The organism is Anabaenopsis sp. NIES-4685 (assembly GCF_059725405.1).
The window spans coordinates 3,287,080-3,344,750 of the sequence record NZ_AP043602.1 but is presented as its reverse complement, the minus strand read 5'-3'; the positions used below and the strand labels follow the sequence as shown (position 1 = coordinate 3,344,750).

General features: G+C 41.8%; 30 protein-coding genes, 1 tRNA gene and 4 pseudogenes (2 of these 35 only partly in view). 16 read left to right on the top strand and 19 right to left on the bottom strand.

Annotation, left to right across the window (positions count from 1 at the left end; all coding sequences use genetic code 11):
• From AC6IZ0_RS14310 to AC6IZ0_RS14290, 5 genes and pseudogenes are all read left to right on the top strand, one after another.
• Window positions 1–1,096: pseudogene (locus AC6IZ0_RS14310) on the top strand (glycosyltransferase family 4 protein) (it extends 154 nt beyond the left edge of the window).
• A gap of 2 nt (window positions 1,097–1,098) precedes the next feature.
• Window positions 1,099–2,268 (top strand): glycosyltransferase family 4 protein, encoded by a 1,170-nt coding sequence (locus AC6IZ0_RS14305; protein ID WP_497723525.1) that lies wholly within the window; start codon window positions 1,099–1,101, stop codon window positions 2,266–2,268.
• Between the two features lie 71 nt (window positions 2,269–2,339).
• A pseudogene (locus AC6IZ0_RS14300) lies at window positions 2,340–4,149 on the top strand (ABC transporter ATP-binding protein).
• Window positions 4,150–4,182: 33 nt separating this feature from the next.
• Window positions 4,183–5,199, top strand: a complete 1,017-nt coding sequence (locus AC6IZ0_RS14295) for a phosphotransferase (protein WP_497723523.1) — start codon at window positions 4,183–4,185, stop codon at window positions 5,197–5,199.
• A 105-nt stretch (window positions 5,200–5,304) separates the two neighbouring features.
• Window positions 5,305–6,657 carry an iron uptake porin gene (locus AC6IZ0_RS14290; RefSeq protein WP_497723522.1) on the top strand — a complete coding sequence of 451 codons (1,353 nt, stop codon included), beginning with the start codon at window positions 5,305–5,307 and terminating at the stop codon, window positions 6,655–6,657.
• 65 nt (window positions 6,658–6,722) lie between these two features.
• Here the strand turns inward: AC6IZ0_RS14290 and AC6IZ0_RS14285 are convergent, their stop codons facing one another.
• Entirely contained in the window at window positions 6,723–9,002 is a 2,280-nt protein-coding gene (locus AC6IZ0_RS14285) for a transglycosylase domain-containing protein (protein WP_497723521.1), read from the bottom strand.
• Window positions 9,003–9,210: 208 nt separating this feature from the next.
• Between AC6IZ0_RS14285 and folK the strand changes: the two genes are divergently transcribed.
• A complete protein-coding gene (folK, locus tag AC6IZ0_RS14280) occupies window positions 9,211–9,732 on the top strand; it encodes a 2-amino-4-hydroxy-6-hydroxymethyldihydropteridine diphosphokinase (protein WP_497723520.1) in 522 nt (173 codons plus the stop codon).
• Window positions 9,733–9,800: 68 nt separating this feature from the next.
• On the top strand, window positions 9,801–10,349 hold the full coding sequence (locus AC6IZ0_RS14275; protein WP_497723519.1) for an NUDIX hydrolase: 549 nt from the start codon (window positions 9,801–9,803) through the stop codon (window positions 10,347–10,349).
• A 5-nt stretch (window positions 10,350–10,354) separates the two neighbouring features.
• Here the strand turns inward: AC6IZ0_RS14275 and AC6IZ0_RS14270 are convergent, their stop codons facing one another.
• The 3 genes from AC6IZ0_RS14270 to AC6IZ0_RS14260 all read right to left on the bottom strand — a co-directional run bounded on the left by AC6IZ0_RS14270 (window position 10,355) and on the right by AC6IZ0_RS14260 (window position 12,901).
• Window positions 10,355–11,065, bottom strand: coding sequence for an HAD-IA family hydrolase (locus tag AC6IZ0_RS14270; RefSeq protein WP_497723517.1), 711 nt, complete (start codon window positions 11,063–11,065; stop codon window positions 10,355–10,357).
• A 62-nt stretch (window positions 11,066–11,127) separates the two neighbouring features.
• Window positions 11,128–12,318: an NAD(P)/FAD-dependent oxidoreductase gene (locus AC6IZ0_RS14265; RefSeq protein WP_497723516.1), complete on the bottom strand. Its 1,191-nt coding sequence runs from the start codon at window positions 12,316–12,318 to the stop codon at window positions 11,128–11,130.
• A 145-nt stretch (window positions 12,319–12,463) separates the two neighbouring features.
• Complete coding sequence (locus tag AC6IZ0_RS14260) at window positions 12,464–12,901, bottom strand: Hsp20/alpha crystallin family protein (RefSeq protein ID WP_497723515.1); 438 nt, start codon at window positions 12,899–12,901, stop codon at window positions 12,464–12,466.
• A gap of 806 nt (window positions 12,902–13,707) precedes the next feature.
• Here AC6IZ0_RS14260 and AC6IZ0_RS14255 point away from each other — a divergent pair.
• Window positions 13,708–13,914: a hypothetical protein gene (locus AC6IZ0_RS14255; protein WP_497723514.1), complete on the top strand. Its 207-nt coding sequence runs from the start codon at window positions 13,708–13,710 to the stop codon at window positions 13,912–13,914.
• Window positions 13,915–14,105: 191 nt separating this feature from the next.
• Here the strand turns inward: AC6IZ0_RS14255 and AC6IZ0_RS14250 are convergent, their stop codons facing one another.
• From AC6IZ0_RS14250 to AC6IZ0_RS14240, 3 genes are all read right to left on the bottom strand, one after another.
• Window positions 14,106–18,485, bottom strand: a complete 4,380-nt coding sequence (locus tag AC6IZ0_RS14250; RefSeq protein WP_497723513.1) for a glycosyl hydrolase family 18 protein — start codon at window positions 18,483–18,485, stop codon at window positions 14,106–14,108.
• A 168-nt stretch (window positions 18,486–18,653) separates the two neighbouring features.
• The gene (locus AC6IZ0_RS14245) at window positions 18,654–19,361 is read right to left on the bottom strand and encodes a CHASE2 domain-containing protein (RefSeq protein WP_497726065.1); all 708 of its coding nucleotides are present in this window, start codon (window positions 19,359–19,361) and stop codon (window positions 18,654–18,656) included.
• 242 nt (window positions 19,362–19,603) lie between these two features.
• Window positions 19,604–24,022, bottom strand: coding sequence for a beta strand repeat-containing protein (locus AC6IZ0_RS14240; RefSeq protein WP_497723512.1), 4,419 nt, complete (start codon window positions 24,020–24,022; stop codon window positions 19,604–19,606).
• Window positions 24,023–24,196: 174 nt separating this feature from the next.
• Between AC6IZ0_RS14240 and AC6IZ0_RS14235 the strand changes: the two genes are divergently transcribed.
• Window positions 24,197–24,427, top strand: coding sequence for a hypothetical protein (locus AC6IZ0_RS14235; protein WP_497723511.1), 231 nt, complete (start codon window positions 24,197–24,199; stop codon window positions 24,425–24,427).
• Here the strand turns inward: AC6IZ0_RS14235 and AC6IZ0_RS14230 are convergent.
• From AC6IZ0_RS14230 to AC6IZ0_RS14210, 5 genes are all read right to left on the bottom strand, one after another.
• Entirely contained in the window at window positions 24,411–26,438 is a 2,028-nt protein-coding gene (locus AC6IZ0_RS14230; RefSeq protein WP_497723510.1) for a glycosyl hydrolase family 18 protein, read from the bottom strand. The genes AC6IZ0_RS14235 and AC6IZ0_RS14230 overlap by 17 nt on opposite strands.
• Window positions 26,402–29,179 (bottom strand): C-type lectin domain-containing protein, encoded by a 2,778-nt coding sequence (locus AC6IZ0_RS14225; protein WP_497723509.1) that lies wholly within the window; start codon window positions 29,177–29,179, stop codon window positions 26,402–26,404. Before AC6IZ0_RS14225 ends, AC6IZ0_RS14230 begins: the two co-directional genes overlap by 37 nt.
• 170 nt (window positions 29,180–29,349) lie before the next feature.
• Entirely contained in the window at window positions 29,350–31,701 is a 2,352-nt protein-coding gene (locus AC6IZ0_RS14220; protein WP_497723508.1) for a CHASE2 domain-containing protein, read from the bottom strand.
• Between the two features lie 18 nt (window positions 31,702–31,719).
• A complete protein-coding gene (locus tag AC6IZ0_RS14215) occupies window positions 31,720–32,910 on the bottom strand; it encodes a DUF1822 family protein (protein ID WP_497723506.1) in 1,191 nt (396 codons plus the stop codon).
• 34 nt (window positions 32,911–32,944) lie between these two features.
• Entirely contained in the window at window positions 32,945–34,132 is a 1,188-nt protein-coding gene (locus AC6IZ0_RS14210; RefSeq protein WP_497723504.1) for a sigma-70 family RNA polymerase sigma factor, read from the bottom strand.
• A 380-nt stretch (window positions 34,133–34,512) separates the two neighbouring features.
• On the opposite strand from AC6IZ0_RS14210, the gene AC6IZ0_RS14205 reads away from it, so the two are divergent.
• The 3 genes from AC6IZ0_RS14205 to AC6IZ0_RS14195 all read left to right on the top strand — a co-directional run bounded on the left by AC6IZ0_RS14205 (window position 34,513) and on the right by AC6IZ0_RS14195 (window position 41,844).
• A complete protein-coding gene (locus tag AC6IZ0_RS14205) occupies window positions 34,513–36,294 on the top strand; it encodes a ShlB/FhaC/HecB family hemolysin secretion/activation protein (protein ID WP_497723503.1) in 1,782 nt (593 codons plus the stop codon).
• 178 nt (window positions 36,295–36,472) lie between these two features.
• Entirely contained in the window at window positions 36,473–39,133 is a 2,661-nt protein-coding gene (locus AC6IZ0_RS14200; RefSeq protein ID WP_497723501.1) for a two-partner secretion domain-containing protein, read from the top strand.
• 143 nt (window positions 39,134–39,276) lie between these two features.
• Window positions 39,277–41,844 carry a CHAT domain-containing protein gene (locus AC6IZ0_RS14195; RefSeq protein ID WP_497723500.1) on the top strand — a complete coding sequence of 856 codons (2,568 nt, stop codon included), beginning with the start codon at window positions 39,277–39,279 and terminating at the stop codon, window positions 41,842–41,844.
• Between the two features lie 182 nt (window positions 41,845–42,026).
• Here the strand turns inward: AC6IZ0_RS14195 and AC6IZ0_RS14190 are convergent, their stop codons facing one another.
• A complete protein-coding gene (locus AC6IZ0_RS14190; protein ID WP_497723499.1) occupies window positions 42,027–42,863 on the bottom strand; it encodes a DUF928 domain-containing protein in 837 nt (278 codons plus the stop codon).
• Between the two features lie 178 nt (window positions 42,864–43,041).
• Between AC6IZ0_RS14190 and AC6IZ0_RS14185 the strand changes: the two are divergent.
• Window positions 43,042–43,305, top strand: a pseudogene (locus AC6IZ0_RS14185) (ATP-binding protein); the annotation flags it as partial.
• A gap of 336 nt (window positions 43,306–43,641) precedes the next feature.
• On the opposite strand, the gene AC6IZ0_RS14180 reads toward AC6IZ0_RS14185, so the two are convergent.
• Window positions 43,642–43,713: transfer RNA gene (locus tag AC6IZ0_RS14180), tRNA-Gly, on the bottom strand.
• 80 nt (window positions 43,714–43,793) lie between these two features.
• Between AC6IZ0_RS14180 and AC6IZ0_RS14175 the strand changes: the two genes are divergently transcribed.
• Window positions 43,794–44,936, top strand: coding sequence for an ABC transporter permease (locus tag AC6IZ0_RS14175; protein ID WP_497726064.1), 1,143 nt, complete (start codon window positions 43,794–43,796; stop codon window positions 44,934–44,936).
• A 58-nt stretch (window positions 44,937–44,994) separates the two neighbouring features.
• Here AC6IZ0_RS14175 and chlP read toward each other — a convergent pair whose 3' ends face one another.
• The gene (chlP, locus tag AC6IZ0_RS14170) at window positions 44,995–46,215 is read right to left on the bottom strand and encodes a geranylgeranyl reductase (RefSeq protein ID WP_271733668.1); all 1,221 of its coding nucleotides are present in this window, start codon (window positions 46,213–46,215) and stop codon (window positions 44,995–44,997) included.
• A gap of 245 nt (window positions 46,216–46,460) precedes the next feature.
• Here chlP and AC6IZ0_RS14165 point away from each other — a divergent pair, with 245 nt between their 5' ends.
• Together AC6IZ0_RS14165 and hetI are read left to right on the top strand one after the other, a co-directional pair.
• Window positions 46,461–47,477, top strand: coding sequence for a sulfate/molybdate ABC transporter ATP-binding protein (locus tag AC6IZ0_RS14165; RefSeq protein WP_271733667.1), 1,017 nt, complete (start codon window positions 46,461–46,463; stop codon window positions 47,475–47,477).
• 187 nt (window positions 47,478–47,664) lie between these two features.
• The gene (gene hetI / locus AC6IZ0_RS14160) at window positions 47,665–48,381 is read left to right on the top strand and encodes a 4'-phosphopantetheinyl transferase HetI (protein WP_497723498.1); all 717 of its coding nucleotides are present in this window, start codon (window positions 47,665–47,667) and stop codon (window positions 48,379–48,381) included.
• 42 nt (window positions 48,382–48,423) lie between these two features.
• Here the strand turns inward: hetI and AC6IZ0_RS14155 are convergent, their stop codons facing one another.
• The 4 genes and pseudogenes from AC6IZ0_RS14155 to AC6IZ0_RS14140 form a co-directional block, all read right to left on the bottom strand.
• A complete protein-coding gene (locus AC6IZ0_RS14155) occupies window positions 48,424–49,932 on the bottom strand; it encodes a thioester reductase domain-containing protein (protein ID WP_497723497.1) in 1,509 nt (502 codons plus the stop codon).
• Between the two features lie 4 nt (window positions 49,933–49,936).
• A pseudogene (locus AC6IZ0_RS14150) lies at window positions 49,937–51,635 on the bottom strand (PfaD family polyunsaturated fatty acid/polyketide biosynthesis protein).
• 104 nt (window positions 51,636–51,739) lie between these two features.
• Window positions 51,740–56,407 (bottom strand): PfaB family protein, encoded by a 4,668-nt coding sequence (locus AC6IZ0_RS14145; protein ID WP_497723495.1) that lies wholly within the window; start codon window positions 56,405–56,407, stop codon window positions 51,740–51,742.
• Window positions 56,408–56,474: 67 nt separating this feature from the next.
• A protein-coding gene (locus AC6IZ0_RS14140) for an SDR family NAD(P)-dependent oxidoreductase (protein WP_497723494.1) crosses the window boundary here: on the bottom strand, window positions 56,475–57,671 show its 3' portion. Its footprint extends 510 nt past the window's final position; the window shows 1,197 of its 1,707 coding nt (coding positions 511–1,707); its start codon lies off the right edge, out of view; the stop codon is at window positions 56,475–56,477.

The following is a 57,671-nucleotide window of genomic DNA, read 5'->3' as shown; positions in this document are numbered from 1 at the left end:
AAGTTAGAGCACCTGTAACTTACATTAAAAAACCAATTCCAGGCCGTGTGAGTCCATCTCTCAATAGTCTTGCTCCCACAGGGCCAGCTATTTTTGGGCAGAATTACAAGAGGCCAGTCAAGTCATTCCCGATTTTTGGTCAAAATTAGCTATTGCTGAAGGTGAACAAGCAAGCACCGTTTATCAAGCTGCATGGTTAGCACGGGAAGCAAAAATCAAAGCCATCACTCATTTACACGCCCACTTTGGCACTGTAGCCACGAGTGTAGCTAGATTAGCATCTCATTTCACTGGCATTCCTTATACCTTTACTGCTCATGCTAAAGACATCTTTCATGAGAGCGTTAATTTTGCAGATATGGAACGCAAACTCCAGGATGCTTCGACAGTGGTAACTGTCAGTGACTACAACCTTAAATACTTACAAACAACCTATCCTACAGTCACCCAGAAAGTTAGGCGCATTTACAATGGTTTAAATTTACAACAACTAAAATATTCTGCTCCTGCTGACCGCCCTCCTGTAATTATTTCCGTTGGTCGGTTAGTCGAGAAAAAAGGGCTATCTATTTTGATAGATGCTTGTGCCATTTTGCAGCAGAGAAATTGTGAGTTTCAGTGTCAAATTGTCGGTACAGGATCATTAGAACCTGTATTAAAACAACAAATTGAAGATTTAGAATTGCAATCCTCTGTAGAAATTGTTGGTCGACGCCCCCAAAATGATGTGTTTAAATTGGTACAACAAGCAGCTGTATTTGCAGCGCCTTATGTAATTGGTAAAGATGGTAACCGGGATGGACTGCCTACTGTTTTACTAGAAGCAATGGCATTAGGAACACCCTGTGTAAGTACCGATGTAACTGGTATTCCTGAAGTAGTGCGACATGGTGAGACTGGGTTGATTGTGCCACAAAATAATCCTGAAAAATTGGCTATTTCACTTCAAGAACTTCTCACTGACTCAGCTTTGCGGGTGAGGTTGTCTAGTCAGGCGAGAAATTTAATTGCATCTGAGTTTGATATTGAGCGTAATACTCAAGTTTTACGGAAATTATTTGCCACGCACAGAGGTAGAAATCCACAGGAGGTATGAAGATGAGAGTTGCTTATGTTTGTGCTGATTTGGGGATTCCTGTTTTTGGCAAAAAAGGTTGTTCTATTCATGTGCAGGAGGTGATCAGAGCATTACAAAAACAAGCTTGTCATGTGCAATTGTTAGCGACTCGTATAGGAGGAATAGCACCGCCAGATTTAGGTAATATTATTGTTCATCAATTGCCACATATTCCCAAGGGGGAAATATCTATCAGGGAAAATATGGCTTTGGGAATTAATGAAGATTTACTTGAGAAATTAGAAAGTTTGGGAGATTTGGAGTTGGTTTATGAACGTTATTCTCTGTGGAGTTATAGCGGTATGGAATTTGCCCAAGCAAAGGGAATCCCTGGTTTATTAGAGGTCAATTCTCCTTTGATTACAGAACAGGTAGAGCATCGTGGTTTGATAAATATTGATGGTGCTAAAAAGGTGGCAGAACGAGTTTTTCAAGCTGCTACTGCTGTGATTGCTGTTTCTGAGGAGGTGAAAAAATATGTGATGAATTATGTGGAGAGTGAGAAAATTTATGTGATTCCTAATGGTGTGAATCCTCAAAGGTTTGAGCAAGTAAATAATTATACTGGATCAGCAAATTTTACTGTGGGATTTTTGGGGAGTTTAAAACCTTGGCATGGTTTGTCAATTTTGACTGATGCTTTTTTTCGACTACATCAAAAAGTTCCCCAAGCTCGACTTTTAATTGTGGGTGATGGTCTAGAAAGGGAAAATATAGAAACTGAATTATCAGCTAGAAAATTAGATAGTTATACTCAATTTACTGGGGCGGTAAATCCTGAACAAGTTCCAGATTTATTAGCAAAAATGGATGTGGGAGTTGCACCATATCCAGCACAATCGGATTTTTATTTTTCCCCATTGAAAGTGTATGAATATATGGCGGCTGGTTTACCTGTAGTTGTGAGCAAAATTGGACAATTAGTAGATTTAATTGAACCAGAAATTAATGGTATTCTTTGTCCTCCTGGTGATGCGATCGCACTAGCAGAAGCATTAGAAAAATTATGGCGATCACCTACTCTCCGTTCTAGTCTCGGACAGGCGGCGCGCCAAAAAGTCATGCAAAATCATACTTGGGATGCGATCGCCCAACAAATTCTGCACATAGGCGGACTTGATGTTGAAATGAGTCGATATAGCAACCATTAAGCACCTTGATGTCAGAGGGAATGTAATTCACTACTACACAAACAAAAACAATAAAAAATCACCTACTGTAAATGTCAAAATCCCTCCAAAAAGCTAGTCCTAATCTTTGGGGAATTGTGGTTTATTTCTGGCCCTTACATTAGCCCACATCAAGGACTACTATTAATTTCAGCGATCGCCCTACTTGCAGATGTTGGACTGCGATTACTAGAACCTTGGCCGCTCAAGTTTGTTTTTGATTATGTTCTCATAGGGAATGATCAACCAAGCAATATTCCAGTAATTTCCAGTTTAGAACCCATTACCTTACTAACACTTTCCGCACTAGCAGTCATTTTATTTACAGGATTACGGGCCCTTGCTGCTTATTGGAGTACCGTAGGATTAGCCACAGTTGGTAGCCGTGTTATGGCGAAAGTGCGTAATCATTTATATCGTCATTTGCAAGATTTATCCTTGGCTTATCACACTAAAGCCCGTAGCGGTGATTTAATTATTCGTGTCAGTAGTGATGCTAGTCGTCTGCAAGAAATTATGATTACGGCTGCATTGCCCTTAATAGTCAGTATTCTGAGTCTATTGGGCATGATTGGGGTGATGTTTTGGATCAATCCTAGCCTTACCCTACTGTCACTTTTGACCTTACCGTTATTTTGGTTAGTAACCAATCGCCTGAGCCAACAAATTAAAGATTCTTCATTAAAGCAACGCAAACAAGAAGGAAAAGTAGCTGCTATTGCGTCAGAATCTATTGCAGCTATTAAGTTAGTCAAAGCTCTTTGGTTGCAAGACGCCTTTGCACAAGTTTTTTCTCAACAAAATCAGCGCAGTCTTAATGAAAGTGTTAAAACCCAACGTTTCGCTGCTCACTTAGAACGCACTGTAGATGTTGTGATTGCTTTAGGAACAGCTATTGTTCTCTGGTATGGTTCTTGGTTAGCCTTGCGAGATGCACTCACACCAGGGGATGTACTGGTATTTATCACCTATGTCAAGAATGCCTTTAAGCCAGTACAGAACTTTGCTAAGTACGTAGGTAGACTAGCTAAAGCTGCGGTTTCTGGTGAGCGAATTTTAGACGTATTACAACAACAGCCTGATATCAGAGATTTACCTGATGCAATTCCAGCGCCAATTTTTCGAGGTGCAGTTTGTTTTGATCATGTTAATTTCGGCTATGAACCAGGACAAGTTTTGTTAGAAGATATCAGTTTAAACATTCAACCAGGACAACAAATAGCAATTGTGGGTACTTCCGGTAGTGGAAAATCTACATTAGTCAGTTTATTACTACGACTTTACGACCCCACCCAAGGTAAGATTTTCATTGATAGCAGGGATATTCGAGAGTACACATTAGCATCATTACGCCCGCAAATTAGTGTAGTTTTACAAGAAAGTATTTTGTTTGCGGCTACAATTCGAGAAAACATTGCCTATGGTGTTTCTGGGGTGTCTGATATTGAAATTGAAAATGCTGCCCGTTTAGCTAATGCACATAATTTTATCCAAGCTTTACCCCAAGGATATGATACTTTTGTCGGTGAAAGAGGAGCAACACTTTCTGGGGGACAACGCCAACGAATTGCGATCGCTCGTGCTGCTATTCGTCAAACCCCCATTCTCATTTTAGATGAACCTACCACCGGTTTAGATAAGGGTAATGAAAAAGTTGTAATTAATGCCTTACAAAAGCTTTCTCAAAACCGCACAACATTGTTAATTACCCATGATCTTAATTTTGCTACTCGCGCCCATAGGATTGTTTACATGGAAAATGGGCGGGTTTTAGAACAAGGTAATCATCTGCAATTGATGCAAAAAAATGGTCGTTATGCCGCTTTGTATCAAATACAAACTGCGATGGAAAATGGGAAATAAAGATGATTTATAGCCTGCAAAGAATCTAACAATATGACTGTTATTGTCAGAGATAATTTTGATAGTGTAGCGGATATGAAAATGCCTTTTTTATCAGCAGCAATTGACCCTGTGCAAGTGGCAGAATATTTTAGTCAGCATTTATCAATTGCTCAAAATACTCATCTTCAAAAAATTACAGTTATTCGACACAAACCGGGGCGGCGTTGTTTGATTGAGTATGAATTAATTAATACAGAAGGACAAACAATAAAGCTGCTAGGTAAAGTCAGAGCCAAGGGAACTGATTTTCATAGTTATGAATTACAGAAATCTTTATGGGAAACCGGATTTGGTAATGATAGTGTTGATGGAATTTTCGTTCCTGAACCTCTGGGTGTAATTCCTGAATGGCAAATGTGGTTACAGCGTAAAGTTTCGGGGGTGACATTTACTAAATTATTAACACAAAATAACAATCTTTTATTAGCACAAAAAATTGCTGAAGTTGCTCATAAACTGCAAAAAATTAATATTTATACCCACCGTTATCATACTATGAATGATGAATTACGCATCTTACATGAACGCATTCCCTTAGTCATCCAAAAATATCCACAATGGCAAGAAAGATTAGAAAGAATTTTAGAAGAATGTAATTATTTAGGTAATAACACTCCAGAAACAAATGTTTGTGGTATTCATCGAGATTTTTATCCAGATCAAGTGGTTGTTAATAATGATCATTTGTATTTAATTGATTTAGATTTATATTGCCAAGGTAATCCAGCCCTGGATATTGGTAATTTTATTGGACATATTCAAGAATACAGTCTGCGTGTATTTGGTAATCCTGGAAAATTGGCAGATTTGGAAACATCTTTGATTGCCAGATTTATGCAACTAACAAATAAGGATTATAGATATAACTTGAGAATTGCGATTGCAGCTTATACCACTTTAACTTTAGTTAGACATATTTATATTAGCACTTTATTTGTAGAAAGATTACCTGTGACCGAGACATTATTGAATATATGCGAACAACGTTTTAATATACGCAATTCGTAACTATATACAGCATATTTGTATTTTTTACTTGCTTGCATCAATATTGCCTAGATTTTTATATTTTTCTGCGCCAGAAGAGATGTTGGTGATTTTCAGGAGATTTCTGTGAAGAATTTGATATTTTTCCTAAAAACTGGTTTGATTAGTTTATTTTTTGCTGGTATTCTCACCAGTAAAACTAAGGCTAATTCTATACCTTCAGATATGATTCATGGTTTTAATCAAATCAATTCTGTTTCTGAATTATCCCATAGAATCAATGCTTGTAGTGAATCTAATTTAATAAATCAAAGATTACCAACAGAATTTTCAGATGAATTAAAGGTTTTTAATAACCGGCTGAATTTATTAGAAAGCAAGGTTAATCAATTAGAGCAGCAGCAATTTTTGCCCCATTTTGAACTAGAGGGAGAGGTAATTTTTGCGGTGACTGGAGTAGCGGGTAAACAAACAGCTAAGACTACTAGCTTAGTATTTAGTAATCGTGTACGTCTGAGTTTAGAAAGCAGTTTCACCGGTAAAGATAAATTGCAACTGCGCTTACAAAGTAGGAATACACCAGAATTAGACGATGTGACTAGCACTAAAATGTCAAATTTAGGATTTGATGGTGATGATGATAATGAAGTCGAATTAGATGAAATAGAATATAGATTTAGGTTAGGGAAACAAACGGGAATAACTTTATATGGGTTAGGAGGAGGATTAGGTGATTTAGTTCCTAGTATCAATCCCCTATTTAGCGGTAGTGGAGATGGAGCAATTTCTACATTTGCAAGAGAAAATCCCATTCGACGACAAGGTGGGGGAGTCGGTGTTGGTATTTCTCGTAACTTCCATAATGCTATTAATTTGTCATTGGGATATATTGCTAGTAATGCAGGTAATTCAGAAAGGGGAATTTTTGCTAGTCCTAATGGTACAATTGCTCAACTGACTCTCGAACCTTCTCCAACAACAGCACTTAGTTTTACCTATGTCTATTCTCAGGATAATCTGAATACGGGAACTGGTAGTAAATTAACTAGCGATCCGTTTAATGATCAGGCCAATTCAATTACTGCTAATTCCTTTGGTGCAGAAGCAGCTTGGCAACTGAATTCAACTATTACTCTTGGTGGTAGAATTGGTTTTATTCATGCGGAAACACAAGATTTACCGACAAATGCAAATGCTACTATTTCGACATGGGCAATGTTGCTAACTCTTAGAGATATTGGTCAAGAAGGTGGGTTTGTCGGTTTTGTGGTTGGTCAACCCCCCAAAGTGACTCATAATAGTTTAGGTAAAGTATTTGAGGATAAAAATACATCTTTACATCTAGAAGGTTTTTACTACTTTCCCATCACAGATAATTTGGCTATAACTCCGGGATTATTTGTGATTACCAGTCCGGAACATGATCATAGTAATGACACCATTTATGTCGGTACTGTGCGGACAACATTTACCTTCTAATCAAAAATTTGTTGATCGGGTTCTCTGTGTTTGATATTTTTTTATCCTACCGCCTTGATTCTCCTCTAATTGGAGGAAGAGGAGCTAGGTCTGAGTCTTTCTCTCCAAGAGGGCTGGGGCGATGAAGAAGTAGAAGTATCAGCAGGGGGTAAAGGGCGGACAGTATTTGTGGGCCAACCACCTGATCGTACTCTTCTAGTCCGTCTGGGAGTAGAAGATGAAGAAGTAGAAGTATCAGCAGGGGGTAAAGGGCGGACAGTATTTGTGGGCGAACCACCTGATCGTACTCTTCTAGTCCGTCTGGGAGTAGAAGATGCACTTACAGGTAAATTGGTGGTTTGTGGCTGAGAATTTCTTGCTGATCGTCTGCGTGATCTCCTCACGTTATTTCGCGGGGAAATAGGCTGTTCTCCAGCTACAACAAAACGATTCCTGATTGATTTGGACTTGATCGGCTGGGCCTTAATACTACCGACACGACCTTGTAGTTTAGGTCTTTCCGGAAACTCTTCTACAGGGATTCCCTCCACTGCTTTTTCCATAAATTCCCGCCAGGTTCCAGCAGCAGTACCACTGTCTCCAAAAGTCGGGCGGTTGTTATCATTACCTAACCAAACACCTGTGACCATTTGGGGAATGTAGCCAATAAACCACAAATCCCGGGATTGATCAGATGTACCGGTTTTCCCCGCCACCGGTCTATTCCTTAATTGGGCAGGGGCACCAGTACCGGCTTGTACAACGTTACGTAGCATCCAAGTCATAATCCCGGCACTAGTAGGGTCAAGAACCCGCCGCGGCTGGAAATCATTAGACCAAACTACCTCTCCTTGACGGTTGAGGATGCGGCGGATGCCATGAGCTTCTACGTGTAATCCTTGAGTAGCAAAAGTTCCGTAAGCGTTGGTTAACTCCAGTAGATTCACTTCACTAGAACCCAGCGCTAAAGAATAGGTGGGTTGGAGGGTAGATTTAATTCCCAGATTGCGCGCAGTATTAATAATCGGATCAAATCCTACATCCAGCAATAATTTGACTGCAACAACATTATTGGAACGGGTCAGAGCATCTCTAATGGTCATGGATCCGCGAAAAGTTCTACCATAGTTTTGTGGTTCATAGCCATTGATGACAACAGGTGCATCTATGTATCTGTCCCTGGGGCTTTTCCCAGTGGCGATCGCCGCAGCATAGACGAAACCCTTGAATGTCGAGCCTGGTTGGCGCTGGGCCTGGGTAACGCGATTAAACTGATTTTTACTAAAGTCTTTTCCTCCCACCATAGCATGAATTTCACCATTGCGGGGGTCTATGGCTACCAAGGCTCCTTGGGTAAATTTTCCCCAGACACCTTGATTACGCAAGGTTTTAGTTACTGCGGCTTCTGCGGCTTCCTGTAAGTTAGGATTAAGGGTAGTTTCTACTACTAAACCTCCTGCTTTGAGGACTTCGGGAGCAACATATTTGGGCAATTCTTGGAGGATGTAACTAGTAAAGTAGGGGGATTTTACTTCCAGGCGTTGGGGAGAACTGGTTTTGAGGTTTAGCGGCTCCTGAGCAGAGGCTTTTCTGTCGCCATCTGTAATTAATTTATCTTCATACATCCGCTGTAATACTATATTTCGCCTGCGGATCGCGGCTGTGGGATTGTTTATGGGGGAGTATAAACTTGGCGCGGGCGCTAATCCCGCCAGCATGGCTGCTTCTGCGAGGGAGAGTTCATTGACACTTTTACTGAAGTAAACCCAGGTAGCATCTGCTACGCCATAAGCACCGGATCCTAAATAAACTAAATTGAGGTAACGTTCTATAATTTGGTCTTTGGTTAATTCTTGCTCTATTTTATGCGCCAGACGCACTTCTTGGAGTTTGCGCCAGATTGTCTGCTCTGGTTGGAGGAAGAGAATCCTGGCTAGCTGTTGAGTGATGGTGCTACCACCTCCAACGATAGCCCGCGATCGCAAGTTGTTCACAGATGCTCTGAGAATTCCTTGAGGATCAATACCATGGTGTTTTTCAAATCTTCTATCCTCTGAGGCGATAAAAGCCTGTTTGAGTTGCTCTGGTATTTGCTCAAGTCTGAGGCTTTCCCTGGTGGCTTCCCCTTGTTGTTGTAGTATGGTGCCGTCAGCGGCTTTGATGGTGAGGGTTTGCGCTCTGGTGGTAACTTGCAGTGCCGATTTATCGGGTAAGGTTTGATCTATGGTGCCAATGAAATATTGCCAGCCCATAATTGTACAACCTATGCCACTACTTATACCCAAACTTACCCGAAACCAGAACCGACGATGAAAGGGTCTGTTACTGCTCAGTAGACTAGTGATACGAGAGAAGAAACTATTCATAAATCTTATGGCTAGTAAGCTGATTTGTAGCTTCCTCGTTTTCGTAATCTTTACTAGGGGGTAAGCAAACCAGGTTTACGTTAATATAATACAATAGAAATGCTTAACTCAATTCAGTAATACATCAACATTTTTTCCGGGAGTCGTTAATTAATTTGTTAATATTTAGACATAATTCCGACATAATTTTAACTAGTTGTTCACCCCAGTGAATTCATTCAAAATATCTAGGCAAAATACACCAGGTAAACTTAGTGCCATTGCCCTGGGTAGTAATATTGGCGATTCCTATAAAATTTTAACAGCAGCTATAGAGACATTGGCCGCAACACCGGGGATCAAGCTACAAGCTCAATCTAGTTGGTATCGCACTAAAGCCGTGGGTCCTCCCCAACCGGATTATTTAAATGGCTGCGCCATCTTGCAAGTAGAAATGTCACCAGACTTATTATTAGAGACCTTATTGGCTACAGAAGAGAAATTTGGGCGGGTGCGTCAAGAGCGCTGGGGTGCGCGATCGCTGGATTTAGACTTGTTATTATATGATGACTTCATCATAGACACCCCCCAACTGCAGATTCCTCATCCCCGCATGGTTACTAGAGCCTTTGTGTTAGTACCACTGGCTGAAATTGCGCCCCATTGGGTAGAGCCTACTTCTGGGAGTAGGATTAAAGATATAGTCAAACAGGTAGACTGTGCCGATGTAGTTTTATTCTCCAACCAATAACTAAAAAAAATATACGGTTTTTGTTCACACCAGTTAGTATATGTATCCAGATATAAAATAAATTTACTATGCCACTAGGTAGAGAATTACCACAGCTGCTAAAACAGTGCTTATTTTATAAAGGTCGCAAGTTTGACTTTGAAGTCAATCGTCTGCGTTTACCCAATAAAGCCGAAGGGGAATGGGAATGCATTCGTCACCCCGGCGGAGCCTTAGCTGTACCCATAACAAAAACAGGTAAACTAGTACTGGTGCGCCAGTACCGCTTTGCCATTCAGAGAAGAATATTAGAATTTCCCGCCGGGACAGTAGAAATTAACGAAGATCCCCTGAAGACAGTACAACGGGAAATTGAGGAAGAAACAGGTTATAGCGCTAAGAAATGGGATACACTGGGTGAATTTTTCCTCGCCCCCGGCTATTCTGACGAAATCATCTATGCTTTTCTGGCGCGAGACTTAGAAAAGCTGGAAAACCCACCCAAAAAAGATGAAGATGAGGATATCGAAACTGTACTATTAACACCCGAAGAACTAGAGAAAGCTATTCTTCAGGGAGAGGCCATAGATGCTAAAACCATTTCTAGTTTTATGCTAGCCCGCCCCTTTTTGCTTTAACAGCTTCAAATCTCCCCCTCTCCTGGGTCAGGAGAGGGTATAGGGTCAGATTCTGGCTTTTCCTGAGAAACTTTCTCGCGATTAATCCAAATACCTCTCAAACCAGCGGCTTTAGCACCTTGATAGTCCTCCTTAACACTATCACCAATGTGCCAAGCGGCTTGAGGTGGACAATGATGTTTTGCTAAAGCCAAGGCAAAAATCCGCGGGTCTGGTTTAGCAACACCCGCTTGGGTAGAAATGGTAATAGATGTAAAATAATTACTCAGTTCTAAACCTTGCAAGACGGAGAAAAGTCGGGAATCAAAATTAGAGACTACACCTAATTGAATACCCTTTTCTCGCCAGTGGTTCAAAGATGAGAGGACATCAGGATAAACGAACCAAGGTTCCCCAGTGCCAAAGTGAATATAGAGTTCACTAAAAAAACTGGAAAAGTCAGAAAATTCTGACATAACCCCGGCGCTTTCAAAAGTATTGTAGACAATTTTCTGCCACCAATCAAACTCACGCTGGGAAAGATCATCTAAGTGTGCATCAGGAAATATGGGCGGAGGGGAAGCTGCAAAGCTTTGTTTAAAGGCTGTATCCAATATTTCCGCAGAAACTTCAACATCAAATTCCTTGGCTATTTGACTATAAATTTGGCCTACACTGCCTTTAACACCGAATAGCGTACCAACAGCATCCAAAAAAATAACTTTCGGTCGTTCCATCAAACCTAGTAAATTAATTATAAATATGAGATTTGAGTTGTTGGTGAAGACACCAGATACTACTAGGATAGTTTATCTATAATAGGACGAACTAGCCAATTAAAACCAACCTTGAGTTGATGATCTAAACTAGGCATCCGATAGAGATAAGCCAGACGACGAGCAATATATGCTAAGGGTCCATCTAACTTTACACCTAAACCAGTGAGGGTAGCATTATCTTTACCCAAAGCCATCATTTCCCCTAGCTGTTGGTAACGGAAACTAAGTAAAGGGCGATTAGTCAGAGAAGCCCAGATATTCCAAGCAGTATAATCAGCTTGTTGAAAAGCAACTTGGGCTGTAGCGGGGACTTGTTGACCCTCAGCATCACGACAGTCTGCTAAGTCTCCCAAAGCAAAGATTTCTGGATGTTCTAAGACTTGTAAGGTGGGTGTAGTTGTGATTTGACAGCGCTGATTTTGCTTTAAATCCAGGGTGCGGACTACGGTTGCTACTCTAGTTCCCACAGTCCAAATCACTAAATCTACAGGAATTGTATCTACTTGAGTTTTATATTCTAGGGAAATGGTATCTTCACCAATTGATTCTACCTTGGTTTCTAAGTCTAGAAATACCTGCTTGGCTTCTAAGGCTTTGGTAGCAGCTTGACGGTTAAATTCTGGAGAGGTGCGTAAAATTTGATCACCGATTTCAATCAGGCGCAAACGTCCCCTTTTCCCTAATCTATCTGCGAGTTTACAGGCTAACTCTACACCACTGTAACCAGCGCCAACAATGGCGACGCGAATTTTATCCGCGTCGGATTCTTCTAAGACTCGCAGACGTTCTTCTAAGCGGTAAGCGTCCGTAAGGTTGCGGAATGGATAAGCGTAAGATGCGGCTCCGGGAACCATATCTAGGGGTGTTTCTCCACCCAAAGCTAATACTAATCTGTCATAGGGAATTTCTGGGCCATCCTGTAACTGTACCCGTTTTTGCTCGGTGTCAATTCCCGATACCACACCTTGGTAAAAACGTACCCCTGTACCTTGTAATAACTCCTCAAAGGGGGGCGCAATTTCCCAGGTCTGCATTTCCCCTGTGAGTAATTCGTACAGTAATGGTAAAAATATAAAGCGATCGCCCTGGTCAACTAGGACAATTTCCGGTTTTTCCCCCTTTTCCCAGGGTAACTGACTTAAGCGCAGGGCGGTATAGAGACCACCAGAACCTCCACCCAATATACATATTTTAGAAGTTGGTTGAGTCATGGCTCCTATAGGTTCATCAATACTAACTTCAGTGTAATCAATAAATGTTCAATAAACAAAAAAAGCCTGGTTGCGCTCATTACCAGGCGTTTAAGTTGAAATTGATTGCAGGAGGAGCTAGAAGACGGAAATTACCAACCAGGGATTATTGCAGATTTACCTTGACAACTTTTTTCTTTTCTTCTTCTGCTTTGGGTAGTGTCAGGTGCAAAATACCATCCTTGTATTCCGCACTAACTTGATTATTTTGCACCAAGGTAGGTAGAGAAATCGCCCGTTGGAATTTACCGTAATAAAATTCACTCTTGCTGACACCTTTATTTTCGGTTTTAGTTTCCGATTTGCGCTCACCAGTAATATAAACGGTGTCTTCTGTGACTTGTATATCCAGGTCTTTGGTGTCCATTCCTGGTATTTCTAGCTTGACATTAACTGCGTCATCGGTTTCGGATATTTCCGCAGCAGGAACTTTATGGAAACCTCTTTCAAATAGTCTAGATGGTGCTTTGGTTTCTTCAAGTAGGCTATTAATTTCACGGTGGAGAGTACCGATTTCCATCCAGGGATTCCAGCGAACTAACATAAATATTCCTCCGATTAAGTAGTTTTTATTTAATTTATTTTGCACTTGTCTTAGTGCTTAATTTAAATATTAATCAGGATAACAATTTCTGTAAATTCGGTTCTTACGACGGCATAATTGATGATTACCGCCCATAATTTGGCGACAATAAATGTTAGGGTTTTCTCTATTTTTTAGGTGCGGTAAACCGAAATTACCAGAGTAGTCAACAGGATTATATCCCCGACTTCTTGAGAGGATGTTTTAAAAGTTATGATTAGTGTATCGAATATTATTTGACCCCACCCTCATCTTTCCCTTCACCAGGGAATGGGGCTTGATTTTGTTGCTTCGGTGTGTTCCGGTTTTCCGGTTTTCCGGTGTTCCCTGTTCCCTAGTCCCTATTCCCTAGTCCCTAGTCCCTAGTCCCTAGTCCCTATTCTCTGTTCCCTGTTCCCTGTTCCCTTTTCAAAAGTTATAAAATAACCTCTTAGGTGAAAATCTTGCACACAACAACACCCAAGCTCCTACTCACCTTGTTATTTCCTCTCATTTATCAGACTATCTAGGGTGACCCTGACTAAACTATCAGTGGCATAACCCCCTGTTTACCAATCTGAGGAAATATCAGCTTTCCAGTTGGGTGTTGTGTTCGGTTGACGAGACAGATTAGAATAGAACAGCGCTTTTACCTCTTTGTGAACTGAACATTGGCTGTTGAATCTGCCAGGGAAGCTCTTTAGCTTCAATTATTAATATATCATTGTTAAATCAAGAGTACCTGACTTTGATACTAAACTTAACGTTTACAGGTAGGTGGTAGAACCTTGAGTATTTACCCATTGGTACCCTGGGATTCATTGGCAATTCCAACAGTGCGATCGCCTGTTGTGGAAAACCATCATCCATTTCATGAGGCGATCGCTATCACATTTATAGAGTGGGTAAGGCGATCGGCACCGCTCATTACCCACTCTACTCTACAATCTGATTTGTCAGGATTCTTTCACTGTAGGATATGCGATCGCTTGTAAATAAAGCGATCGCTAAGTCCAATTAACTCCAACTAACAAGAAAGTCTTGGTTAGTGAGATTGAGTCCAGAAGAAAGCTGTGCTAATGCTACTGGTTGGGCAGAACCTAAAGCATCAGAATCAAATTTGCTCAGGTCGAGCTTAGAATCCCCCAGCTTTACCAGCGTCCGTAGCTAGAGGTATATTAAAGTACTAAACAAACAAATTTGTAGCCGCAGCATTGATTAGAGAATTACTATTATTTATGGGTAAATCACCTGGAATTTCCCAGAAGAATGCACCACCAATTCCCTGCTCTTTGACGTAATCTGTTTTCGCTCCTATTGATCTTGTATCTTCGTAGGTATGGAAAACTTTTTGTTCATCACTGTAGATGTAAGGCACTTTGGCACTATCATCCCAGAAATATTGATATCCATTGGTTCCCAATTTATTATAGAGTTCCCTATAGGTAATACCGTCACTTAGGGTAGGAGTACCCGACTGGAATAGCCCATCATTGTTGCTACCAGGTTCAACTCCAGTCCAGGTGCGACCATAGAGAGGAAGACCCATTACAATATCTTTAGGATCAACACCTTTTGTTTTATAATAATCAACTGCCCAAGCAACAGTATCGGGTGTGGTAGTATTCCCCAAAGCAGCCTGATGTCCAGTTGTCCTATCAGCAGCCCAAGTACCTTTGTAGTCGTAGCTCATAACATTGATAAAGTCAACAATATCAGAAGTATGTGCCAAAACAGACTGAGTAGTTCCGTTCCAATTCAAATCTGCGGCTAACTTGTAATCGCCGCTTCCTTCCAAATACCACTGCGAAGCCATAGTTGCAGTAGTTAATAGCTTACCAGTAGGAAGTGCTTGATCTAATCTTTTCAGTAAGTCAAGGTATTCCTGATTTTCTGTCTGCTTAGGAGATTCCCAATCTATGTCAAGACCGTCAAAACCATGAGTATTCATCAATTGGATAGCAGTGTTGACAAAATTTTCTCTCGTTGTGGACGTAGAGTTATCACCAACAGCAGATGTAAAATCTGGTTCCATTGTCCCGCCAATGGAAAGCATTATTTTCAGGTTGGGATTTTGAGCCTTAATTTCTTGAAGTTTGGCGATATCACCTGCTGCATCTTGAGGTAGTGTAACTGTACCATCTGGTTTGACATCAGCAAAGGAATAGAACAAATGTGTGAGTTTATTAAATGGAGCATCTACTGAAGTATCGCCATTAAGATTCCAAGAGCCTATATATCCACCTAGAATGCTGACGTTGTTAGTGTTCTCATAGATTTTCAGATTACGGAACTGACTGTGAGCTGTGGGACTAGCTACATCATGGTCATTGGCAAAGGTGAGATAGTTAAAATCTCCCTTGAAGTAATCTCCTACGGTAATTTTGTAAGTTTTCCAACCGTCACTTATGCTGTAGTTGTTAAAGTCTCCTAGTCCCCAATTTTGAGTACCACTGAGTTTGAATGTTGTTTGTGGGCTAATTACATTATCTGTGTCAAAGCCAATGGCATGAATTTCTCCGGCGCTGGTGCTTCGGAATTCAAATTCTAGGATGGTGTTGGCAGTGATTTTGTAGTTGCCAATGTCCAGTTTTTTCCAGGTATTACCGAATAGGTCTAATTGAGTTTGATCATCGGAAATGGTGAATTGCCCATTCAAGTCTTGTTGAGGGTCGTAAGAAGAAATCAGGTGGTCGTTGGTTTGACCGTTGATGTCAACCTTAATGTTGGGAACCTTGTCATAGATTTTCAGATTACGGAACTGACTGTGAGCTGTGGGACTAGCTACATCATGGTCATTGGCAAAGGTGAGATAGTTAAAATCTCCCTTGAAGTAATCTCCTACGGTAATTTTGTAAGTTTTCCAACCGTCACTTATGCTGTAGTTGTTAAAGTCTCCTAGTCCCCAATTTTGAGTACCACTGAGTTTGAATGTTGTTTGTGGGCTAATTACATTATCTGTGTCAAAGCCAATGGCATGAATTTCTCCGGCGCTGGTGCTTCGGAATTCAAATTCTAGGATGGTGTTGGCAGTGATTTTGTAGTTGCCAATGTCCAGTTTTTTCCAGGTATTACCGAATAGGTCTAATTGAGTTTGATCATCGGAAATGGTGAATTGCCCATTCAAGTCTTGTTGAGGGTCGTAAGAAGAAATCAGGTGGTCGTTGGTTTGACCGTTGATGTCAACCTTAATGTTGGGAACCTTGTCATAGATTTTCAGATTACGGAACTGACTGTGAGCTGTGGGACTAGCTACATCATGGTCATTGGCAAAGGTGAGATAGTTAAAATCTCCCTTGAAGTAATCTCCTACGGTAATTTTGTAAGTTTTCCAACCGTCACTTATGCTGTAGTTGTTAAAGTCTCCTAGTCCCCAATTTTGAGTACCACTGAGTTTGAATGTTGTTTGTGGGCTAATTACATTATCTGTGTCAAAGCCAATGGCATGAATTTCTCCGGCGCTGGTGCTTCGGAATTCAAATTCTAGGATGGTGTTGGCAGTGATTTTGTAGTTGCCAATGTCCAGTTTTTTCCAGGTATTACCGAATAGGTCTAATTGAGTTTGATCATCGGAAATGGTGAATTGCCCATTCAAGTCTTGTTTAAGGTCGTAGGGAGAAACGAAATAATCACCTACACTACCTTTGATGTCTAAAATAACGCTGGTGTGTACATCATCATTCCTAATCGTCCCCGTGCCAGTAGCAGTGGTAATAGTGGCGTTACTGGGGTTAGACAGTGTGACGGTGAAGGTTTCATCCTGTTCCACCACCGTATCACCACTGACATTCACTGTAATTACTTGAGATGTTACCCCAGCAGCAAAGGTGACTGTACCCGTGGGGAGGGTTCCCCCAAAGTCGGCGGCGTTGGCGGGGTTGGTTCCTGTACCTGTAATTGCCCAGTTAGCAGTGCTGGTGTTAGATGTATCCCCTGTGCGGGTAACTGTGAAGGTGTAGGGGGTATTACCTGTGTTACCTTCTAACTGTATGGCGTTAGTGGGGGCGATCGCTATTTCTGGGGTTTCCGGCTCACTAGTCGCTAAATTTGTCGCTGCAATATTGACTAAAGAATCATTATTATCACCGGGTAAATCACCAGACAAATCCCAGAAGAATATACCACCTAAACCTTTCTCTTTAATATAGTCAGTCTTGATGCCAATTGACTCACTATCTTCGTAGGAACTAAACATCCCACCCTGGTCGGTAGGACTGTAAATATAGGGGACTTTTGCCAAATCATCCCAGTAACGAGTATATACACTGGGTTGTTCTTGGAGTTTGTTATACAAATCTTTGTAGTCATAACTACCTGCTTCCCATGTTCCCGAAGCCGCACCACTAGATGACTGAAATAGTCCATTATTGGTACTAGGTACACCAGACCAAGCGCGTCCATATGCAGGAACTCCCAGAACTATCTGATCTGCACGAACCCCAGCATCAAGATAGGCGTCTATGGTAGAGTCTATGGACTGCTGTCCTGGAACAGCATATAAAGGAGCATTATGGTTGGTAGTATTTTCCCAAGCACCATGATAGTCATAGGCCATGAGAGTGAAGAAGTCAATGTGTTCAGAAATTTCCCCTAACTCAAAGTTATTTATAGTGGACAAGCTAGCAGGGGAAGCAATAGTCAGCTGATAATCTTGATTATCTATGGCTTCTTGTTCATCCAACTCTTCCCGTATTTCTTCTAGTAATAGGGTGTAATTTTGTTTGTCTTCTGGACGATTAATATTACCTTCTAAACCCCCACTAACAGGATATTCCCAGTCAATATCCAAGCCATCAAAACCGTATTGAACCATCAAATCTACTGCAGAAGCAGCAAATTTTTCCCGTGAGGCTTCAGTTAAAGCTACATCAGAGAAAGGACCAGAAAGTGACCAACCTCCAATAGACATCATGGTTTTCAGATGGGGATATTCTTGTTTTAAAGCTTGGAGTTCAGCAAAATTACCCGCTAAACCTTGTTCTGATTCTTGCCAAGTATACTTTCCATTAAATGTATGTTGTATCGCCGCCCAAGGATCGTATATTGCTACTTCTCCATTTTCGTCGATTTTTGTAAACGCATAAAAAACATGAGTTAGTTTATCCCCTGGAATGTCCTCGACTTGAAAATCACGACCATATATTGCCCATTCGGGGAAATATCCACCTACGATAGTGTTATACTCTTTGATTTCAATAATGCCTCTTAAAGAACCGCCACTACCGTAATCATTCCATTTGCCAGCAGCATTAAAATTCATCGCCACATAATCTTCGTTACCAGCATTATTTGGTTCATTGGTAAAGAAGTTCCTGTAAGTAGAGGTTTCACCGCTCACCCACTTAAATTTAGTGCCATCTGTATCGGCTTCTGTATCCTTATCTGTCAGTCCAATCCACAGTTGTTCACTACCACCAAAGGTATTAACTAGCCAGTCTTGTTCGGCTTGAGAGTTAATGGTGACAAGATTTCCACCTAAACTCTGTGCTTGAGCTTGAGCTTCTTCCCATGTAGCAGCTCCGGTTAAGAGATATTTACTGCCGTTCCATTCATAAAACATAGCCATGGTCATCTCCTCAATCTGGGATTGTTAGAAAGTTTTTTGTTCGCTACTAACTAATTGGTTGGGTTTTTTGGTTTGATTCACAGTTGGCCGACTAATTTTTCACAGACATCAGCTTAGTAATGCTCACAGAAACATATTGTATCTATTAAATCCTATATAAATAGGGGTTTACTTACGTCCAGCAACACAAAATCCAGTCACAACCACAGCTAAGGCTGAAGGCACAAAAGGAACCCATGCCCCAGATGTACTAATAATGACTGTACAAAATCCGTATAAAACTATAACTGTAGTCACGATGGTGCAGCCTTGACCTAAACGTGAATCAATACGCCAAATAATTAAGCCAGATATTAAAGACCATCCAAAAATCCACAGAATATCACCCCAGTAAGGCAAAACCCACAGCATAACTCGTTGATCTAAAACAGCACTGATAATTTGGCTCACCATTTGTGCTTGTATCAACACACCTGGTATTCTTGCTGGGTGTTGTACAACACTGTAGGGAGTTGACCAGATATCGCTGACAGTGTTAGCGGTGACTCCAATCAGGATTACCTTATCTTTGACTAAATCAGGGTTGACTCTATCATTGAAGATATCTTCTAGAGAAACTTTCTGGAAATTGCGATCGCGGTAGTTGAGTAAGACCTGAAAGCCACCTAAATCTACCCCTTGTTGGTAACCACCACTACGCCCAGGTTTTAAGCGTTGCAATACTTTACTGCCAAACTTGATATCATCTTTATTTACATTTATGTTGATATTTTCGTGAAATAAATAACGATTCGCCAGTTGAAAACTTAATGAATAATTGGTTTGACAAGCAGATGAAGGTTCTTGCGCCATCATGAGAATTTGCCGCCGAACGATAGCGTGGCGTTAGCCATAATGGACTTTAGCATATTAACAAACCCCCTGAAACCCTTACGGGGATCTGTGGAGGGGCTTAAGATCCCCGACTTCTTACATAATTGGCATAATCTCATATGACTTGTCCAGAAGTCGGGGATCTGTGACCATATCGCACTAGCGCTCCTGCTCTTAACCCCTAGCTCCTGCTTCCCACCCGTCAACCGTCAACAGTCAACAGTCAACAGTCAACAGTTACTTATTTACCCCAGCAACTCAGAGATAAAAGCATTAATTTCGGCTCCTGTATTTCTTGGTCCTGTGAGTTCACTGGTAAACAGATTAAAGGTAGTTTGCAGAATCGCATTGACGTTAGGATTATTCTTAAGTAACAATCCTTGACGAATTAAGAAAATATCCCCCCCAGTCACTTGCTCATTACCATCAACGTCAAAGGCTAATCTGTTAACCCCATTCGCGATCGCACTCCTCAAAGCTGCACCTGTGGTATTTGTAGCTCCTACGGTTTCAGTGCTAAAGAGATTAAAAGAACTTTGCAGAATCGCATTAACGTTAGGATTATTCCGTAACAGCAGATATTGGTCAATGAACAATAAATCAGCACCCGTCACTCTACCGTTACCATCAATATCCGCAGCAAGTCCACTGACTGTGACAGAAGGTACTGCTAATACATCTATATTCGTGTTACTACTGCTACCAGCAAAGTTAACTTTAGTTTCTCCATCAAACCCAGCAGTGGTGGTAAAGGGAATATTTACAAAGACATTATCACTGTCGGTGGATTGAAGAGGGCTGATAATAAACGTCAATTCCTTATCAGTGTTAGGGTCATTATCACCATTTCCCGTGTCATCAATGATAATTTTATCCCCGACTATAGTCCCCACAGAACTGGAAACATTAATATCTGTTGTATTAATATTCAGTTCTGAACTGTCAAAGTAAATTGACAATCCTACAGAGGATATCTGCGTATCATTAAAGTTATCAACACGATATTTTAAGGTGATCTCTCCCCCTGCGGGTGTAACCTTGCTACTTTGAGGAGCGATCGCCAGTTGAGAGGGATTTGTTAAATCATCATTTTCAATTGTCCCGGTAGCAGTGGCGGTTGTAATAGTAGCGTTACTGGGGTTAGATAGGGTAACGGTAAAGGTTTCGTCTGGTTCTACTTCTGTATCACCACTGACATTGACTGTAATTACTTGAGATGTTTCCCCCCCAGCAAAGGTGACTGTACCTGATGGGAGGGTTCCGCCAAAGTCGGCGGCGTTAGCGGAGTTTTCACCTGTACCTGTAACCGCCCAGTTAGCAGTGCTGATACCTGTATCGACTGTGCGGGTAACTGTGAAGGTAAAGGGGGTAAGTCCTTCGTTACCTTCTAACTGTATGGCGTTGGTGGGGGCGAGCGCTAGGTTAGCCGAAGGTTGCTCTGGTGCTTTCACCGTAATTGCTGAATTTTCTAAGGTGTAACCAGTGGCTAAATTATCGGATGTAACCTTGAGTTGAGTGCCATTAAAGTTCTCAGTAGTACTAAAGTTGAAGTCTCCTAATTTTAACGGTAGAGCTTGGTTAGGCCAGTTACCACCAAACTCAAGATAGCCAAATTGGATAAATGTGTCAGTATTGGGGTCGCTGTCAAAGTCGCTACTATCAGCTTGGTTTGCTAGGGGAACGAATAGATTGTTAGTGAAGAGGTTTTCTACAGTTTGGAAGCTCAGTTCATTAGAGTTGTAGTGCAACCTCAGACCAATACCAGTCAGAGTATTATCACCAGTAGAGGTATTATAGAACAGGGGAATAGATACGTTACCGCCAGGGGTAGCAGTTAAATTGTCTAATGATGTAATTTGTTGGCGATCGCCCTCCACTGGTGGTGTATCATCATTTTCAATTGTCCCGGTAGCAGCAGCAGTGGTTAGGGTAGCATTACTGGGGTTAGATAGGGTAACGGTAAAGGTTTCGTCTGGTTCTACTTCTGTATCACCACTGACATTGACTGTAATTACTTGAGATGTTTCCCCCCCAGCAAAGGTGACTGTACCTGATGGGAGGGTTCCGCCAAAGTCGGCGGCGTTAGCGGAGTTTTCACCTGTACCTGTAACCGCCCAGTTAGCAGTGCTGATACCTGTATCGACTGTGCGGGTAACTGTGAAGGTAAAGGGGGTAAGTCCTTCGTTACCTTCTAACTGTATGGCGTTGGTGGGGGCGATCGCTAGGCTAGCCGAAGGTTGCTCTGGTGCTTTCACCGTAATTGCTGAATTTTCTAAGGTGTAACCAGTGGCTAAATTATCGGATGTAACCTTGAGTTGAGTGCCATTAAAGTTCTCAGTAGTACTAAAGTTGAAGTCTCCTAATTTTAACGGTAGAGCTTGGTTAGGCCAGTTACCACCAAACTCAAGATAGCCAAATTGGATAAATGTGTCAGTATTGGGGTCGCTGTCAAAGTCGCTACTATCAGCTTGGTTTGCTAGGGGAACGAATAGATTGTTAGTGAAGAGGTTTTCTACAGTTTGGAAGCTCAGTTCATTAGAGTTGTAGTGCAACCTCAGACCAATACCAGTCAGAGTATTATCACCAGTAGAGGTATTATAGAACAGGGGAATAGATACGTTACCGCCAGGGGTAGCAGTTAAATTGTCTAATGATGTAATTTGTTGGCGATCGCCCTCCACTGGTGGTGTATCATCATTTTCAATTGTCCCGGTAGCAGCAGCAGTGCTAATGGTAGCATTACTGGGGTTAGATAGGGTAACGGTAAAGGTTTCGTCTGGTTCTACTTCTGTATCACCACTGACATTGACTGTAATTACTTGAGATGTTTCCCCCGCAGCAAAGGTGACTGTACCTGATGGGAGGGTTCCGCCAAAGTCGGCGGCGTTAGCGGAGTTTTCACCTGTACCTGTAACCGCCCAGTTAGCAGTGCTGATACCTGTATCGACTGTGCGGGTAACTGTGAAGGTAAAGGGGGTAAGTCCTTCGTTACCTTCTAACTGTATGGCGTTGGTGGGGGTCAGCGCTAGGCTAGCCGAAGGTTGCTCTGGTGCTTTCACCGTAATTGCTGAATTTTCTAAGGTGTAACCAGTGGCTAAATTATCGGATGTAACCTTGAGTTGAGTGCCATTAAAGTTCTCAGTAGTACTAAAGTTGAAGTCTCCTAATTTTAACGGTAGAGCTTGGTTAGGCCAGTTACCACCAAACTCAAGATAGCCAAATTGGATAAATGTGTCAGTATTGGGGTCGCTGTCAAAGTCGCTACTATCAGCTTGGTTTGCTAGGGGAACGAATAGATTGTTAGTGAAGAGGTTTTCTACAGTTTGGAAGCTCAGTTCATTAGAGTTGTAGTGCAACCTCAGACCAATACCAGTCAGAGTATTATCACCAGTAGAGGTATTATAGAACAGGGGAATAGATACGTTACCGCCAGGGGTAGCAGTTAAATTGTCTAATGATGTAATTTGTTGGCGATCGCCCTCCACTGGTGGTGTATCATCATTTTCAATTGTCCCGGTAGCAGCAGCAGTGCTAATGGTAGCATTACTGGGGTTAGATAGGGTAACGGTAAAGGTTTCGTCTGGTTCTACTTCTGTATCACCACTGACATTGACTGTAATTACTTGAGATGTTTCCCCCGCAGCAAAGGTGACTGTACCTGATGGGAGGGTTCCGCCAAAGTCGGCGGCGTTAGCGGAGTTTTCACCTGTACCTGTAACCGCCCAGTTAGCAGTGCTGATACCTGTATCGACTGTGCGGGTAACTGTGAAGGTAAAGGGGGTAAGTCCTTCGTTACCTTCTAACTGTATGGCGTTGGTGGGGGCGAGCGCTAGGCTAGCCGAAGGTTGCTCTGGTGCTTTCACCGTAATTGCTGAATTTTCTAAGGTGTAACCAGTGGCTAAATTATCGGATGTAACCTTGAGTTGAGTGCCATTAAAGTTCTCAGTAGTACTAAAGTTGAAGTCTCCTAATTTTAACGGTAGAGCTTGGTTAGGCCAGTTACCACCAAACTCAAGATAGCCAAATTGGATAAATGTGTCAGTATTGGGGTCGCTGTCAAAGTCGCTACTATCAGCTTGGTTTGCTAGGGGAACGAATAGATTGTTAGTGAAGAGGTTTTCTACAGTTTGGAAGCTCAGTTCATTAGAGTTGTAGTGCAACCTCAGACCAATACCAGTCAGAGTATTATCACCAGTAGAGGTATTATAGAACAGGGGAATAGATACGTTACCGCCAGGGGTAGCAGTTAAATTGTCTAATGATGTAATTTGTTGGCGATCGCCCTCCACTGGTGGTGTATCATCATTGAGAATTGTCCCGGTAGCAGCAGCAGTGGTTAGGGTAGCATTACTGGGGTTAGATAGGGTAACGGTAAAGGTTTCGTCTGGTTCTACTTCTGTATCACCACTGACATTGACTGTAATTACTTGAGATGTTTCCCCAGTTAGTTTATCCCCTGGGATGCTATTAGTCCAGGATATCTGCGTATCTTGCAAGTTATCAACACTATATTTTAACATAATTTCTCGCTTTCCTAGTGTAAAATTGTCATTTTCTGGAGTGATCGCCTCCGGAAGATTTGTTAATAAGCCATCACTTTGGTCATCATTTTGAATTGTTCCGGTAACATTAAGGGTCGTAATCGTGGCGTTGTCCGAGTCCAATAGGGTAAAAGTAAAGGTTTCATCTGGTTGTACTTCTGTATCACCAGCAACATTGACTGCAATCTCTTGATATATTTCCCCATCTGCAAAGGTGAGTACACCTGATGGGAATAGTCCATCTGCAAAGTCATCAGCCTAAGTAATTTATTCATCTATCCTATAATACTCTAGGCAATGATTGTTAACCCTATTTATAATGTTATATTCAACACCCAGTCGGATAAATCCGACTTTAGCTTATGGCTAACGCCACGCTATCGCTATCAGACAGGGGTTTTAACCCCTGACTGTTCTGACCCGTCAACCGTCAACCGTCAACCGTCAACCGTCAACCGTCAACCGTCAACCGTCAACCGTCAACCGTCAACCGTCAACCGTCAGAAAATATTTATATTACTGTGCTGAACTGAGTTAAATGTGCTTGTATCTGGGTTAAATCCCTGGTAGCATTAGGAGCGATCGCACCTTCAGTTAATCTCTCATCGGGGAAAGTACCAAACAGATGGCGTACTATCATAATGCCGTCGGAAAGGGCTTTGATTTCTCCATTCCCGTCAATATCTAAGTATTGGTTATCTACCCCTTGTTGTAAGTAGGCTTGAATTTCTGCTAGGTTGCGAGTGGCGTTAGGAGCGATCGCACCTTCAGTTAATCTCTCATCGGGGAAAGTACCAAACAGATGGCGTACTATCATAATGCCATCGGAAAGGGCTTTGATTTCTCCATTCCCGTCAATATCAAAATTCCATTCCTGCTTACTGACTAAAATCGGGTCTGCTTCTAGGCCATAACCAGGGGCTAAATTATCGGAAGTCAGATTAAGTTGAGTTCCGGCAAAGTTGTCAGTGGTGGTAAAGTTGAAATCCGCTAACTTTAACGGTAGGGTTTGGTTAGGCCAGTTACCAGCAAAGTCAGTATAGCCAAATTGGATAAAACTGTCAGTGTTGGGGTCGTTATCTAAGTCTGTACCATCAGCTAGGTCTTCTACTGCAACAAATAGATTGTTATTGAACAGGTTTTCTACAGTTTGGAAATTCAGTTCATCAGAATTGTAGTGCAACCGCAGACTAATACCCGTCAGGGTGTTGTCACCGTTGGAAGTGTTGTAGAACAGGGGAATAGATACATCACCGCCAGGAGCAGCAGTTAAATTGTCTAATGATGTAATTTGTTGGCGATCGCTCTCCACGGGTGGTGTATCATCATTCCTAATGGTTCCCGTAGCAGTAGCAGTGGTCAGGGTAGCGTTACTGGGGTTAGATAGGCTAACGGTAAAGGTTTCCTCCGGTTCTACTACAGTATCACCACTGACATTGACTGTAATTACTTGAGATTTTACCCCCGCAGCAAAGGTGACCGTACCCGTGGGGAGGGTTCCGCCAAAGTCGGCGGCGTTAGCAGGGTTGGTTCCCGTACCTGTAACCGCCCAGTTAGCAGTGCTGATACCTGTATCCACTGTGCGGGTAACTGTGAAGGTAAAGGGGGTAAGTCCTTCGTTACCTTCTAACTGTATGGCGTTGGTGGGGGCGATCGCTATTTCTGGGGTTTCAGGCTCACTAGTCGCTAAATTTGTCGCTGCAATATTGACTAAAGAATCATTATTATCACCGGGTAAATCACCAGACAAATCCCAGAAGAATATACCACCTAAACCTTTCTCTTTAATATAGTCAGTCTTGATGCCAATTGACTCACTATCTTCGTAGGAACTAAACATCCCACCCTGGTCGGTAGGACTGTAAATATAGGGGACTTTTGCCAAATCATCCCAGTAACGAGTATATACACTGGGTTGTTCTTGGAGTTTGTTATACAAATCTTTGTAGTCATAACTACCTGCTTCCCATGTTCCCGAAGCCGCACCACTAGATGACTGAAATAGTCCATTATTGGTACTAGGTACACCAGACCAAGCGCGTCCATATGCAGGAACTCCCAGAACTATCTGATCTGCACGAACCCCAGCATCAAGATAGGCGTCTATGGTAGAGTCTATGGACTGCTGTCCTGGAACAGCATATAAAGGAGCATTATGGTTGGTAGTATTTTCCCAAGCACCATGATAGTCATAGGCCATGAGAGTGAAGAAGTCAATGTGTTCAGAAATTTCCCCTAACTCAAAGTTATTTATAGTGGACAAGCTAGCAGGGGAAGCAATAGTCAGCTGATAATCTTGATTATCTATGGCTTCTTGTTCATCCAACTCTTCCCGTATTTCTTCTAGTAATAGGGTGTAATTTTGTTTGTCTTGTGGACGATTAATATTACCTTCTAAACCCCCACTAACAGGATATTCCCAGTCAATATCCAAGCCATCAAAACCGTATTGAACCATCAAATCTACTGCAGAAGCAGCAAATTTTTCCCGTGAGGCTTCAGTTAAAGCTGCATCAGAGAAAGGACAGAAAGTGACCAACCTCCAATAGACATCATGGTTTTCAGATGGGGATATTCTTGTTTTAAAGCTTGGAGTTCAGCAAAATTACCCGCTAAACCTTGTTCTGATTCTTGCCAAGTATACTTCCCATTAAATGGATGTTGTATCGCCGCCCAAGGATCGTATATTGCTACTTCTCCATTTTCGTCGATTTTTGTAAACGCATAAAAAACATGAGTTAGTTTATCCCCTGGAATGTCCTCGACTTGAAAATCACGACCATATATTGCCCATTCGGGGAAATATCCACCTACGATAGTGTTATACTCTTTGATTTCAATAATGCCTCTTAAAGAACCGCCACTACCGTAATCATTCCATTTGCCAGGATCATTAAAATTCATCGCCACATAATCTTCGTTACCAGCATTATTTGGTTCATTGGTAAAGAAGTTCCTGTAAGTAGAGGTTTCACCGCTCACCCACTTAAATTTAGTGCCATCTGTATCGGCTTCTGTATCCTTATCTGTCAGTCCAATCCACAGTTGTTCACTACTACCAAAGGTATTAACTAGCCAGTCTTGTTCGGCTTGAGAGTTAATGGTGACAAGATTTCCACCTAAACTCTGTGCTTGAGCTTGAGCTTGTTCCCATGTAGCAGCTCCCGTTAAGAGATATTTACTGCCGTTCCATTCATAAAACTTGTTTTCAATAATGCCTCTTGAAGAATGGGTACTACCGTAATCATTCCATTTGCCAGGATCATTAAAATTCATCGCCACATAATCTTCGTTACCAGCATTATTTGGTTCATTGGTAAAGAAGTTCCTGTAAGTAGAGGTTTCACCGCTCACCCACTTAAATTTAGTGCCATCTGTATCGGCTTCTGTATCCTTATCTGTCAGTCCAATCCACAGTTGTTCACTACTACCAAAGGTATTAACTAGCCAGTCTTGTTCGGCTTGAGAGTTAATGGTGACAAGATTTCCACCTAAACTCTGTGCTTGAGCTTGAGCTTGTTCCCATGTAGCAGAAGTACTACTAAGTCTATAGATAGACCCATAATCTTTAGACTGATCTTTATACTGGTAGAAAACATTGGAGAAGGGACGAGTCTCAATAGTACCGTAAGTATTGTTATAGTTTGTGCCAATGGCTTGGGCTGTAGCTCCGTCCCGAACAAAAATGTTCGCACCAAGACCTTGACCATTATTTGCACCAGTACCACCTGTGGCTGAGTTGTTAGTAAAAACGCTGTTGAGTAGGGTTAAACTTGCCCCAGAGTTGACGAAAATCGCACCACCTAAACCAGCGCCACCACCACCTCTGCCACCAGATGCTCCAGCTACACCACTGGTATTACCATACCATTCACCTCGTTTCCCCCCAAGACCATGAGCACCATTTCCCCCAAATGAACCAGCACCGCCACCAGCACCACCATTACCCTGCCATTTATCCGACCATTTAGCACCAGCACCACCACCGCCGCCGCCGCCACCGCCGCCAGCACCATAACCACCAGCACCGCCAGCACCACCAGCACCACCATTCCAACTCCAAGCACCACCATTATGGTCGCCACCGGCACCGCCGCCGCCGCCGCCACCGGCTAGTCCCAAAATAACACCAGCACCACCTAAACCAGCGCCACCAGCGCCACCAGCACCACCCTCTACTTTTTCCCCACGAGCACCACCATATGAAACAGCCCTGTTATTGAATCCTCCACCTACACTTCCATATTGACCATGATCACCATTACGATTTGTACCGTAATATTCTCCCCCATTGCCACCTCCACCTGCATTGCCGTTGGCATTACCCCCAAATGCTCGATTTCCTGTAAAAGTCACATTATTAAGGGTGACATTCCCTTCCAAGATAGACAGCGCCCCTCCAGCACCTAAACCACCGCCACCACCACCGTAGCCATCGCCTCCTCTGGCTAAACCATTAGCAAAGGTTAGTCTAGAGAAAATAACATTAGCCCCATTTACGGTAATAATTTGACGGGTATTTTTACCATCAATAGTAGTGTTACCATCATCAATAAAATTAATGTCATTACCTGCATTAAGATCGCCGAGGGAACTGTTGAGAAAAATTGTGCCACTAACGCCAGTTAAATCAATGGTATCCACTCCAGGAGTATTACTAGCATCAATGATGGCTTGACGCAACGAACCTGCACCACTATCGTTATTATTGGTGACTTTCTTTGAATTCTGCTCAATCTCAACAACCTGACCATCCAAAGTCACCGTCGCGGTATCATCCTCACCCCGCAACACCCCTAACTCTGACTCACTTAAACTCTCCCCTTGCACCAACCTCGCAAAAATATCACCCTCATCCCCTGCTGCATCAGTTGTATTAATCTGTGCATCAACAAAATGCCCAACTTCCTCTAACAATACCGCCACAACAGCATCAACATTATTAGCATTCTGACTAACAAACTCAGCAGCTAGATAAATCTTGCCTGTAGTGCTAGAAAAAGCCCCATTTGCACCATTAATGTCATTACGACTTACAATTTCGATCCTAGGAACAGCACTAAAATCCCCTTGAGCAAAACTATCAAATAATTGATTAGCTACTTCCGCATCAAAACCAGTACCAAATGCAGTTTCCAATTTCTGCATATACCCTGGATCATTGCGGAAGCTCCTAAGATAATTAGAAGAATTGTGCATTACTCCATTCAGAACCTCAGACAAATCAAATTCGCTGGTCAAATCAATTTCAAGATAGGGAGCAAAAAGAAAATTAGCCATGGTCATCTCCTGAATCTGGGATTGTTAGAAAGTTTTTTGTTCACTACTAACTAATTGGTTGGGTTTTTTGGTTTTATTCACAGTTGGCCGACTAATTTTTCACAGACACGAGCAAGTTAGTAATGCTCACAGAAATATATTGTATTTATTAAACCAATATAAATAGGGTTTTACTTACGTGCAGCAACACAAAACCCAGTTACAATCACAGCTAAGGCTGAAGGCACAAAAGGAACCCATGCCCCATATGTACTAATAATGACTGTACAAAAACCGTATAAAACTATAACTGTAGTCACGATGGTGCAGCCTTGACCTAAACGTGAATCAATACGCCAAATAATTAAGCCAGATATTAAAGACCATCCAAAAATCCACAGAATATCACCCCAGTAAGGCAAAACCCACAGCATAACTCGTTGATCTAAAACAGCACTGATAATTTGGCTCACCATTTGTGCTTGTATCAACACACCTGGTATTCTTGCTGGGTGTTGTACAACACTGTAGGGAGTTGACCAAATATCGCTGACAGTGTTAGCGGTGACTCCAATCAGGATTACCTTATCTTTGACTAAATCAGGGTTGACTCTATCATTGAAGATATCTTCTAGAGAAACTTTCTGGAAATTGCGATCGCGGTAGTTGAGTAAGACCTGAAAGCCACCTAAATCTACCCCTTGTTGGTAACCACCACTCCGCCCAGGCTTTAAGCGTTGCAATACTTTACTGCCAAACTTGATATAATTCTTATTTAAATTATTAATTTGAATATTTTTGTCAAATAAATAACGAGCCGCCAGTTGAAAACTTAATGAATAATTGGTTTGACAAGCAGATGAAGGTTCTTGCGCCATCATGAGAATTTGCCGCCGAACGATATAGTCAGAATCTTCAATTCCATCGGTAAAACCTTGACGTTCTACAGGTACTTGTTCGGGTGGTTTTACACCTTCAGGGTCAAATTTATGATCTTTACCTTTGCAAACGACAACAACTGTATCTGCTTTTAGTTCATCAACCAGGTCTTTCTGGTTTGGTTGTTTAGGGTCTTGAGAATCTCGATAAAGATCCAGTCCAATTACTCGCGGTTGATATTGTTGTAATTTGTGCAGTAACTCAGCTAACTTATAATCTGGGATTGATTTCGTGCCTCGGACAATCTCTTGTTGGTAAGATTGGATATCTTTTTCGGTAATTTCCACAACTAGTAACCTTGCATCTTGCTCTTCTTTTGGTCGCAGTCGCAGCATTTGGTCTAAAGTTTGCAGTTCTGCTGTCTCAAGAGTTCCTAAATATCTCAAAGCTAGAGTTGAGAAGGCAATGATTACACTCATCAAAAGTACAGTCCATAAGTTGCACTTTCGAGTCAAAATTTTGCTGCTTAAAGAACTAATATCTAGAGATTTATTTTTATTATTATTATAACTTCCACAAATTTCTTGCCAAGTTACCGGCAAAGTGGTAGGATTTTGACAAATTACAGGCAACCAACTGGCACAGGGAAAGTCATTTTCTAAGCCTTGCAATCTTTCCCGGGCTTCTCTCACAGCCGCATATAATGACTTACCCCCAGCAAAAGCAAAAAGAAATTTTTTCAAAAACTCTTGCGCTACTAAATCTGGTATGGGTTCGCGCATAACAATCATTTGCGGAATATTCAAATCCGCTAAATTCCGCGCTAAACCAATGCCATCACAGGAATTAAAAATTGCTAGTTTTAAACCGTGTATAATTGCCTTCCTCAGTGCATTTTTTAACTGAGGAATGGTTAAACTATCTGTCTGATTAATCTCAATTTGCCCTATTTCTCCATCTGCAAGACTAGCACTATGTCCTGCAAAAAACAGAATATCCCAATTCTGATTCCACAGTTGCTCATCCAGTTCTCTGCGGTTTGGTTCTACCAGAAACTTGACTTGGGTATCTGCTAAACCTTCAAGCCCAGCACGGTCTTTTTCAATATCGATACCAACACTATTACCTAAAACCGCCAAAATTTTGACTTGACCTGTGGGGTGTTTTTGTGATATTAGAGTATTTGTATATTCTGGATTACTTAAAGCTAATTCAGCCCGGGGATAATCCTCAAAAAAATCCCACAAATGCCAAGGTAGTCGATGCAGCAGGGGAATATTTGTTTCAAAAATCACTCTAATTTCATCATGAGGATTAAGTAAAGTCCGCAACTGCCTTTCAACTTTCTGAAATGACTCAGATTTGAGCCAAGCATTAATATTTCTTTGTAGTTGCTGACATACATCATCAAAGTCATTTACAGAAATATTAGTAACACCTTGCTCATCTACTTTGATCCTTTGATTATTGCCCAAACAATAGTGTAAGGCTTCATAGAGCGATCGCCATTTGTGATAAGTATTGGGAAGCTCTGGTACTGCTGGCAAACTACCGATAAACTTTACAGGTACTAATTGGTTAGTATTCCAAAACTGAGCAGTAACTACAGCAAACCCTTGCTTAAAGTCACCTCCTAACAAACTGAAAACTAATAATTTGCTCATAGACTAATTTTCGGCTAATTAAACCACAAAATTTTCTATTATTTGCCAATCGTCACCAGAAATTTGGATACTAAAACATTCTCCCACCTCTCCATGAAAACGCGGCAATTGCACGTAGTTATCTTGTCCTCGACTTTGTACTTGATAAATTACCTCGGCTGATTCTGTAAGCAAAGCCAATTTTATATTAGCAGGTAGATAAGTTTCTCCATTAGCAGGATGTAATTGCACGCGAATACTAATTTCTGGGGTTGCTTCTGGTGAGAGAGCAATTAGTAACACCAGTTGTTCAGATTTTAGCTGCATTCCCAAGTCAATTAATTTGGCTCGTTTAACACCAGCACTTGCTAACCCAGAACCACTCCTAAAACTAAAAGCTAAACTTTGAGAATTTGTGCCAAAAAATGCTTCAATGGTTTGCCATGAGCCGTCGTAAATACCTGTCAGCCAATTACTCAGATTAACTTGTTTCCCGGAAAACTGTAACTCTTGTCTTGGTTGTCGCTGTTGATATAAACGCCACCGCCACTGTTGATTTTCTAGTAACGCTCCCCAGGTGATAAATGGTACTGATAATCTAGGAAAAGCTACAGCAGGATTTCCTAAACGCTGGCACAGATTTTCAGCTTGCGTAGCGGATAATTCTCCCAGAGGAGCTATAGCAGTTTTCATCTCTTCGGTGGAGAATTGGTAAGTCATCCAAAAAGCATTGAGGTCTTTAGTTAAATCCTGGGTATCTAGACAATAAGTTCTATCTACAGGGTCATAATTAGCCAATGATTTAAGTTCTTGATGGGTTGTATAGCCCCAAAATCTCACGCAGTTATCTTCTGTTTTCACTTGCACTGCTATATAATAATCTGCTGCCCAGTTGGGAATATCTACCCATTCTTGAGGTACTTCTAACTCACCATCATCTATTGCCTCACTGGGAATTAAGGCCACTCGCTTGTGTCCTAGTAAAACTACAGTACCATTGACAAACTCCCAAAAACCTGAAACGCCAGGTATACATTCCCAGGCAGTAGCTTCAGGAACATAATCTACTTGTATCCAATTTAAAAATACATCTAAGCAAATTTGATTAATATAGGCGCGCCAACGACTGCTAGGTGTGGCATAAACTTGGCTGTTTCGCCAACACTGCTCTTGAAGTGCTGGTGAAATTTCTAACTCCCATTCTCTGGGATCGGCAAATACATAACTCATTTTTAATGCTTTTTTATTAAAAGTGATTTTGAAATTAGATTGGGTGATCATTACTTCTGAGCCATTCCTCCAAAAGATTGGTCATATCTTTTATTTGGTTGGAAGTTATAGAAATATTCAATGTCTCCCGACTCCAGTTGATTAAGGCTGCTAACAAGGATTCTCTGGCTTTAATCAAGCGGCGAGAAACCGTAGGTTGGCTAATCTGTAATTTTTTAATAATATCCTGTTGAGTCAGTCCCTGTTGGTAGTAGAGTTTAAGTATTTCTTGGGTTTGGGCATTAGATACCTGTAAAGCTTTTGACAAGACAGATTTCATTTGAGAAAGTTGATTTTGGCGGTTTTGCGCATCCTCTTGGGCTAGGATATCAGCAATTAATGAGTCTGAGGAGGGGTCTGGTAAATCCAAGGTGATGTTAGAGCCATCTTCCGATTTGAGTGCATCTAGAGAACTCACTGGTGGATAGAGATAAGCGCGCAGGTAGGTAGCAGTACGAGTTATAATCTGTTCAATTGTGTTTGCACTGCATTGTGGAATCTGTTGACTTAATTGGTTTAGTCGTTCGCTGTTGTAGAGATTGGCGACATCTTCCCAAAGTTGGCGATTTGGTTCTGGTAATTTACTATTAGCTCCCACCTGGTTTGGGACATAAAGTTCTTTAAAACAACACCAAACTAAACGATGTTGGGCAATTATGGCTGGTGATAATCCAGCCTGTGATAGAGATGCTAATACCTGCTTTTTGCTCACTTTGCGTAACAATGCCCAATTAGTGCAGCTATCCGCTTCCTTGCGTTGCCGTAAAATATCTTTTAGCCGGGTGGGAATTGCTATTTGAGCATAGGCTTGTAAATTACTGCTAATTTCAGGTTTAAAGCCTTTGAGGATATTTTCTATCTCAGCATTTGCCAGCTGGAAGTAGTCAGCTAGACTATATTCATTGATGGTAAATTTAGCCACAGTCTTGTGAGCCGCCCAATAACATTGTTCTTGTAAATAAGCAGACAAGTGCCTCTTGGCAAGAATATGGGATTGGTTCTGCCAGTGTTTGTGCCAATAAATTGCCCAAAAGTTTTTGGCATTCGATGCTTCTGGGGTTTCATTTAAGCATTTTTTGATGCTACGATCCAAGTTGGGATCTGTTAACCATTTCTGGAATCTACCTGCATCCAACTGGGCGAATGTTGAGAATAATTCGGTAATATCTTGGCGATAACGCATATACTCATTAAAAATAAACTTTTTTTAGCGAAAAAATGGTGATTTTATGAAAATTTGGCAACTTATACTAGTTTATCTGAATAAGAAGATCCGCGCAAGATGTCATACTTGTGTGTGTAATCACACAACATACACCAATAAAATGGTAATCCAAAAGCAATTGAGGAAGTACGGGGATGGGAATATTATCCTTTTTGCGCAACTAAGCAAAGTATTTACCAGCAACTCAATCACACAGTTGCTTAAGTCGCTTGATTCGCCTTTTAGTCATAGTTGGTGGACGTTTTTAGTCAAAATATCTATTTTTAGGCTAAGAAATGAAGTAATATTCACATCTGAAGCCTTAGCTGTACCACTGTGCTCAACAACATTCTCATCACATGATGTATCAATGCCGAAAAACGCTAAAAATCTCTTGGTATATTATAAGTATTTTTCTGTTAATAAATAGTATTAATAATCATCCTTCATTGGCTCAAACTGTTGATAATACACAAATATCAAATGGTAATTTCAGGCGATCGCAACAATTACCGCCCCCCCAAGATATTCAACCCCCCGCCCCATCTCCCCTAGAAACACCCCAACCACTCCAACCATTACCACCACCAGCACAACTACTCCCACCCTCTTTTCCAGATACCCAATCTCAGCCACCTACACTAGAGGATGTTCCGCAAACTATTACGGTTCAAAAGTTTGATGTAGTGGGTAGTACAGTATTTAGCCCAGAAGAGTTAGCCAAGGTTACCGCTGAATTTACTAATAGACCAATTACTTTAACTGAACTGTTTCAAGCTCGCGACCAAATCACTGAATTATATCTTAACAAGGGTTACATTACTTCCGGTGCATATATTCCACTGCAAGCAATTGATTCGGGTGTGATTAAAATTCAGGTGCTTGAAGGTAAATTAGAAGATATCCAAATTAGTGGTACGCGCCGACTCAACCCCAATTATGTCCGTAGTCGTTTAGCATTAGCGACATCAGTACCCCTAAATCGAGATAAGTTACTAGAAGCACTACAACTACTGCAACTTAATCCTTTGATTGAAAACTTGTTCGCTGAATTGTCAGCAGGACTAAGTCCAGGCACAAATTTGTTAGAAGTACAAGTGAGGGAAGCAAAATCTTTTAGTAGCGAAGTAGCCTTAGATAATGGTCGATCTCCGAGTGTGGGTAGTTTTCGCCGTGACCTTCAACTCAAAGAAGCTAACTTACTGGGTGTGGGAGATAGTTTGAGTTTAGCTTATGCTAATAACGATGGTAGCAACAGTTTTGATAGTAGCTACACCTTACCTCTCAATCCCCGCAATGGTACAATCAGCTTTAATTTCGGCACATCATCTAGTAATGTGATTGAAGAACCGTTTAATATTCTTGATATTCAATCTTCATCTGGTTACTATGAGCTGACTGTTCGTCAACCCCTCATACAAACCCAGGGGGGGGAGTTAGCTTTGGGATTGACGGCTTCACGGCGAGAAAGTGAAGCTACTTATATTGAGGGAGAACGTTTACCTTTTCCTTCCTTGGGTGCTGATGACCAGGGGCGCGCACGCATATCTGCATTACGGTTTTTTCAAGAATGGACAACTCGTAATAGCCGCCAAGTGATTGCGGTGCGATCGCAATTTAATCTGGGTATAGGCGCGTTTAATGCTACTATTAATAGTGATACTCCTGATAGTCGGTTTTTTTCCTGGCAAGGACAAGCCCAATGGGCGCGCCTGTTAGCACCAGAGACTTTATTGATTGTGCGTGCTAATACTCAAATAGCATCTATAAGCTTGCTACCTTTAGAACAGTTTGGTATAGGTGGTATAGATAGTGTGCGGGGTTATCGCCAAGATTTTCTGTTAGCAGATAATGGTGCTGTAGCTGGGGCGGAAGTCCAAATCCCAGTGGTGCGGTTATCCCAGTCAAGAGGAGTATTACACGTGATACCTTTTATTGATTTTGGGTTAGCCTGGAATAATTCTGGCAAGAATCCTGACTCTAACACATTAGCAGCCGTGGGTTTAGGTTGGCGCTGGTCACAAGGCGATCGCTTCACAGCACGTCTTGACTGGGGTATTCCTCTTGTATCTGTTGACTCCCCAGACAGAACATGGCAAGAGAACGGGTTATATTTTTCTGTATTTTATCATCCTTTCTAGTATGTATATATCTGTATGAAGTTTTCATAAACTTCATATAATCGTATTCAGTGATACTTAAGAAAATGGTAATATGCCCCCAAAAGCCCAGTTTTAATAAAAAACAGTAGTGATGGGATTTACCTATATTTGCCCTTGGTTCCTAGTAAGTAGCCTGATCTGCTTGAGTCTAACTTTTTTGAACTCAGCCAGAGCGGAAATCATCCCAGATAATACTCTAGGTCATGAAAGTTCGGTTGTCACCCCTAACCAGACTATCAATGACATTTCCAGTGACATAATCGATGGGGGTGCAATTCGCGGAGTCAACCTATTCCACAGCTTTCAAGAATTTAATATTGACTCAGGAAGAGGGGCATATTTTAACAATCCCAGTGGCATCGAGAATATTTTAACACGGGTGACGGGAACTAATGTTTCTCATATTTTGGGGACACTGGGGGTTTTAGGTAATGCCAACCTCTTTTTTATCAATCCTAATGGAATTGTATTTGGAGAAAATGCGCATTTAAATATTAACGGTTCTTTTATTGCCAGTACAGCCAATAGTATCAAATTTGCAGATGGTACACTGTTTAGTACCAGGACATCAGAAAGCGCCCCCCTACTAGCAATCAGCACCCCCATTGGTTTGCAATATGGGAAAAATCCCGGCACAATTCAAGTCAAAGGAGATAGTCAGGGTTTTGCCATTAACACTACAACAGGGTTGCAGATCCAACCCAATCAAACCTTAGCTTTAGTCGGTGGTGATATCAGTCTAGAGGGAGCAACACTAAAGACGAATGGGGGAACATTAGAATTGGGAAGTGTTGCAGGAGAGGGTTTAGTGAGCCTTTCTCCTACAAGCCAAGGCTTTTCCTTGGACTATGATGGTGTGGAAAATTTTGGTAACATTCAACTCAGCAACGAGACAAACATTGATACCAGTGGTATTATCCGTGGCGGCGGAATCCAAATACAAACAGGTAATTTGCAAATCAGTCAAGGGTCGCGCATTGCGTCATTTACCGCAGGGCCAATCTCAAGTGGAGATATTAGAGTCAACGCTACAGATTCCGTAGAAGTGATTGGTACAGGAAGATTTGAGCAAGCCTTTGCACAGATTATAGATCCCACAGTCAATCCCTCTGAGTTTCGCAACGGCTTTTTTAGTGTCACTGTTGGTACTGGAATGGGGGCAAATTTAGCCATAAATACGGGTAAATTGATTCTCAGGAATGGAGCTTTTATACTTGTTTCCACTTTTGGTCAAGCCAGAGGAGGAAATGTTAATGTCAACGCTTCTAAGTCAGTAGAAGTAATTGATTCTTTATTAGCAACAGGAAATCGCTTTGGTAGTAATGGAGACGCTGGCAATCTCAGCCTTAACACACAGAATTTAACTCTTCAGGATAGAGGATTAATAGGAACTAGTTCATTTGGCAATGGTAAGGCGGGTGATATTAGCATTACATCCAGCGACTCAATTGACATGACTGGAGGTAAAACTTTTTCAGAATTAATTGTTGCTACAGGTATTAATACTAGTATCAGTTCTTTTACTTTGGGTATTTCAGATGCAGGAAATATAGATATTAACACGAACAAGTTAACTCTACGAGATAGGGCTCAAATTTTGGCTAGCACTTTTAGTTCAGGTAATGCAGCAAAATTGGTATTGAATACCTCCTCCATACACGTGATTGGTTCAACAACTCAAGAATCTAATAATCTGACCACTGGATTTGGTAATATTGCTAACCCTGGTAGCACAGGAAATGCAGGAGAACTTATAATTAACACCAGTACTCTGTTAATAGAGAATGGAGGGCAAGTTGGCACTGCTACTTTTGGTAGAGGAAATGCAGGAAATATGAGATTAAATGCCTCTGATATAAAAATAATTGGTATTAATAGCAACGATGGAAATCCCAGCGCCTTATCTACTAGTTCTGAGTCAAGTTTTGCGGCGGGGGCGGGTAACCTGACCATTAACACTGATATTTTGCAAGTACGGGATGGGGGAGCTATTGTTGTACGTAGTGAGGGATTAGGTACAGCAGGTAGTTTAAACGTGAATGCCCATTCCATCCGTTTAGATAACAAAGGCTTCCTTAGTGCTGATACTCGTGGGATTAGTGCTGACCCCAATCAACAGCAGGCAAACATTAACTTGCGCTCCCAAAATGTGATTATGCTTCGCAACAGCAACATCACCACCAACGCAAGAGGGGAGAATGTAATTGGCGGTAACATCAATATTAACACTGACTTCCTAGTCGCCGCAGAAAATAGCGATATTAGTGCAAATTCTACTGATTTTCGTGGAGGTCGAGTAACAATTAATGCAAAAGCTGTTCTGGGCAGTCAGTCCCGCAATGCACTCACCCAAAACAATGATATTACTGCCACAGGGGCAAGTCCAGAATTTACTGGTACGGTAGAAATTAACACACCAGAGGTTGACCCCAGCAACGGTTTAGTTACACTACCCTCAAATCTAGTTGATCCCTCCCAGCTTGATAACTCTTGCAGACCTGGAAGCACCCAAAGTCAGAGTTCCTTCGTCGCTACAGGACGAGGCGGTTTACCATTGAGTGCCACTGAACCATTACAAGATACCAGTACCCTAGCACAGTGGGTGAAGCCTAGAACCGCTCCACCAAACTCCGCCAAAGTTGAAACCGAGCCACAAGCATCAACAGTGATTACCACTTACCCAGTTTCTCCTCCTCCCATTGTGGAAGCCTCGGGTTGGGTAGTTGATGCTCATGGTACTATCTACTTAGTAGCCCAAGCTCCAGAAGTTACTCCTAGCAGTCTTGGGCAAACATCTGCCTCTTGTCCTGTTCGTTAGAAAATGTCTGAAAAATTGGAACAGGAGAGTATCAAATGGCGTTAATTAATTTTGGTAAATTCAAGTCAATAAGGCTTCTGCTGGCAAGGCAAGTAGTTAAATTATCGTTTCTATATGTAATATTATTTACTCTAACTTTTATAATGACTATTACCCCCCTTACCTTTGCTCAACAACCAGACACATATCCAGTAGGTAAAATTCATAGCCACAACAGCCAATTTTCAACCACAACACCACAGCAGCTTTTGGAACAAGCAGAAGCTGAGTATCAAGCAGGAAACTTAACCCAAGCAGTAACTATTTTACAAAAAGCTAACCGTATCTATGAGCAACAGAGCGATCGACTGGGACAAGCCGCAGCCCTAAGTAACCTCTGTCTGGTATATCAGCAGATGGGCTCGTTGACAGAAGCCTCACAAGCTATCAAAACTAGCTTAAATTTACTAGGTTGGGATGAGAAACAGCAACAGCTACAAATCAAGACCCAAAACCCAGAATGGCTGGAAGTGTTGGCGCAAACTTTAGACATTCAAACAGGACTGCAACTGGGACTGGGACAAGCAGATATATCCGTAGAAACTGCCCAACAAGCAGAGGGAATTTGGCAGCAATTAGGTAACAATGCCGGAGTAACCCGCAGTAGTATTAACCAAGCACAAGCTTGGCGGATTGCTGGCTTTTACCGTCGGGCTGTAAAGATTTTGTCCTCAAGGGAGCAACAGTTAAAAAACGAACCAAATTCACCCATGAAAGTGGCAGCTTTGCGTTCTCTTGGCAATACTTGGCAACAATTGGGGGAGTTAGATAAATCCCAGAAAACATTACAACTAAGCTTAGAAATTGCTCAAAAACTGCAACTACCTTCAGAAATTAGCATGACAGAATTGAATCTTGGTAATACTGTCAGAGCATTAGGTAATACTGAAGATGCGATCGCCCATTACCAGCAAGCTGCGGCCATTGCCCCCCAGCTACTCACCAAAGTTCAAGCTCAAATCAATTTGCTCAGTTTGTTGGTTGAGAATAAAGATATAGCAGCAGCGAAAGAATTAATCCCGACAATTCAATCCCAACTTACTAATCTACCTAATAATCAAGCTAGTATTTATGCCAGTATAAATTTTGCTGATACTATCATTAACATTGGTAACAAAGAAGATATTGCCCAAATTCTCGCCAACAGCGTTAAACAAGCCAGAGCTATAGGTAATCAGCGTGGAGAATCCTATGGGTTAGGAATTTTAGGAAGATTGTATGAGCAGAACAATCAGTGGCAAGAAGCCCAGGATTTAACCGAGCAAGCATTATTAACCGCTCTGGGAATCAATGCTTCAGATATTGCCTACCTTTGGCAGTGGCAGTTAGGACGCTTATTGAAAGTCAAAGGAAACATCCAGGGTGCGATCGCTGCTTATGATGCCGCCGTTTCAACACTCCAGTCTCTGCGCAGCGATTTAGTCAATGTCAACCAACAAGTACGCTTCAATTTCCGAGATAGTGTGGAACCCATTTATCGCCAATCAGTGGAACTGTTATTACAAGAGTCAGGAGAAGGGAAACCGGATTTAGACAAAGTAAGGCAACGCATAGAAGCATTACAAATAGCAGAATTAGATAATTTTTTCCGAGAGGCTTGCTTAAATAATGAATTTGTGCTGCTTGACGAAGTAGTAGACCGCGATAATCCAGATACAGCCATTTTCTACCCAATTATTTTAAACAATAAATTAGAGGTTATCCTCAAACTTCCCAAACAACCTTTGATGCACATATCCCCTCAAAGTAACTGTACCTCTCAAGATAACTGTGTGAATTTAGAGGAGGTAATTACAAAAATGCGAGAAGCAATAGTTGAACCCAATACCCAGAAGAGACTTAAACAAGAATCGCAAAAACTTTATAATTTGTTAATTAAACCTGTGGAAGCAGATCTGCAAAACAGTGGAGTTAAAACTTTAGTATTTATACCAGATGGTTCTTTGAGAAATATTCCCATAGCTGCATTGTATGATGGCAAAGAGTACTTAATCCAGAAATATGCTGTAGCTTTGAGTCCAGGACTGCAATTATTTACCCCCAGACCTTTAGTACAAAGAAAAATAAATACCCTAGTAGGAGGACTATCACAACCACCCAAAAACGAAAATTTTACCCCCCTTCCCTATGTCCAGAAAGAACTAGATTTAATGCAAAAATTGGGTATAACAACAAGTACACTTTTGGATCAAGATTTTACTAAAGAAAACTTACAACAAAAAATTAATATCCAACCTTTTAGAGTAGTTCATCTAGCAACACACGGAAAATTTAGTTCCAAAGCAGAAGAAACTTTCATTCTAGCAGCAAACGGACGCATCTATGTTAAAGAATTAGATGGATTACTCAAAACTAGAGAGCAAAATCGCACTGAGCCAATTGAATTACTGGTTCTGAGTGCTTGCGAAACCGCAGCAGGAGATAACCGCGCTGTTTTGGGATTAGCAGGAGTTGCTATTAAAGCAGGAGCGCGGAGTACCTTAGCATCTTTATGGCAAATTGGTGATAACTCCACTGCTTTATTTATTGGTGAATTCTATCGTCAGTTAACAACTGGCGAAGTCACAACAGCAGAGGCTTTACGCCTTGCTCAATTAAAACTGCTCAATGATCCTGTATATAATCGTCCTATGTACTGGGCTCCCTATGTGTTAGTTGGTAATTGGTTGTAGAAATTATCTCTAAGAGGATTAGGACTTACGCAACTGGCACAGGCGATCTGCTTGCAGCAGCGCTTCGCTATCGCTAAATGAAAGTACATTGGTATTATACAGGACTTACGCAAAATATGACGAAAGTATTGGTAAGTCCTAATTAGGTATCTCGGTGACTACCCTAATTTATTGGCAGTTTATTAATAATCAACCAAAGGAAAGGGGGCTATGTTCCCTAATCCACCTGATTGTAATAAACTTTGCCAACCTGCTACTAAAGACCCATCATCAGAATTAGCAAAGCGTAGTTGTCCTAACATTGTCAAAGCATCAAACCAAATACCATGAGCAGCATAAATGGCAATTTTTTGTCGCTGGTCTATTGTTCCTTGCAATTGTTGCTCTAAACTAGGATTCAAATTTACTCTTTGAATGTCTCCTTCTACGTAGATAGGAACACTCGCTCTTTGTTTTTGATGACAACGAATTTTCAAGAACCAGCGATATGTTTTACCTACTTGCAATGGTGCCACAGTAGATGGAACAGAAACACCAATGACACCAGAATTGTCTGTAAGGGTGATGTTTTGCTGGTTATAAATTTCGGTTTCTTCGCTATCCTGTAAGACAAATTCACCACTTATATTAGTGTAGGGAACATAAAACCAAAATGTGGGACGTTCAGAGGTAGTTAGTCCCCACACATCTACTGGCGTTGATATATTGGTTTGTTTGCTAGTCGCTACGCGCTCTTGAAAAGGGACTAAAGCCGTCAAGGGAGTTTCTACCGCAGGACAATCATTACGGCTACCCATTCCGCTTCTACGTCCAGATATAGTATTTAATCCAGCAGGGGGTTTTGGTGGAACAAAAACTGGTTCAGAGGTTCCGTTAGTAGGTACAGTAGGTACAGGAGGGGTTTTGACTGATTGTACAGGTGGTTCAGTATTTGCAGGTAGGTTAGTTTGGGCTGTTACCTGTGCTGGATATTGTAAAGTACTACTAAACACCAAAGCACTCGCTAGAATCAACTTCATAGATTTAGATAGTAATTTGATCAGCTCGACATTATCCTACAGGAATTACGTAACTGTCACCAGTTATGGCAGTAACTTTAAAGGTAGCGATCGCTAAAGGAAGAGTTTAGTTTTAAAGCCCCGCATAGGGGCTGTTTTCGACTTTAGGGGGAAATAATCCCGATAGTTATCAACACAGGGCGGTAGCTTAGAACGAGAATACGCCATAGGCTCCGGGAGGATGGATATATGTTTGCGTTATGGGGATGTGGTCTTAGGGATGGAATTAAAGGTATGGAAACAGGGTAAACCCGACCCATTACAGCAAGGATTGATACAATTAGATAAATATTTATCAGGATTAAATTTAGATACAGGATGGTTAATAATATTTGACCGTCGCCCCGACTTACCCCCCCCCATCAGTGACCGAACCACCACGGAAATAACCCTGAGTCATTAAGTACGAAATATTATATTAACTAGAAAGTAGCTATTTTTGGATTTGTTAACTGTTGACTGTTGACTGGGAAGAGGTGTGACCATCAACAGTTGGCCAGGGAATAAATTAAGCGTCTAATAGCAAAAGTCCACTAAAAGTGGACTGGTAAGTTACATATAATACTCTAGAAAATGATTGTTAACCCTATTGATAATGTTATATTCAACACCCAGTCGGATTTATCCGACTTCAGCTATCAGACAGGGGTTTATAACCCCTGGCTCCCGGTTGTCGTAGCTCTTAAACCCTGACCCGCCAACCGTCAACCGTCACCTTAAATCACCTGGAAATACTCAAAGCGGGTGATGGGACTCGAACCCACGACGTTCACCTTGGGAAGGTGACATTCTACCACTGAATTACACCCGCAGTGAAGACAGATGGAGTAGAAAAATAAGATATTAGTAATTGTACCATAATAATTACCGTTTATGGAAGAGGCAGAAATTATGAATTGGTGGCAAAAACTGCGGAAAAACCCTTTGGCGCGATTTGGGGCAATTGTGCTGTTAATTTTCTATATAATGGTAATTGCTGCTGATTTTGTCGCTCCTTATAATCCTCTGGCTTCACAGCCTAATGGTTCGCTGTTACCACCAACTCGGGTTTATTGGTTTTCTCAGTCAGAACGGGGAAAATTTATCGGACCCCATGTATATCCTACTGTTCAGGGCGATACTGATTTAGAAACGGGCGATCGCCAAATCATAGTAGACTTTGCTCAACCAACACCCATCAGGTTATTTGTCCCTGGTGCGGAATACCGACTATTACAGTTAACTTTACCCCTTCCTCCCAAGTGGGAAGAGGTGACTATTTTACCCGGTATTCCTTTAGACTGGCATTTATTTGGGACTATAAGTGATAGGGATGGCGTAGCTAGTCCCACAGCCTTAAATATTTTAGGTACTGACGACCAAGGACGCGACCAATTCAGCCGGTTAGTATATGGTGGTCGGATTAGTTTATTTATTGGGATTATTGGGGTATTGATTAGTTTTCCCCTAGCTCTAATCATTGGGGGTATTTCTGGCTACTTTGGTGGTTGGATTGATAGCGTAATTATGCGGTTAGCAGAAGTGCTAATGACTTTCCCAGGGATTTATCTGTTAGTGACCTTGGGTGCAGTTTTACCACCTGGTTTAACCAGTACCCAGCGCTTTATCTTGATTGTAGTGATTATGTCGGTGATTAGTTGGGCGGGGTTAGCGCGGGTAATTCGGGGACAGGTACTATCAATTAAGGAGCGAGAATTTGTACAAGCAGCAGTAGCAATGGGTGGTAAACCAATTTACATTATTATCCGCCATATTTTACCACAAACTGCCACCTATGTAATTATTTCTGCTACATTGGCGGTTCCGGGTTTTATTGGTGCGGAAGCGGTATTAAGTCTGATTGGTTTAGGAATCCAACAGCCTGATCCTTCTTGGGGGAATATGCTATCTTTGGCTAGTAATGCTTCAATTGTGGTGTTGCAACCTTGGTTAATTTGGCCGCCAGCTGCTTTAATTATTCTAACTGTGCTGTCTTTTAATTTACTTGGTGATGGGTTGAGGGATGCTCTGGATCCCCGCAGTCTGCGCAGATAGAGGGGAAAAAAAGTTTCTTCCCCCCTATACAGATGGTTTAATTTTCCCGCTGCTGTGCTTAGGGAGCCAGGGCGTTACCGCGAATCAAACTACCAATAGTTTTAGCAGTAATTTTCAGTTGGGTAATGGGGTTAGCGGGGACAACTGTTTTATACAGATAGCTGTCAAATGTCAGCTTCTGTACATCTAGGTCATCGCACATTTCGACAAATGCTTCCCGGGTAGCATCGGAACGATAGAAGACAGTTTGCAGAATGTCTAATACTTTGTAGGTGAGTCCATATTTTTTATCCCAGCGCTTCAAGTAAACCTTGAGGTCTTTTTCTGTGGGAATGGTTGCACCATTGTTAGACATTTCCACAATGGTTTCTGCACACATCCGCCCGGACTTAGCTGCAAAGTAAATACCTTCGCCGGAGGACTTGGTAACGTAACCAGCTGCATCGCCTACTAACGCAATGCGACCGACAACGCGACGAGGGCGGGGATGCTCTGGGATGGGGTGAGCTTCTACTTTGATAATTTTGCCGCCCGCTAGCTTTTTGGCTGCACGGGTGCGGATACCAGCTTGTAACTGTTTGATGGTGGCTTTGTTGACTTGCATTGTGCCGGTACCAACAGCTACGTGGTCATATTTGGGGAATACCCAGGCGTAGAAGTCGGTGGAAACGTCGTCACCGACGTACATTTCCGCTAGGTCGTTGTAATACTCCATTTGCTCTTGGGGGAGGCGAATCCGCTCTTGAAAGGCGATCGCATAGTTATAATCTCCCGCATCCATTTCTTTGGCAATACGAGAATTAGCCCCATCCGCCCCTATAATTAAATCTACTTTTAGGGTTTTTGTAGTCCCTTGTAAACCGCCTTCGCTGTGGTCTACATAGTGGATTTTATAAGGGTCGGTATTATTTGTGGGTATATCAACTTTATGAACTGTGGCATTAATTAAATTTGCGCCTAGTTTTGCCGCCCGATTGCGCAGGAAACCATCTAGGACTTCCCGGCGGCACATTCCTATATATTCTTCTTCTTTTACTATATTGATATTAACCTCACGATTGGAAGGTGAAATCATTTTCATCTTCCGCACACGGCGATCAATAATCTCTGGTGGGAGGTCAAACTCAGCCACCATACACAGGGGAATTGCACCGCCGCAGGGCTTCGCATTATCTAGTTTTCGCTCAAATAGGTAAGTTTCAATCCCCGCTTTTGCTAGCGTTTCCGCCGCAGATGAACCAGCAGGGCCTGACCCAACAACAGCAACCCGTAGTGTCAAAGGTCTTCTCCCAATAGTTGATAAAAACGTTTAACTAGAGCATCCTATCACGGAGTTTTGTCTAGTTTCCCGCTCTACCTTCAGGTTTTGAAGGAAATGCAATATTCCTTAATGTTTCGATACAAAAACCAGGATTAGACACCACCAGAATCACATTTATTGCTCCTGGGTCAGCTTATCTGTGGTATATGTAAAACACGGTAATCCTAGCAAGAAGCCGTAGATTGCATTCAAGAGGTACAGTAGTGGGTATAGTAGTTGAGAACGTATCTAAAAATTTTGGGAACTTTCAAGCGGTAAATCAAGTCAATCTGGAAATTAACAGCGGTTCACTGGTGGCTTTATTGGGTCCATCAGGTTCTGGTAAATCCACTTTGCTGCGGTTAATTGCAGGGTTGGAAACCCCAGATAGCGGTAAAATTTTACTGACTGGTAAAGATGCTACATATCAAAGTGTCCAAGAGCGCAATATTGGATTTGTGTTTCAGCACTATGCCCTATTTAAACATTTGAATGTGCGTCAGAATATTGCCTTTGGTTTAGAAATTCGCAAAGCACCGGCCAAGAAGATTAAGAACCGGGTAGATCAGTTACTAGATTTAGTGCAACTAAGTGGATTAGGCGATCGCTATCCATCACAGTTGTCCGGTGGTCAGAGACAAAGGGTAGCATTAGCCAGGGCTTTAGCTGTAGAACCTAAAGTATTATTACTAGATGAACCATTTGGCGCACTTGATGCTAAAGTGCGTAAAGATTTGCGGGCATGGTTACGCCGTCTCCATGATGAAGTTCATGTGACCACTGTTTTCGTCACCCATGACCAGGAAGAGGCTATGGAAGTTTCTGACGAGGTGGTGGTGATGAATAAAGGGCGTGTAGAACAGGTGGGAACACCAGCAGAAATTTATGACAATCCGGCGACGGCTTTTGTCATGAGCTTTATTGGCCCTGTGAATGTTTTATCTAACACCTCAAATATTTTCCAGAGCACCGGCTTTGATTCAGCACATAGTCAAGTATTTTTACGACCCCAGGATGTGGCGATTTCCAGAGAGCCTCATGGTAATACTGCACCAGCTACAGTGACTAGGTTAATACATTTGGGTTGGGAAATTCAGATAGAATTAACTTTAGATGATGGCCAGGTGGTAGCGGCGCATTTAACACGCGATCGCTTTAATGAGTTACAGTTAGAACCACAAGAACGCGTATATGTCAAGCCAAAAGATGCAAGGTCTTTTCCCCTACACTATTCGATTTAGCCATAGGCTAATGAATTAACCCACAATAGCGGTTTGAATAAAAAAACCCCCGATCGGCTATAAAATAGCTGATCAAAGGGTTCAATTTTAGTACTTTGCACATGAAATGTATCCCACATGAATACTGTATCTGTCCTTTTTTAATTATGTGTGCCAAAATGCCAGGTTAATGTCAATCATGTAATCCATGGCGGTTTTTAATCATTTGTGGCTACCTGTACCAAAAAACTTGACTTTATTACCAAATGATGTTCATGTTTGGCGGTTTCACCTGGATATCCCAGAAGCACAGCGGGAAAATCTATTAGCAACCCTATCGGGTGATGAAGTTGCTCGTGCTAATCGATTTCATTTTCACCGAACTGGAGAACATTTTATCGCTGGTCGGGGTATTCTGCGGCGGATATTGGGTAGGTACTTGGGGATTGAACCGCAACAGGTGCGATTTGATTATCAAGAGCGTGGTAAACCAGTTTTAGCAGATGCTTTAGGTAAAACTGGACTATGGTTTAACTTGTCTCACTCTCAGGGTTTAGCTGTGTGTGCGGTGAATTATCATCGTCAAATTGGTGTAGACTTAGAATATACCCGCCGCAGCTGTGATGTAGAGAGCTTGGCGAAAAGGTTCTTTTTACCCAGAGAATATGCTTTGATGCGATCGCTATCTCCTGAACAACAGCAAGAAACATTTTTCCGTTACTGGACTTGTAAAGAAGCCTACTTAAAAGCAACAGGAGAAGGACTAGGTAAATTAGAACAAGCGGAAATTAGCTTAACTCCCACAGAACCGGCCCGGTTACATAAATCTCAGTGGAGTCTGTTGGAGTTAAACCCTGAGCAATATTACTTAGCTGCTGTGGTGGTGGCTGGCAATATTGATAACTTGCATTGTTGGCAATACTGATACAAGTTTAGTCCGGGGATGGGACTAAACCTGATCAACCCACTAAGCAAGAGTTAAAAAGCCAGTTTGAACTAAGTAAGAAGTGTAAGTCATCAACAATTGAGAATCAATTGGGGGACAAGTAATAGAACCACCTGACAAAGCCTTCAAAGTAGCTTGACAACTAATAATTGGTCTTCTGGATTGCAGATATAAATCAGGGATAGTCAACTGTTCATCAGACCAGCGTTCTAGTAAAAAAGGACGCAGGGTATATAAAGGGTTATCTGTAGAACAGACATCATTAATTAACTTTGATTGCCACTCTTCATAGGGAATCATCTCTATGGGATAACCAAAAGATTTAACCCATTCTACCAAATCTTTTAAAGAAATAGGTTGAGGATGTTGTAAATGGAAAGCCTGACCAAGAGATTCTGGCTGTCTTGATAGGTAAACAATAGCCTTACTGACATAATCAACAGGGGACATATCTAACATATAGTCTACATCAGGGAAAGTCCCCATTTGTAAACAGCCCTTAGTCATCAAATTGATAAAATCATGGGTATTACAAATACCTGTTTTGCTATCCCCTGCAATTAATGGTGGTCTGTGAATAGTTACAGGTAAACCGCGGTCACGGGCGACCTTAACCAACTTTTCCGCCACCCATTTAGTCTGAGAATAACCTAAATAAATACCTTCCCAATGGTCAAACTCATCTTGTTCTTCCACCAAATGACCAGCATAAGCAGAGGATTCAAACACCGCCACACTAGAAACATAATGTACAGGCTTAACTTTAGTGTGACAAGCTAACCGCAAAACCTCTTGAGTACCTAAAACATTAGCTGTTTTGAGTGCCGAATAAGGATAGACATAATTAAGCAAAGCAGCACTATGATAAATAGTATCAATATTGCTAGCTAAAATTTGGAATTGTTCAGGATTAATCCCCAAAAGTGGTTGAGCCAAATCACCCACAACAGCAATCAGTCGAGAATTAAACTTTTCATCCCAAATTGCATACTGCTGTAAATTATTTTGCAGTTTAGTTTTAGCTTCCAACCCATTAGCAGCACGGACTAAACAATATATATCCGCATCAGTTTCTTGGAGTAGTTCCCGGATAATAAAAGCGCCTAAAAAACCAGTTCCCCCAGTTAAAAATATATGCTTAGGTATCGCTACATCCACACTCACAGCGTTAGCAGGATCAATAGTGGGGTCAAGGACAACTTCAGCCGCTAAGTTGAGAACCATAGGGTTAAGTTGAGCCTCTGGAGAGGTATCTAAACCTAATGGAGATTCTAGGCGATCGCTCTCGGCTAAACGTTGGGAAAGAGACTCAATATTAGGATAGTGCCATAAAAGAACTGGGGATGGTTGAAAGCCCAACATTTTTTCTAACTGACTGACCAGAGTCATGGCCTGTGCTGAATCTAAACCATAGTTTTCTAAATTCTCCCTGATATCTATCTCATCAGTTTCCACCCCGATTAACTCAGCCAAATGAGTAACTAACCATGCTTGAATATCCGCCGCACTATGAGATGGTTGTAGAGTCATTTTTTTAAATCTCCAATAATTGAGAAGAATCTGGACAATACTGACTGTAGACTTGAGGAATTTCCATTCCTTGGATTTTTAAGCTTTGAATACGATATAAAAAAGCTGCTCCCTTCATGATGTGATCAGCCACATCAACCACCCGACGATTATGAGGTTCAGCTAAATAAGAACCGCGCACCCAGTCATTAAAACTACCCATAGCTGGGCCACACCAAATCTGATAATCCACCTCTCGACCCTTTTCACCGGAAGTAGACCAGCGGGAAGATAATCCTAAATAAGAGCGAAAAATTAGCGCCATTTTCAGCTTAGGATTATTAACAGCCTTCCCTAATTTTGCCGGGTTTTTCTGGGATAAATAAGTAGCTGTTGCTTCCCAGACTTCCGCTAGAGTTTTGCGGAAAATCTGCTTTTCTAATTTTTCTCTTTCTCCTGGGGGAATCTCTTCAATTGAGTTGTAGGTACGGTACAATTCATACAACTTTTGCGCTCGCATGGGAAACATAGTTCCCCGTTTGAGGACTTGTAATTTTACCCCCATTTCAAACATATCAGCAGCGGGAGCCATGGTCATATCCGCCATTTCAGCTTGAGCCAATAATTTTTTAGTATGGTCACAAGCGCCAGACTCGACACAGGATTGATTAATAGAACCAGTCATGACATAAGCAGCACCCATCATAAAAGCTGCTAAAGCTGATTGGGGTGTAGCAATTCCCCCGGCCACGCCAATTCTAACTGGTTGCTGGTAATGAAATTGTTCTTGAATTTCATTCCGCAAAGCAATAATAGAAGGTAATAAACAGACTAAAGGGCGATTATCTGTATGTCCGCCAGAATCAGCTTCGACAGTCACATCATCAGACCATGGGTACTTGGGCTGCAAGTTTGGCTTGTAAATCAGTAATTAATCCTTGTGCGAGTAGTTCTTGAAGGATTTTGGGGGGTGCTGGTTGGAGAAATTTGGTAGCTACTTCTCGACGGGAAACTTTAGCAATGACCTTATTTTTGATTTCAATTTGATTGGCATCATTTAAACTCAGCCCGGCAACCCGGTAATATACTATATTCGGGGTTAAATCTAAAAATGCCGAAGCTTCTACAGTTCTTACCTCATATTTGAGGTATAATTTCACAGCCTGGCGTTCCATAGCCAAATCATTGGGGCTGTGAATTAAATTGAAAGCATAAGGACCATAGGGTAAAGCGGCTTGAATAGTTTTAATAGCTGATTCTAGGCGTTCTGGGGGTAAACCACCTGCACCAAAGGAGCTTAAGATTTTAGCTTGACCCAGAGCAATCACCATTTCTTCAGAAGCTATTCCCCCCGCCATTGCACCGGTGACATAGGCATATTTTACCCCATGAAATGCTAGGAAATTGGGGTCTCCTAGTTGTTGCAGAGTGATGGGGGGGATGAAAGTGAGCAGTTGTGCTGTTGCTGTAGTGTTAATCGGCACTCGTAAGATTGACGATGTATTTTCCACAGAGGATAAATACCCCTCATGGGTAACACCAATTTTTCCCCCAACTTTGACAAAGTAACAGGGTTTATTTAATGTGAGTAGTTTATCTTTGATAGCTGAATTATCAAAAGATAAAGTATCTAAAGAACCTTTCCAGATCAGGTTTTGAAATTGGCAATGAGGGGCTTGCAGACTATTATTGTATTGATTTGGTAGCGTATCTACGGGGGTCACTGTAGTTATACCTCTTGTCAATGATGGTTTATTAAGTGTGAATGGGGAGGTTTTAGTAACCCCATGGATGTGGTGATCTGGTGTGTGCCACCTCCCCAAATTACTTATCTATCTGCATTCAATAAATTTTCAGCACAGGCTAACTGCAATTTAATGATCTCGCTCATCTGTTGACTAAAATATTGTCTGGCTTGGAGGAAAGCAGAGTGATTTTTTGTGATGCGGTTGTTGTTTGCACTCAGTTCTTTATACTGAGTCATGTTTAGTTCCATGATTCTAATTGTGTGCTCAAGGTGGTTTTGGGCTGGAGATGACACAATTAATTGTAGAGTTTGTTGTTCCCAGGAACCGACTGACTCAGAAGATTGTAGTGTTTCTAGAGCCTCAAAACCGTGTTCCATGATATTTTTTGTGGGCTGTTCTGCGGGTATGGGCGGATCCTGGCGATCGCTCTGATCTGATTCGGTAGATAATGGTATGTTTTGGTGCAGTTTTTCAACCCGATAATTGTGCGGGATATCTGAGAATAATTGGCGGTTTTCTGGACTCAATATACTGTTGGTAATTGATTTACCGCCCAGGGTAACCTTCTGGAGAGTTAAGTTATTTTGTTTAGTGGTTGCTGTGGTGAGATTGTACAGAGGTGATAAATCTAAATTAACCCGATGACTGACCAGTTTTGCCAAGGCTTTGACTATAGAGCTGTGGTCATCCATACCTCGGCGATTCAGGGATATGGTGATGTGTTCTTTGTTTTCTAAGATTTTACCAATCCATCGGGAACAAACACCACCAGCGCCAACCTCCACAAATATTTTCGCCCCATCATCGTAGACACGGTTAACTAATTGGGGAAAGTCAAGTTGTTGACATAGTGCGGTGGCGATGCTGTCGGCTATGACGGCGCTATCAAGTGCGATGGGTTGATACTTAGCTGCTGAGTAAAAAGTTATGCCTGGTAGGTCTTGGGTAGGTAAAGTATTAACCTTGGCTATCTCTTCGTACTCTGAACCCATGGCTTTGCAATGAATTACATGATCGAAGGGTGCGGCGAAGGAGTTACAACCAAGGGATTTAATCACCCTCTGACAAGCTGTTTTTTCACCCGCGATTAACACTTCTTCCGGTGTGTTGATTTGAGTTAAATAAACCCGCGGCTCATGTTTTAGGCATTCTTCCACTTGAGAGGGTGTAGCCATAAGTACATAAGTAGCCCAGAAGTTATCATCTTGTAATTCTGTCGTATCGGTCAACCCCCAATACTGACGCACAGCATTTTTAGGGCCAGATAATTTATCGCCAAACAAAGGGGATGAGTTCAAGGTATTACTACCGCCCTCAAAATCACTCCAAACCCCTTGGGCCACCATCATGCTGGTTTCACCCAAGCTATAGCCAAAGACGCATTGGGGTTTGACTTGAAAATCATCCCGGAAAATCGCACTCATGTATCTGGCGAAGGCGATTTCACTTTCAAACATCGCCAGGGAATCATCTAACAGTTGCTTTTCTAGGCTTTCTAGTTGTCTGGTGGAGAGTTTAGGGAAGCTGCGGGGATAAACTAATTTTTCCACATCAGCAGCACGGTTGTAGAGATTATTACTCTTGAGGTCTTCAAATACCTTGGGGAATAAACGGAAGACTGTCCGACCGATACCAATGTAGGAATTAACAGCAGCGGGATAAACGTAAGCCACACTAGCGGTTTTACCCAAGGGTTTGGCTGTAAAATAACTACCGTTAGGACTTTGCCAATCTGTACCTTTTTCAAAGGCTGTGTTTACACCTTTACGAGCCGCATCAATTTGTTTAAGTAGTTCTTTTTTATTACGTCCGGTAATTGCTAGAGCATATTTAGCTTCTGAACTTTCTTTAAAAGTTGTGAAAGTCTGACTCGCAGTAGTGGATAAACAAGAACTATCTTCAATACTTTGTTGCAGGCTATTTAAAACCTCTTCTAAGTTACCTTGATCCCGCACTGCTAAGGGTAACAGGTAAAAAGGCATTTGCTGTAAATACCGACTGTCGCGCAGTTGTTGGTTTGGGTCTTCTGACAAGATGACATGAGAGTAAGTGTCATCTATACCTATGTTATTGATGGCGGCTATGCGGCGGGTGGCTCCTTTATCGACAAACCAAGGTCTGGACTCTGTAACCACATAAAAAGGACTACCCTCCCATTGTTCTGGTGTCTTGACACTAGACCATTGAGGAGTAGCAGGAATATATCTGTAATAAAGACAGAGTGCAGTTTTAATTAAACTAGCAATTCCTGATGCCGTATAGGTATGACCTATATTCGCCTTTACACTACCAATGGCACATTGTAAACCATTAGCACTTTGGGGATAAGCTTGTAATAAACCGTTAATTTCGGCTTCGTCTTGTTGAAGAATACCACTACCATTCACCTCAACATAATTAACCTGTTGAGGTTGAATTTCTGCGGTGTGAAAAGCTTGTTGACAAGCATCATTTAAGCTAGATGCAAAACTTACCGCCTCGAGTACAGCATAAATCCGTTGGTTATCTTGTTGAGCAGTGTCATGACGCTTGAGGACAACTGCACCAGCACCCTCACCGACCATCCAACCATTAACATTCTCATCAAAACTTAAAGTATTGATCCCTTGATTTACCTGAGCTAATTGACTCCGCAATAAGACATTTTCTACACCACCAGCCAAATCTATCGCACCCAAAACCACAGCCTCCACCTCCCCAGCCGTCAACAGCATTTGTGCCACTTCCAAGGCTTTAAGAGCAGAGTTTTCACCCGCGGTCATGGTGAAGGCGGGGCCGGTAAAGTTCCACAAAGCAGAAATGCGACTAGCCATAATATTGGCAATGTGACTGACATACTCCCCAGTTTCAACGGGATGGTGGAGACTGTCTTTAACAACCCCTTCTAGTTGGGCGAGGTGTTCATCAGATAAGCAAATATTATCCTCTAATAAACCCTCTTTCAACTGCCAGGATAAATCCCATCTTTGCTGTAATTGATGTACAGAAAGTTCGGTTTCTGCAGCCACAATTACTGCAACATTTCCCCCTTCTTTGAGTCCCGCATCTTTAACGGCGCGGTCGGCAACTTTTAACAGTAACAGTTGTTGGGGATTGAGTTTTTCAACTTCCTTGGGGGGGATTTTATAAGCTAAAGTGTCAATATCAAAATCTTGGATGTATGCCCCTACAGGTGGTTTACCATCTGTTAAACCATACTGTTGCAGTAAGCTGGTTTGCTCCTCTATACCTTGCCATCTAGAAGGGGGTAAGGGGATAAAATGCTGGGTTCCTTGATAAATACTGCGTTCAAAGGCATCTAATCCGTTACATCCACCGAAAAAGGCATCCATACCCACAATGGCAATTTTAGCCGGTGGTGTCGGTGTTGTATGTTCTGCTGGTGAGGGTGTAGTACCCTGTTCAATAATTAAATGGGAGTTTGTCCCCCCAAAGCCAAAGGCGCTGATTGCGGCTCGTTTAATTGGCCTATTATTGTGAGGCCAAGGCGTGGCTTTTCTGACAATTTTATCACTGGAAATAACATGATTGTCTGAGGTTAAAGGTGTATCAATATTAATGGTAGGTGGGATGACTCCCTCAGACATACTCAAAATTACCTTGGTCAAGCCCACCATACCCGCAGCGGTTAATAAATGTCCCGTATTGGCTTTAGCGGAACCCACCAGGGGGGAGGCTTGATGTTGGCCAAAAAAGGTATCTATGGAATTGAGTTCAGTTGTATCACCTAATAATGTGCCGGTAGCATGACATTCTAAATAATCGATGCTTTGGGGGCTGATTTGTTGCTCACTATAAGCTCGTTGAAAAGCCAGGACTTGTCCTTTAGTGTTGGGGCTGAGTAAATGTTTACCTTTACCATCGTTGGAGAGTCCATTACCGCAAATTGTGGCCAGGATATTGTCACCATCTCTGACAGCATCGGCGTATCTTTTGAGTACTACCATACCCACACCATCACCGGGAATCAAACCTCTGGATGTCTTATCTAGGGGGCGACTGGTACCATCTTCTGCAAAGCCTTGGACTCCAGAAAAGAGCATCCGCACAAATAGGGAATCTGCACAACTAATGGCTCCCGCTAACATCATGTCAGCTTTATGGGATGATAGATAATGAGAGGCTAGTTTGATGGCATAAAAGGATGAGGAACAAGCAGCATCTAGACATAAATTAATTCTAGATAGTGATAAGGCTTGAGCAACTATGGATGCTGGTAAGCCGGAAATCATCCCATTGTAAACAGATGCTTTGATTGCTGTTGGTAAAGGGGCTAAATGAATATTTTCATCTTGCAAAAGTTCTTTAAGCCCAGGTGCGATCGCTTGCTGATAAATAGGGGAAAATAATTGATGGGAAAGTTTGGTGGGGAAGGACAGATTACCAAGAATTACGCCACACTCAGCGAGTAGCTTTTGATTACCCCAGTACCCACTGTTACTAATGGCTTGTTTAGCAGCGTACAATGACCATTTAAAGGTATCATCTAAACTGGCGATTAATTCTGCGGGTAGGTTGTAACCAGAGGGGTCAAATTCAAAATCCCGGATATATCCACCTTTGAGGGAATAGGTTTTATCTGCTGTCCCTTTAACTGGATGGTAAAAAATGCCGGGATCTACCCCTATTTCGCTGATGGCGGCTGATGATGTAGCATCTTTTTGAGAAACAAGATTTTGCCAAAATTCCTCAGGGGTTTTAGCATCGGGAAATAAACAAGATAATCCGATGATGGCTATTTTTTCCATTGTTATATCCTCAACATCTGCGGGGTATTTAAAACAAAGTAGGATTTACGCACTTACCTAAATGTTGCTAACTTTTCATTAATTTTGTTGACCAAATGATGGCATGAGCCCCCAGCATTTGGGAGTAGATTTTACCATGATTATCGTGGATAATAAAGTCTGCGATCGCACTACTTGCTGTTTTAGATTTTACTTCACAGGAAACATAAAATAGTTGATTATGTGGTGTAGGGGCAAACTGTTCAAACTTCTCTACCTTTCCGGGTAAACACCCTTCTTCATAAAAGTGCTGTGTCCATATCCACAGGGCGTGCATACTCAGGTCAGTTGTATAAGGATTTACCCATCTCACAGGAAATTGACCTTGTTTTTGGGCGCTGATCTCCGTCCACAAACATTCTGTGGTGATTTTTTGTTGAGTAATATTTAAAACTCTTTGCACTTGCTGAAATGAAGGTCCATGAAATAGGGTAGCGCCTCCATGCTGATAAAAATCTTTACCGGTATCGCTAATAATGTCATCTAAATTTAGATTAATAGATTCATAACTAGGAGGCTGGGGAATTTCCCGATGGAGATTAAGTTGAGCGCTAAAATGGTAATGGACTTTTCCCGCGGGGTTTTTACTCCATATTTTGGCTTTAACGACAATTTTTTCGCCGTTGATTTTCTCAACTTCTTCTATTTCTAAAGTGTGTTCTTTAGCTAAAGTGTCATTAAAGGTGATCCCCTTTAAAATCCTGAAATCTGTGTAATTAAATAATCGATAACCCGGATACATTTCCTCACAGGTATTAATTATCCATGTCATTGCACAAGTAGCAGGTAAAACAGGAGTACCAGCAATCACATGGTCATATAAAAAAGGATTAGCTTCCAGTGTCATCTGGCGACGGATACGATGAGTGCGCAGATAAGAATCTAACTCTGTGGTGGGGGGAAGAAGGGGACTACCAATCACAACTTGGGTAGTATCATGATGGGTGGGGTGTAGTTCATTAACTAACATTTGTGTACCTACATCCACCGGGATAATATCAATACCTCGTTCTGTAAAAGCCTTTTTCAGTTCTGGGGACACCATCCCACTATCCCAAGCGCCCCAGTTAATCGCAACTACATGACACTGAGGATAGTTTTGCTTGATTAAATGGGCTGACTTATTGAGGATTTCATTGGCGATCGCATAATCAGATTGGCCGATATTACCGTAAAATCCACTGACAGAGGAGAACAATACTAAATGTTCTAGTTGCTGAGGTTT

Coding starts and splice junctions, on each gene's coding strand:
- AC6IZ0_RS14305 (WP_497723525.1), top strand. CDS start 1,099: ATGAGAGTTGCTTATGTTTGTGCTGATTTGGGGATTCCTGTTTTTGGC.
- AC6IZ0_RS14295 (WP_497723523.1), top strand. CDS start 4,183: ATGACTGTTATTGTCAGAGATAATTTTGATAGTGTAGCGGATATGAAA.
- AC6IZ0_RS14285 (WP_497723521.1), bottom strand. CDS start 9,002: ATGAATAGTTTCTTCTCTCGTATCACTAGTCTACTGAGCAGTAACAGA.
- AC6IZ0_RS14275 (WP_497723519.1), top strand. CDS start 9,801: ATGCCACTAGGTAGAGAATTACCACAGCTGCTAAAACAGTGCTTATTT.
- AC6IZ0_RS14270 (WP_497723517.1), bottom strand. CDS start 11,065: ATGGAACGACCGAAAGTTATTTTTTTGGATGCTGTTGGTACGCTATTC.
- AC6IZ0_RS14265 (WP_497723516.1), bottom strand. CDS start 12,318: ATGACTCAACCAACTTCTAAAATATGTATATTGGGTGGAGGTTCTGGT.
- AC6IZ0_RS14260 (WP_497723515.1), bottom strand. CDS start 12,901: ATGTTAGTTCGCTGGAATCCCTGGATGGAAATCGGTACTCTCCACCGT.
- AC6IZ0_RS14250 (WP_497723513.1), bottom strand. CDS start 18,485: ATGGCTATGTTTTATGAATGGAACGGCAGTAAATATCTCTTAACCGGA.
- AC6IZ0_RS14235 (WP_497723511.1), top strand. CDS start 24,197: ATGATTGTTAACCCTATTTATAATGTTATATTCAACACCCAGTCGGAT.
- AC6IZ0_RS14225 (WP_497723509.1), bottom strand. CDS start 29,179: ATGGCTAATTTTCTTTTTGCTCCCTATCTTGAAATTGATTTGACCAGC.
- AC6IZ0_RS14220 (WP_497723508.1), bottom strand. CDS start 31,701: ATGAGCAAATTATTAGTTTTCAGTTTGTTAGGAGGTGACTTTAAGCAA.
- AC6IZ0_RS14215 (WP_497723506.1), bottom strand. CDS start 32,910: ATGAGTTATGTATTTGCCGATCCCAGAGAATGGGAGTTAGAAATTTCA.
- AC6IZ0_RS14210 (WP_497723504.1), bottom strand. CDS start 34,132: ATGCGTTATCGCCAAGATATTACCGAATTATTCTCAACATTCGCCCAG.
- AC6IZ0_RS14205 (WP_497723503.1), top strand. CDS start 34,513: ATGATGTATCAATGCCGAAAAACGCTAAAAATCTCTTGGTATATTATA.
- AC6IZ0_RS14195 (WP_497723500.1), top strand. CDS start 39,277: ATGACTATTACCCCCCTTACCTTTGCTCAACAACCAGACACATATCCA.
- AC6IZ0_RS14190 (WP_497723499.1), bottom strand. CDS start 42,863: ATGAAGTTGATTCTAGCGAGTGCTTTGGTGTTTAGTAGTACTTTACAA.
- AC6IZ0_RS14175 (WP_497726064.1), top strand. CDS start 43,794: ATGAATTGGTGGCAAAAACTGCGGAAAAACCCTTTGGCGCGATTTGGG.
- hetI (WP_497723498.1), top strand. CDS start 47,665: ATGGCGGTTTTTAATCATTTGTGGCTACCTGTACCAAAAAACTTGACT.
- AC6IZ0_RS14155 (WP_497723497.1), bottom strand. CDS start 49,932: ATGACTCTACAACCATCTCATAGTGCGGCGGATATTCAAGCATGGTTA.
- AC6IZ0_RS14145 (WP_497723495.1), bottom strand. CDS start 56,407: ATGGAAAAAATAGCCATCATCGGATTATCTTGTTTATTTCCCGATGCT.